Origin of the sequence: Clostridium nigeriense, from assembly GCF_050585265.1 — a bacterium.
GTDB lineage: Bacteria > Bacillota > Clostridia > Clostridiales > Clostridiaceae > Clostridium > Clostridium nigeriense_B.
Genome location: NZ_JBNOOE010000022.1, coordinates 1 through 52,896, shown reverse-complemented (window position 1 = coordinate 52,896; position 52,896 = coordinate 1). Strand labels below are relative to the sequence as shown.

Sequence of the window (52,896 nt, the reverse complement as noted above, 5' to 3'; positions counted from 1 at the left end):
AATAAATTAATATATTTTAAATTATATTACATATTTGTATAAAATTAAAGACTGCTGACACTTTGTCAGCAGTCTGATAAAAAACATTTTACATTTGTAAAATGTTTTTTACTTTATTTATTCTTAAGTTTATTGTCGAATACTTTTGCAAATGATATTATTAATATAATGAAGTTGGAAAAGGAGTATTTTATGGAGTACAAGATGGTTTGTATTGATATGGATGGAACCTTACTTGGAAAAGGAAGAAAAATATCTAAAGAAAGCAAAGAAGTTATAAAAGAAATTCATGAAAAAGGTGTAGAGATAGTTATAACTACAGGAAGAATATACAATAATGCAGCTTATTATTCTCATCTTCTTGGAGTTGAATCCCCTGTTATTGCTGCAAATGGGGCTATTGTTAGAGAAAAATATACTAATAAAGTAATATATGAAAATCCAATAAGGACTGAGGAATGTATAAAGTTAATTGAAATGTTATATAAAATGAAGTTTATTTTTCATTTTTACACTTTGGATGGGATTTATTGTGGAAGTGAACTAACGAAAGTTGTAACTAAATTATATATGACTAAGCAAGTTGGGTATGATGATTTAAAGATAAATTATCATGTTATAAAAGATTTAGAAAAATGGAAAGAATTTTTTAGAAGGACTAATGGTAAAATTACAAAATGCATTGCTTTTTCAAGTAAGCCTAAAAAAATTATTGCTTTAAAAAAAGAACTAGATAATCTTGATTGTGTAGTATACTTTGGAGCAGGCTCTAGGAGTGTAGAAATTAACAATAAAGGGGTTTCAAAAGGAAAAGCTGTAAAAGCTTTAGCTGATTATTATGGATTTAAAAGAAATGAAATAGTATGTATAGGTGATAATGAAAATGATATATCTATGATTGAGTATGCTGGGTTAGGGGTTGCTATGGGAAATGCAATAGAGCCAGTAAAAAAATTAGCAGATTATATCACTGATACTAATAAAGACAATGGAGTTGCAAAGGCAATAAAGAAAATTTTTAATGTATAAGAAAATATTCTGTTAATAAAGTATAAATGACTTTGACTAATAAGTTTCCATATAGTATTATTTGTTATATGGTATTAATTAAGTAAGGTGATTGCATCTTACTTTTTTATATGGAGGTTTTATAATGAATTTAAATATAGTTTTATATCAACCAGAAATACCTCAAAATACAGGGAATATTGCAAGAACTTGTGTTTTGACTAATTCAACATTACATTTAATTAAACCTATGGGATTTAAAATAGATGATAAGCAAGTAAAAAGAGCAGGTCTAGATTATTGGAGTGAATTGAAATTAGAAATTCATGAAAGCTATGAAGATTTTATGAAAAAGTATGGAAATGAAAGAATATTCTTAGCTACTACACATGGAGGAGAGCATTACGATGAAGTTTCGTTTAAAGAAGGAGATTTTATAATGTTTGGAAGAGAAACTTCAGGAGTTCCAGAGGAAGTACATAATGCTCATGAAGGAATAAGAATACCAATGATAAAAACTAGCACAAGAAGCTTAAATCTTTCTAATACAGTAGCAATTATTGCATATGAAGCATTAAGACAGATTGGTTTTCCTGAAATGAAATAACTAGGGGGAATAATAATGGAAAAGATTAAAATATTGACGGATAGTTGTTTAGACATTCCAGAAGAATTGATTCAAAAGAATAATATTGATATATTACCAGCATTAATTAACTTTGGAGATAAAAGCTATATAGATAGAGAAGAAATTAATCTAGAAGAAATGCTAGATAAAATTGAAAAAGAGGGAGTTTTACCAACTACTGCACAAATAACTCCAAATAGATTTGAAGAATACTTTAGAAATGCCTTAAATGAAGGATACAAAGTAGTAGCAGTACTTATGTCTTCAAATATGAGTGGAACTTATAACTCAGCTAATATAGCAAAAGAAATGATTGGATCAGAGGATATAACTATAATAGATACACAAGTTATAACATCTGCACAAGGCTTTTTTGTTTTAAAGGCTTGTGAACTTAGAGATAAGGGATTAAGTCCAGAAGAAATAAAAACAGAAATTGAAAAAATGATACCTAGGATGACTGCGTCATTATGCTTTGAATCTTTGGAAAACCTAGTACGTGGTGGAAGAATTTCTAAGACTGCAGGAGTTATCGGAACTGCTTTAGGTCTTAGGGTTATAATTGGATTTGAAAATGGAATGATGGTAGCAAAGGATAAAGTTAGAGGAAATAAAAAAGTTGTAAAGAAGATAATTTCTGATTTTGAAAATTCTAATGCAGACAAAAATGAACCTGTTATGCTAATTGAAATAGGAAGTCCAGAAATTAAAGCTGAACTTAAAAAGTATTTAGATGAAAATAATATTAATTATATAGAAACTACACCAGGTTGTGCTGTTGGTATCCATTCGGGTCTTGGAGCTTGTGGTTTATTTTATTTAAGTGAATAATTTGTTATAATAATACAAAAATAGGAGCTTGTTTCAGAAAAACAATGCTCTTATTTTTTATAATTTTGAATTAATTGAATAAAAGAAATATTGAGACTTGCTATAACGTTTACTTTTTGTATATACTAGTAGTGAGGATAAGTACATATTATTAATTAAAAAGTAAAAGTTGTAGTTTATTGAATGAAGGTGTTACTTTATGAAATTAGATTTTAATTTAAATCTTACTCAAGAACAAAGATTAATAATGACTCAGGAAATGCAGCTTTCTATAAAGCTACTTCAAATGTCAACTTATGATTTAAGAGATTATATAGAAAATGAGTTTTTAGAAAATCCAATTCTTGAAGGAAATTTTGATTTTGTTCAAGACGATAAAAAATATGATGATAAAATTGATTATAAAGAAATGATTAAATACTTAGAATTTGATAATTATGGATCTCAAAGTTATGGTGAATATAATAAGGAAGATGATGTGTCACCATTTAATTTTATTTCAGAAAAAGAATCTTTAACTGAGTATTTAAAAGAGCAACTAATTGAAAGTGAAGAGGATGAATACAAGAAGGCTATAGTTTATTACATGATTGAAAATATAGATAGTAGAGGATATTTAGATATGTCTCTAGAAGATATTTGTAACGAATTAAATATTTCTACTGAGTTAGGACAAGATGCCTTAGAAATCCTTCAAGACCTAGATCCAGACGGAATAGGGGCTAGGGATTTAAAGGAATGTTTAAAAATACAATTAATAAAAAAAGGGTCATTAGATGATAATTTAGAGATAATTATTAATGAATATTTAGATTTAATTGCAGATAATAAATTTAATGTAATTGCAAAGAATTTAAAAATTACTCCAAAAGAAGCCCAAGATTTAGGAGATATAATAAGAAATCTAGAACCTAAACCATCAAGGGGTTTTTATACTGGGGATGAGGTTAAATTTATAATACCAGATGCAGCTATTAGAAAAATTGATGGGCAGTATTTTGTAGTCATGAATGATGGAGTTATACCTAAGTTATCAATTAGTAATATATATAAAGAAGTATTAAATAACAAGGAAGATAAAAATACAGAAAATTATGTTAAAGAAAAATTAAATAGTGCAATGTTTTTAATAAAAAGTATTGAGCAAAGAAAAAGTACACTACTTAGAATATTAGAAAAGATAGTTGAAAAGCAAGAAAAGTACTTTGATAAGGGACAAAAGTATTTAAGGCCAATGACATTAAAAGAAATGGCAGAGATGCTTGGAATTCACGAGTCTACAGTAAGTAGAGCTATTAAGGACAAGTATATATTAACTAGCTTTGGTACAGTAAAAATAAAAGATTTATTTACTACAGGCCTAAGTGTTAATAAAAGTCAAGGAGAAGAAGTTGCAGTAGTTAATATTAAAAATAATATAAAAGATATAATTGATAAGGAAGATAAGCAGAAACCTATGTCAGATCAAGCTATTTGTGATTACTTAAATGAAAAGAATTTAAATATATCTAGAAGAACGGTAGCTAAGTATAGAGAAGAACTTGGAATAAAATCTTCAAGCAAAAGAAAAAGAATAGAATAAAATTTATTTAAAATAGGAAAGTTAAATAAAGAACTTTATTTTGTATTAACTTTCCTTTTTAAACGTAAAACACTTAAATTTTGTAAAAAGTTTTGGAAAAGTTTAAAGAAAGTACTTTTAAAATTTATAGAAGTGTTTTATAATAATAAATGTGGGACACATAAATAATATGCGGGACCTTTTTAGACCAAAGAGGAGGGTTGGATGTGCAGGAAATATTGTCTTTACAGAAAAAAATAGTTCCTGAACTTGTAGAAGTCCTGGAAAAAAGATATAGTATTCTTAGGACTATATATTACAATCAACCTATTGGAAGACGTGTTTTAGCAAATCAATTAGATCTTGGAGAAAGAATAGTTAGAACAGAAATTAATTTTTTAAAATCTCAAAATTTAATTGAAATTAATACTCCGGGGATGACAGTGACTGAGGAGGGGCGAGAAATAGTTGGTAAGCTTAAAGATTTTATTCATGAAATTAAAGGCTTATCAGACATTGAAGAAAACATAAGATCCTTCCTAGGGTTAAAAAATGTAGTAATTGTTCCAGGAGATGTTGAAAAAAATCAAACAATATTAAAAGAAATTGGAAAAGCTACAGCTCAATATTTAAAATCAATAATAGAAAATGATAACATAATAGCTATAACAGGTGGAAATACTATTAAAGAGTTTGTAGAAGCAATGCCAAAGATGAATAGTCTTTCAAATATTCTTGTTGTACCAGCTAGAGGCGGTATGGGAAGAAAAGTTGAAATTCAAGCAAGCACTTTAGCAGCATCTTTAGCAAAAAAATTAAATGGTTCTTATAAATTGCTTCATATTCCAGAAAATCTTAGTTTAAATCTTTTAGATACTTTATTAAAAGAAAAAGAGATAAAAGAAGTAATAGATAACATACATAAAGCAAATATTTTAATATATGGAATTGGAGAAGCTTTAGTTATGGCAGAGAAAAGAGATGTTTCAAAGGATGAATATGATAAACTAAAATCTCTTGGAGCTATTGGAGAAGCCTTCGGATGTTATTTTAACAAAGATTCACATGTAGTATCAGAAAATACTTCAATTGGAATAAATATTAATGAAGCAAGAAAAATTAACACACATATTGCAGTGGCAGCTGGGGAAAATAAAGTTGATGCTATTATTGCAACTATGATGAATAATCATAATGCAGTTTTAGTAACAGATGAAGCAGCTGGACGAAAAATTATGGAGTTTATTAAGGATCATACTGAATAAGCTTAAAATTTTAAAAATTTTAAATATAACTATTTTTAGGAGGTAATTGCAAATGGTAAATGTAGCAATTAATGGTTTTGGTAGAATAGGAAGATTAGCATTAAGATTAATGATTGAAAACCCAGAATTCAACGTGGTAGCAATCAACGATTTAACTGATGCTAAGACTTTAGCTCACTTATTTAAATATGATTCTTCACAAGGAAGATTCAACGGAGAAATCGAAGTTAAAGAAGGAGCTTTCGTAGTTAACGGAAAAGAAATTAAAGTTACTGCAGAAAGAAATCCTGCTGACTTACCATGGAAAGAATTAAACGTTGACGTAGTTTTAGAATGTACTGGATTCTTCACTTCTCAAGAAAAAGCTGGTTTACATTTAGAAGCTGGTGCTAAGAAAGTTGTTATCTCAGCTCCTGCAACTGGCGACTTAAAGACAGTTGTATTCAACGTAAATAATGATATATTAGATGGTACTGAAACAGTTATTTCAGGTGCTTCATGTACTACAAACTGCTTAGCTCCAATGGCTAAAGTATTAAACGATAAGTTCGGAATCCAAAAAGGATTCATGACTACAATCCACGCTTACACTAATGACCAAAATACATTAGATGGTCCTCACGGAAAAGGCGATTTAAGAAGAGGTAGAGCTGCTGCTGCAAACATCGTTCCTAACTCAACTGGAGCTGCTAAAGCAATTGGTTTAGTTATTCCAGAATTAAAAGGAAAATTAGATGGTGGTGCTCAAAGAGTTCCAGTTACTACAGGTTCATTAACTGAATTAGTTGTAACTTTAGACAAGAAAGCAACTGTAGAAGAAATCAACGCTGCTATGGCTGCTGCTGCTAACGAATCATTTGGATACACTGAAGATGAAATAGTTTCATCAGACGTTATCGGAATCACTTACGGTTCATTATTCGATGCAACTCAAACTAAAGTTATGACAGTTGGAGATGAGCAATTAGTTAAAGTTGCTGCTTGGTACGACAATGAAATGTCATACACTAACCAATTAATCAGAACTTTAAAGTACTTCGTAACTAGATAATTAAATAGTTAAGTAAATACTTAGAATATGACATTAAATGTTGGTCTGGTTTTATAGAAAATCTATGAGGCCAGGCCACTTTTAAATTAAGCATTTATTGTTTTCAATAAAAGTTTAATTATATAAAATGAAACTTTTAAGAGTTTCAATTAAAAATAAATTAAGAGGTGAAATCAATGAGCTTTAATAAGAAAACTATCGAAGATATAGATGTTAAAGGTAAAAAGGTTTTAGTAAGATGTGACTTCAATGTTCCATTAAAGGATGGAGTTATAACTGATGAAAACAGATTAAATGGTGCTTTACCAACAATCAATTACTTAATAAACAATGGTGCTAAAGTTATCCTTTGTTCACACTTAGGAAAAGATGCATCTAAGTCATTAGCTCCAGTTGCTAAGAGATTAAGCGAAATGCTAAACAAAGAAGTAGTATTTGCAAGAGATGAAGAAGTTGTAGGAGCAAATGCTAGAGCGGCTGTTGAAGCAATGAAAGATGGAGATGTTGTATTATTAGAAAATACAAGATGCAGAAAAGAAGAAACTAAGAATGTTGAAGAATTCTCAAAAGAATTAGCTTCATTAGCTGATATATTTGTAAATGATGCATTTGGTACAGCACACAGAGCTCACTGTTCAACAGTTGGAGTTACTGAATTCTTAGATACAGCTGTATGTGGATACTTAATTCAAAAAGAATTAAAATTCTTAGGAGAAGCTGTTAACAATCCAGTTAGACCATTCGTTGCTATATTAGGTGGAGCTAAAGTTTCAGATAAGATAGCTGTTATCAACAACTTATTAGAAAAAGTTGATACATTAATCATCGGTGGAGGAATGGCTTACACATTCTTAAAAGCTCAAGGATATGAAGTTGGATCATCTTTAGTAGAAGCAGATAGAATTGACTATGCTAAAGAAATGATTGAAAAGGCAGCTCAAAAGGGAGTTAAATTCTTATTACCAGTTGACCACAGAGTTGCTACAGAATTCAAAGATGTAGAACCAGTAGTTACAGAAGATCAAAACATTCCAGCAGGAAGCATGGGATTAGATATTGGACCTAAGACTGAAACTTTATATGCAGATGCAATTAAAGATGCTAAAACAGTTATATGGAACGGACCAATGGGAGTATTCGAATTCGAAAACTTCAACAAAGGAACAATTGCAGTTGCTAAGGCTATGGCTGATGCAGATGCAACAACAGTTATCGGTGGAGGAGACTCAGCTGCAGCTGTTAATATCTTAGGATTTGGAGATAAGATGACTCACATCTCAACAGGTGGTGGAGCTTCTCTAGAATTCTTAGAAGGTAAGGCTTTACCAGGAATAGAAGCACTTAACAATAAGTAAGCCTCTAAATCTTTGATTTAGCAAGGTTAACTTACTAATTTGAAACGAATGTGAGAAGGAGCTTCATTAACAAAACCTATTTGTTAAATGTAAAATGAATAATGAATAATGTAGAATTAAGGAGATAACTCCACTTAGGTGGAGTTATGGAATTGATTTTATTATTCAACTTTGTTGAATAATTTCATTAATTTTTCATTCTTAATTCTTCATTTTTAATTTAAATATGAGGTGATTTAAATGAGAAAACCAATAATAGCTGGAAACTGGAAGATGCATTATACTCCAGCAGAAGCTGTAAAAGTTGTAGAAGAATTAAAACCATTAGTAGCTAATGCTACATGTGATGTTGTAGTATGTCCTACTTTTGTTTGCTTAGATGCTGTATTAAAAGCAGTAGAAGGATCAAATATAAAAGTTGCTGCTCAAAACATGCACTTTGAAGAAAAAGGAGCTTTCACTGGAGAAGTTGCTCCAGGAATGTTAGAAGCAATGGGAGTTAGCTATGTTGTTTTAGGACATAGTGAAAGAAGAGAATACTTCAATGAAACAGATGAAGCTTTAAATAAAAAAGTTAAGGCTGCATTTGCTCATAACTTAACTCCAATTCTTTGCTGTGGAGAAACTTTAGAGCAAAGAGAAAATGGAACAACTAATGAAGTTGTTGGAGCTCAAATCAAAGCTGATTTAGAAGGATTATCAAAAGAATTAGCTGAAAAAGTTGTTATAGCTTATGAACCAATCTGGGCTATAGGAACAGGTAAAACTGCTACTAACGAACAAGCAAATGAAACAATAATGGCTATAAGAGGCGTTGTTGCTGAAATGTTTGGAAAAGAAGTTGCTGATAAAGTAAGAATTCAATACGGTGGATCAGTTAAACCAAATACAATTAAAGATCAAATGGCTATGTCTGACATAGATGGTGCTTTAGTTGGTGGTGCTAGCTTAGTTCCAGCTGATTTTTCGCAAATAGTTAACTTTTAATTAATGAAGACTCTATAATAATTATAAGATAATTATTATGGAGTCTTTTATTAAATGTTTTTAAAACTACGTAAAGTATTTAAACTTATACTTTGCGTAGTTTTTTATTGTTATAATAAATTTTATAAATGTAGGAATTTCATTATACTTATTTTACTATTTTCTTAAATATATCTAATATTAAGAAAATTCATAAAAAAGTGAATAAATTCATATGGATTAAAGATAAATTATCAAATATAATATAACATATATGGTAATATTTAACTAAAAATATATAAATAAAAAAAGTTAGTAGGTAAACTTACTATATAATTCATTATTATGAGGGGGATAAGTAATATGAAATATAAGAAAATACTAAGTACTATTTTGGCTACTTTGTTAATCACAAATTCTTCAGGAATTACAGTATTTGCAGAAACAGTTAATAAAAAAATTGCTACTATGAATACTATAGAAAGTAATTCTGAAAGAACAACTTTGTTTAATGATGGCTGGGTATTCAACTTAGGGGATGTTCAAGGTGCGAAGGAAAAGAATTTTGATGATAGCAATTGGGAAAAGTTAAGTTTACCACATGATTGGAGTATTGAGCTAGATTTTAACAGAAATTCAGAATCAACTCATGAGGGTGGATACTTAGATGGAGGAACTGGATGGTATAGAAAAACGTTTACTTTACCTTCTGAAATGGAAGGGAAAAAAATATCAATTGATTTTGAAGGAGTTTATATGGACAGTTATGTTTATGTAAATGGAGTTCAGGTTGGAAATCATCCTTATGGATATACACCATTTTCTTTTGATATAACAGAAAATTTAGTTTGTGATGGAGTAACAGAAAATGTTATAGCTGTAAAGGTAAACAATAAACAAGCTAGTAGTAGATGGTATTCTGGAAGCGGAATATATAGAGATGTAAAGTTAACGATTACAAACAAAGTTCATGTAGAGCAATATGGAACATATGTAACTACTCCAAATTTATCAGAAGAATATTCTACTGGTATGGCTACAGTAAATGTTAAGACATCTATAGTAAATGAGGAATCAGTAGATAAAGAAGTTCAAGTTATATCAGCTATTTATGATAATGAAGGTAAAAAGGTAGCAGAAAAAAATAATTTACAAATCGTTCTTAAAGGAAATAAACTTCAATTTAATGATGATATAGTAGTTAATAACCCCCAACTTTGGAGTACAATAAATCCATATCTATATAATATTGTCACAACTGTTATGATTAACAATGAAGTTGTAGATGAATATGAAACTGAGTTTGGGATAAGATGGTTTGAATTTACAAGTGATAATGGCTTCTATTTAAATGGAGAACAAATGAAATTAGAAGGAGTTTGTATGCATCATGACCAAGGGTCTTTAGGTGCAGTTGATAATGAAGCAGCAATAAAAAGACAAGTTAAAAAATTAAAAGAGATGGGAGTAAATTCTATAAGGGTAACACATAACCCGGCATCTCAACATTTAATTGATATTTGTAATGAAGAAGGAATACTTTTAATAGAGGAAGCTTTTGATACATGGTATAGTGGAAAGAAAACGTATGATTATGGAAGATTTTTTGAACAAAAGTCAATCCATAGTGATATGACATGGGCTGAATTTGATATAAAACAAATGGTTAATAGGGGTAAAAATGCGCCAAGTATAATAGCATGGTCTATTGGAAATGAGATACGGGAGACATCTCAAACAAAAGGTGTTCAAACTGCTATAAATTTGAATAAATGGGTAAAAGAGATCGACTCAACTAGACCTACAACAATAGGTGAAGATAAGTTTAGATCGGGAACTGGAGAAGGACAACATGAAGAAGTTGCTAAGATTGTGGATCTTGTTGGTTTTAATTATGCCGAAGATAAATACGATAAAATCCATAGTAAATATTCTGATTGGAATTTATATGGATCAGAAACTTCTTCTGCAACAAGAAGTCGTGGAATTTATAGACATCCTGGTACATCAACTCAAATGACAAAGTATCCAGATTTACAACAATCATCATATGATAATGATTATGTTAGTTGGGGAAAAACTGCTGAAGAGGCTTGGAAAAGAGATAGGGATAGGGGATATATTGCAGGAGAATATATTTGGACAGGATTTGATTATATAGGTGAGCCAACTCCATACTATAGTTCATATCCATCAAAATCGTCATATTTTGGAGCTATAGATACAGCAGGATTTGAAAAGGATATTTTCTACTTTTATCAAAGTCAATGGTCAGATTCTCCAATGGTGCATTTATTACCTCATTGGAGTTGGGAAAATGATGATAGTATAAAAGTAGATGGTAATAAAATTTTAATGTATGCTTATACAAATGCAAATAGTGTTGACTTATATTATAATTCAGATGTAAAAAGTGAAGAATTAGGTGAATTAGTTGCAAGTGATAGATATGAAGTAACAAGTGCTGGATATAATGGTAAGTATAAAGAGACAGAAGAAGGAAAGCTTCATTTAGAGTTTAAAGTGGAATATAAGCCAGGAAAAATAACAGCAGTTGCGAAGGATGGAAATGGAAAAGAAATTGCAAGAGATATAGTTAAAACAGCAAATGAAGCAAAGAAGGTAAATTTAAGTGCTGATAGGCAAGTTATAGAGGCAGATGGATATGATTTATCATATATAACTGTTGATATAGTTGATGAAAATGGTACGTTAGTTCCAACAGCTGATAATTTAATTGATTTTGAAATATCAGGAAATGGAAAGATAGTTGGAGTTGATAATGGAAATGCAGCAAGTGTGGAAAGATATAAGGATACTAAAAGACAAGCTTTTAGTGGAAAAGCTCTAGTAATTGTACAATCTACAAAAGATGCAGGTTCATTTACATTAACTGCAAATAGTAATGGATTATCATCAGACAGTATTAATATATATACAGTAGAAGAAGGCGATTTAGAAGAAAATAAGATAGTTGGATATGATGTTAATGATGTTACAGTACCTATAAATGGTGAATTAAATTTACCTAGTACAGTAACAGCTGTATTTGCAAATGAGGAAAAACAAGAAGTTGATGTTACATGGGATAAAGTATCAACTGACAAGCTTTCAAAAGCAGGAGTATTTAATGTTAATGGTAAGGTAAATGGTAGTGAGATAACTGTATCAATTAGAGTCATAGTTAAAGGTATAATAGGAATTTTAGATACAAGAATACTAGTACCTGTTGGAATAGTTGAATCTCTTCCAACAGAGGTTTCAGCAGTTTTCAATGATGGAAGTATTGAAAAATATCCAGTAGAATGGGATAAAGAATTATCAAAAGAAGATGTTAGTAATGTAGGAACTATCGAGATTGAAGGCTTAGTAACAGGATTATCATCATTAAAAGCCAAAGCAATAGTAGTTGTTTCTGAGAATTCAGTAGAAAACAATATTGCTAAAAATGATGGTACAACATATCCTAAAGCATTTGCAACTTATGCTGGATCAGATCCCGTAAGCGCAATAAATGATGGAGTAGTATCTCAAAGTAGTACCCCTAAAAATAGGTGGACAAACTGGGGAAAATCAAGTCAAGATTTTGATGATTATGTTGGAATAGAATTTAGCGAATCATATTATATTAATAAGATTGGAATTGCTTTATATTCAGATTATGGTGTTGCTTTACCAAGTGAGATTATAGTTGAATACTTTGATGGTTCAAATTGGGTTCCAGTTAGCAATCAAAGTAAAAAGAATGAATTCACAGGAATAGGAGTAGAAGAAATAACATTTGAAACAGTAAATACTAATAAAGTAAGAGTTTTATTAAAAGAAGATACATCACAAAATAAAGCAGTTGGGTTAACAGAACTATTAGTATATTCAAATGTATTAAAAATTCAAGGGACAGCTTTGCTACAAGAAATAAGGATTAATGGAGAAAGTATAGGAGGATTTAACGAAAATACAGAATCATATACTATTAATCTACCATATGGAAATGTTATTCCAGAAGTAACAGCAACGGCTAAAGATAATGCTAGTATATTTGTAATACCAGCACTAACATCTAATTCAACAACTAAAATATTAGTTATTGCAGAGGATGGTAAATTGGAAAAGACATATTATGTAAAGTTTAAAGAAAATGATCCAATTCTAAATAGTGCAACTATCTCTTTGGGAAAAGGTGAATTAGTTGAAGATAATATTATCGATTTAATAGTCGATGCTAAATTGCAAAGTGGAAATAGTATAGATATGAATCTTTTAGATATTAAATATAATGTAGTATCAGAAAGTGGTGCAGAGGCTAAAATAATAGATAATAAGTTATATTTATATAAATCTGGGGATATAGATATATATGCAGATGTAACATATAAAGGTGTTACAAAGAAAACTAATATAATAAGTACAACTATTTTAGAAAATACAGAAGAAAAAACAATAATTTCTTATGAAAAAGTTTTAGTTGAAACAGAAAAAGGAGTAATTCCTAAACTTCCAGAGAAAGTTAAAGCAACATTTGATATTGGATTACCAAAAGAAGTTAAGGTTAAATGGAATAAAATAAATGAAGAAGATTATAATAAATATGGTATTTTCGAAATAGATGGTACGGTTGAAGGTCAAGAGCTGAAGGTTATCGCAAAGGTAGTTGTAAAAGGTGTTTCAGCTGTAGAAAATATTTCAGTTGCTACAAATATAAAAGTAGAACCTACTTTACCAACTACTTTAAAAGTATATAGTACAGATGGAACAGTTAAAAATAGTTCAGTAATTTGGAATGAATATGATAAAGAATTATTAAATAATGAAGGTGAATTTACAATTATAGGTGTTGTTGAAGGAATTGATATAGAAGCTAAGGCTAATGTTAGAGTTACAAATGAAAGTATAATTGGAGATAATATTGCAGGAGCTAGAAATGGATATGATTTACCAATGGCTATAGCATCATATACAAATGATACTAGCGTCTCATCATCTTCTAAGGATAGTATAACTAAGGTAAATGATAATGTGATTGAACATAATCCAAATGCAACTAATAATAGATGGTGTAACTGGAAGAAAACTAATATGAATACAACAGACTGGGTTGGTATTATATTTGGAACAGGAGTAGCAGAGAAAAAATATATAGATAACTTAAATATTGACTATTTTGAAGATAGTGGAACAAAGATTCCTTCTAATGTAGTAATTCAATATTATGTTGGTGATGAAATAACATTACCTAAAAATCCAGCTCATGTTGCTAAAGAAGAAAGTTCTCCATTAAATGATGATAATAACTGGATAAATGTAACTAATTTGGTGACAAATCCCGAAGAGATATCAGGATCAAGTACAAATGTGTATACATTTGATAAAGTAAAAACTTATGCATTAAGAGTTAAGATGATCGCTCAAAGTAATATGGCACTAGCTATAACAGAAATAAAAGCCTTTGAAGAAAAGGTGGTTTCAAATACTAATTTTGATGTAAGTACAATAAAAGTAAATGATAAAGATTTAGAAGGATTTGTTCAGGATATATTAGAGTATTCATTGATACTTGAACATGATGAAAAGTTACCAAGTGTTACAGTTGATGCAACTAATAATGCATCCTCAACAGTTATATACAAGGTAAAAAGTTCTGAAATATCTAAGTATGCAGTTAATAACAATGAATTAATAGAAGTAATTATTAATTCAGAAGATGGGTTGAAAGAAGTTAAATATACAATAAATGTAGAAAGAAAAAATCCAGAGGTAGAAGTAGATAAGTACTTATTACAATATGCAGTAGAGTATGCAGAAGAAGTAAAATTAGATGGTGCATTAGAGGATGTAGTACCAATTGTAGTAAAGGAATTTAATGAAGCATTAGAAGAGGCTAAATTAATATTAGCAGACCCGGACGCAACTGAAGCTCAAGTTGATGCATCATTTAATAGATTAATAAATGCAATTTGGATGCTTGAATATAAAAGGGGTGACAAAGAAGCATTAAAAGATATGATTGACTTAGCTGAAGGATTAAATGAAAAGCAATATACAGAAGAGACTTGGGTAAAATTACAAGGTAAATTAGAATTAGCTAAAGCTGTTTATGAAGATGAAAATGCGTTAAAAGATGAAGTCGAAAAAGCTTCACATGATTTACAAAATGCAATAAATGAGCTGATAAAGAAGAATATAGATAAGATTAAGCTTAAAGATTTAGTAAATGTTATTGAGAAGTTAGAAGAATCAATATATATTAAAACAACTTGGGAGAACTTACAAGATAATTTAAGGAATTCTAAGGATATTTTAACAAATGAAGATGTTATACAAGAAGAAGTGGATGAATCATATAATAACCTGATGAGAGCTTATTTAAATTTGAGATTAAAACCAAGTAAGGATAAGCTTAATGAATTAATAAATAAAGCTGAATCATTAAATAAAGAAGAGTACACTTTAGAATCTTGGAATAAGTTGGATGAGGTATTGAATAATGCCAAAACAGTTTTTGATAATGAAGATTCAACACAAGAAGAGGTAAGTGATGCAGAAAAAAGTTTAAAGAATGCTATAAATAATTTAGCATTATCAGAAAATGATAAAAAAGATGATGTGAATAGTAGTAATAGTGGTGGTATTAGTGAAGATAATAATAGTAATAATAACACAAATGTCGGAAAAGATAGTGATGACATTAACTTACCAAATACAGGTGCAATGATTTCTTCAGCTGTAGTAGCAACTATAGCAGTTATTATTGTAGCTGTTGGCGTAATTTTGTTAAGAAAGAAAAAAGAAAAAAAGTAATATTTTAAAGAAGGTTATTACCAATTAATTTTGGTAATAGCCTTCTTTTATATGTAATATGATTTAAAATATATTTATACAGTTTAGTAAATTAGTTAAAAAATAATTATTTTTTGCAAAGGTTTAACTAATAGGTAGATTTATTGTTTATATGAATTAAATATAGTATAATATAGGTGAAATTAAAGAAAGATAATATTATATTATTTATTATTGTCAATATTATTTCAAATATAGATTGAAAAAATTTGGAGGGAATTATGGCGAAGAAACCTGTAATGTTAATGATATTAGATGGATTTGGAATAGCTCCAAAGTCAGATGGAAATGCTGTTGAAGCAGCAAAAAAACCAAATTTCGATAAATTAATGGGAAAATATCCACACACTCAATTACAAGCAAGTGGATTATATGTAGGATTACCAGACGGACAAATGGGTAACTCTGAAGTAGGACACTTAAATATTGGTGCTGGAAGAATTATATATCAAGAATTAACTAGAATAACTAAAGAAATTGCAGAAGGTGGTTTCTTTAAAAATGAAGCATTAACTTTAGCAGTTAAAAATGCAAAAGAAAATAATGCAGCACTTCATTTAATGGGATTATTATCAGATGGTGGAGTTCACTCACATATTGATCACTTAAAGGGATTATTAAGCTTAGCAAAAGAATCAGGATTAACAAAAGTATATGTACATTGCTTTATGGATGGAAGAGATGTTCCACCATCATCAGGAAAAGACTTTATTGTTGAACTTGAAAATTATATGAAAGAAATTGGTGTAGGTAAGATAGCTACTATAGCTGGAAGATACTATGCTATGGATAGAGATAATAGATGGGAAAGAGTTGAACTTGCTTATAATGCAATGGTACTTGGTAAAGGTGAAATGGCATCTTCAGCAGTTGAAGCTATGGAAAAGTCATATAATGACAACAAAACAGATGAATTTGTTTTACCAGCTGTTATAGAAAAAGATGGAATGATTAAAAATGGAGATTCTGTAATATTCTTTAATTTCAGACCTGATAGAGCTAGAGAAATAACTAGAGCTATTAATGATAAAGAATTTACTGGATTTAATAGAGAAACACTAAACTTAACATTTGTTACAATGACTCAATATGATAAGACTTTAGAAGGAGTAAATGTTGCATACAGACCAGAAAGTATAAACAATACTTTAGGTGAATATGTTTCAAATAAAGGCTTAAATCAATTAAGAATTGCTGAAACAGAAAAATATGCTCACGTTACATTCTTCTTTAATGGTGGGGTAGAAAAGGAAAACCCAGGTGAAGATAGAGCTCTTATAGCATCTCCGAAGGTTGCAACTTATGACTTAAAACCAGAAATGAGTGCTTATGAAGTAACAGATGAATTAATTAATAGAATAGATTCAGATAAGTATGATATGATTATCCTAAACTATGCTAACCCAGATATGGTTGGTCATACAGGGGTAATGGAAGCAGCTGTTAAGGCTATAGAAACTGTTGATGAATGCTTAGGAAAAGTAGCAGATAAAATATTAGAAAAAGACGGAACATTATTCATAACTGCTGACCACGGTAATGCTGAAACAATGATAGATTTTTCAACAGGAAATCCATTTACAGCTCATACAACAGATCCAGTTCCATTCCTATGGGTATCAAATAACACAGAAGGAAGAACATTAAAAGAAGGTAAGCTAGCTGATATAGCACCAACAATGTTAAATGAAATGGGACTAGAAAAACCAGCTGAAATGACTGGAGAATGTTTAATAGTAAATAAGTAATAAAAAATATGCGCAGCTATAAGCTGCGCTTTTTTACTCTTTAGGAAATTATAAAGATGTTACCCTGTGAATAACTTTTTATAATTTCCATCCTTCAGTTTTGAAGTATTAAAATATCATAGCAAGGTGACTTGGAGCGAAGCGACGGAACCTAGATATGATATTTTAATACTTTTTAGTAGATCGCTAATATTTAATAAAACTTGACATAAATGTAATAAAATGTATAATTTAAAGTATTAAAAATATATATTTTATTAAAAGGGGGCTATTAGATGGTAAAGAAGAAGGTTGTAGCTGTAATGTTAGCAGCTACATTAGTAGCTAGTTATTTACCAATGACAAAAGTATTTGCAGGTAATATTGCTACAGTAAGTGGGGAAAAATTAAATTTAGATCTGATTAAAAGTGAGGCTAGCAAGCTTTATAAGAATCAGACTTCACAAGAAAAAAATGAAGAATCAGACTTATACAATGTAGAAAGTTCAAAGACTTATGAAGATAGTGACAATGTTAGAGTTATAGTTACTCTTCAAGAAGGAAAAGGACTAACTAGAAGTGGAATTTCAGAAGAAAATATTGAAATTCAAACATTAACTTTAGATGAAATGGAATCTTCAGATATTGGTTTCGATGTAAGATACCAATTTACTGAAGATGTAAACACCATAACTGGGGATGTTAAATATGGTGATATGAAAAAGATTGAATCTCTTGGCAATGTAGTATCTATAAGAGTAGCTAGAGAATATTATGTAGATCTTGCTAATTCTAATAATATGGTACAAGCTCAACAAGTTTGGGATGAATATGGATATAAAGGTGAAGGCATGGTTGTTGCTGTTTTAGATACAGGATTTCAAGTTAACCATCCAGACTTTTTATTAGGAGAAGAAGGCAGTGAAAAGGCCAAATTAACAGAAGAAAACTTAAATAATGTTTTAGATAGCACAGAAGTTGATGATATTTATTATAATGAAAAATTTCCAACAGGATATGATTGGGCTAATAAAGATAATGATATATCACCAGCTGATCCATTTAATGCTAGTCATGGTATGCATGTAGCTGGTATAGTAGGCGCAAATGGAGATGTTGAAAATGGAGGAGTTAAAGGTATAGCTCCAGAAGTACAAATAGTAGGTGAAAAGGTATTTGCAGATGATGGAAGAGGGTATGAAGATGATATTATAGCGGGTATAAACCATGCTGTTGAAGTTGGTGCTGATGTAATCAATATGAGTCTTGGAAGCGATGCTGGATTTGTTCTAGAAGATAGCGATTTAATGCAAATTGCTATAGAAAAGGCATCTAAAGCAGGGGCATTAGTAGTTGTTGCGGCAGGTAATGCTTACTATTCAACAAAAGATCTTTATAGCTATAGGCCAAGCTCCTATGCTAGTAATTTTGATATAGGTACAGTTGGAGATCCATCGATATCCTCCTATGCTTTATCAGTAGCATCAATGAATAATAATAAAATTACTGCAAATGTAGCTGAATTGAGTAATGGTGAAAAAATTGAATACTTAAATCAAGTTAGATTTTATCCAATTTTAACAGAAGTTATTGGACAAGAAGAATATGAAGTTGTTAAAGTAAATGGAACAAACGAAAAGAATTTTAAAGATGTAGATTGTAAAGGAAAGGTAGTTTTACTTGAAGTAGATAATCCATATTTTGTGAATTTAAGCTTGCAAGTAATAGCAAATAGGTATGGGGCTGTAGCTATAATCGTATCTGGTGAATATACAAATGGATATAATATAGATTCTTATTATAAAGTGCCTGTTGCATCAACTAATAAAGAAAATGGTGATAAAATATCAAAGTTATTAGAGAATGGTGAAAAACTATCTATTAAATTTACTAATAAGGTTACAGTAGTACCATCAGTTGATGGAGTTGAAGCAAGTGATTTTTCAGGTTGGGGAACTACTTCAACACTAGATTTTAAACCAGAGGTTTCTGGAGTTGGTGGTGATATATATTCTACTACACCAGATAGTCAACACACTACTATGTCAGGAACCTCTATGGCATCACCACAAGTAGCAGGAGCAGCAGCTATTTTACTCCAATCAATGAAAGAAAAAGATAATAATTTAGATTTTGAAACAGTTATGACAGCTAAAAATATTCTTATGAATAATACTGAAATAATTGAAGAAATAAGTTCAGATGCTCCATATTCGCCAAGAAAGCAAGGAGCAGGTCTAATACAATTAGGAAATGCACTAACGACTCCTATAGTTGTTTATGATGCTGATGCAGAAGTTCAAAAGAGAAGTGCTGTAGCATTAAAAGAAGTTGAAAATAATTTTAGGTTTAATTTAGGAATTGAACCATTTGTAGATGAAGATTTAAAATTTGAAGTTATTGTTGATTTATATACTGATGAAAGAGATACAGAGGATGTAGATATAAATCTTGATGGTGAGATTGATTTTAATAAGGAAGTAACTAAGCTTACAAGTAGAAAAGTAAATGGTGCTAATATTACTATAAATGGTGAAGCAGTTTCTGATAATAAATATGTAATAGTTGATGGAGCTACAACATTGAATTTAGATGTTGACTTATCTAACGCTGATATCTCAGATAAGTCTTATGTAGAAGGCTTTGTAAGATTTATACCTCAAGATTCAAGCTATGATGAAGTAAGCATTCCTCTTATGGGATTCTACGGGAATTGGAATGATGCAGCAAATATAGATGAACCTATGGTTGGTGGTGAGCCTTATGCTGAATATACAGCAATATTTTCATATGATTCAGATACTCCTCTTGGATTTAGTGGAGATACAGCTACAATAAATGAAGATAAGATAGCATTTTCACCTAAGGGATATGAAAATTTAGTTGGACCTAAATTTACTATTTTAAGAAATCTTGAGTATTTAAATGTATCTGTAGAAGATGCAAATGGAAATTTTGTTAAAGAGCTATATGAAGATGAATATGTAACTAAAAATACTTTTTATAATAGAAATATATATTATAGTATTGCTGATAATAATCCATGGAATGGAACTAATGAGGATAATGTGTTAGTTGGAGATGGAGTTTATACTTTTGTTATAAAGAGTAAATTTGCTTATGAAGGTTCTGAAATTCAAGAAACTAAAATGAATGTTAAACTGGATGCTACTGACCCTATAGTTAGAGATGTTAATATTACAGAGGTTGATGGTGGATATGAAATAACTTTTGATGTATATGATGAAACTTCTGGATATAATGGTTCAGTATTATTTATAGATAATGAATATGTAGCTTTAGCGCCAGGAGAAAAGAGCTACTTTATTGAAGAAATTCCAAATGAATTAGTAGTAGTTGCTTTTGATAATGCAAGCAATGCAGGTATTGGCGTATATGGTAATTCTAAAGAAATAGATGCAGAAACTATGCTTTTATACTTTAGTGTTAGTGGTGGTTATGTAAATTATGAAAACACTTGCTATATATATGGTGCAACACAAAAATCATTAACTTGGAAGTTAAGTATAGTTGGACCGACTGGCGATATTGTTTATGAATTAGAAGACTTTGAAAGCAGTGTATTTAATACTCAATTTATTCCAGAACAAGGAGAGCCAAATGGAGCTTATACTTTAACGGGATATCTTTTAGATAAACCTACAGGAATTTTTGCTAATTTAGATAATTATGAGATAAATATTGAAGATAATGAAGTATATGATAAGTCAGAATTATTTAATGTAATTATGTCTATGAAGGAATTTAGAGATAATTTGCTAGTAGGAACTGAAGCAGGACAATATCCAGAGGAAGCTGTTAATGAGTTTAATGATACATTAGAAAGTGTTATTGATGTATATTATGAACCAACGTCTACTGATGAAGATATTTCAAATGCTATAGAAGTTATAAATGAGGATAAAGTAATTTTAGAAGAGAAGGTTAATCCAAGTGCTGGGAAAGTAAGTGCTATTAAATTATTAGATTATAGCACTGGGTTAGTAAATAAGTCTATAATAGGTGACAGACCTGGAAATTATACAGAAGCTTCAGTAGAAGCATTGAAGACAGCTATAGCAGAGCTACAAGTTTTAGTTGATAGTGAAGAAGAGATAACTGATGAAATGTTTAATGAAGAAATAGTTAAGTTAAATAATGAAATTAAAATATTCTTAGAAAGTGTTATTCCAGCAGGAGATGTATCTAAGATAGAAAGCTTAATAAATGATCAAAGATTATTTATAGAATTAGTTAAAAATGCTGAAAGTGAAAAGAAATATGAAAAAGAAGTAGTAGAATCATATGAAGCTTTATTAAATGAATATGCAAATTCTATTATTGAATCACTTACAGTTCATGAAGCTGAAGCTAAGTTTGAAGAGTTAAAGAATGATGTAGAAGCTTTTAGTGCAAGGGCAATAGATATTAGTGGATTAAAGGAAGTTATTAATAATAGCAATAAGTTTTTAATAGAAATTGAATCTGAAGAAAGTTTATATGATTCAGAAGCTATAGAGGAATTAAAGAGCTTTATAGAATCTGGTGAAGCTATAGTTAAGGCTCAATATACTTCAGAAGAAGAGGTAAGTAAGGCTATTTCTAATATAAAGGTTGCTACAAAGATAGTAAAGGATAGTAAGGAAGATGTTATTAAGCCTGTAGATCCAAGTAAACCAATAGACCCAATCAATCCAGTAGATCCAAGTAATCCTGGAGATTCAGATAGTGATAAAGAAAAACCTGGAGATACAGATACTTATATAAAGGGAGACAATTTAGATAACTCCAACTTACCTAAAACAGGTGCTGTAGTTGGAAGTACAGTAGTTGTTGGAATAGGACTTGTTGCAATTGGTGCAGGAAGTATATTATTCAAGAAAAAGAGAAAGTAAATAAATAATTAAAAAAGGGGCTATCGTACAAAACAGCCATAATTAAGAATTTAAAATTAATTCTTAATTTTCATAGTGCGACAGCTCCATTTTTATATGTAAATTTAACACATAGATATATATTTATTTTGATATTCAAAACATTTGACAATAGAATGAAAAATATATATAATATCAGTAAAAAAATATTAGGAGTTGAATATATGAATATAAAGCTAATTACGGATTCAGCTTGTGATTTATCTATAGATTTTATAAAAAAAAATAATATTGATGTGGCATCTTTAATGGTCAACTTAAATGGTGAATTTATACCAGATGATTTAGGACAAACTTTAAATCATGAAGATTTTTTTAAACTAGTTAAAGAAGGAGCAATGCCTTCAACAACTCAAGTTAATGTTGGAACTTTTCATGAAATGTTTACAAAGTATGTTGTGGAAGGAAATTATATACTATATATAGGTTTATCTTCTGCTTTAAGTGGAACTGTAAGTAGTGCAATAACTGCAAGAAATATGGTATTAGAAGAGCATCCAGATGCAAATATATATGTTTTAGATTCATTAAGTGTATCTGTAGGTGAAGGGGTCTTAGTTTATAAGGCTGTTGAAATGATAAAGAATAATGTTCCTATAGAAGAAATTATAGATTATTTAGAGTCTATTAAAAGAAAAGTAATTCATGCTATAACAGTAGATGATTTAAATCATCTAAAAAGAGGAGGTCGTATTTCAGGCGCTGTAGCAGCAATTGGTGGTTTACTTGGAATAAAGCCAACATTAAAGATTGATGATGAAGGAAGAGTAGTGCCAACAGAAAAAATAAAGGGAAGAAAAAAGGCTTTAAAGAGTTTAGTGCAACAAATTAAAACAAATGGAGAAAATATAGAGGATCAAAACATATTTATTTGCCATGCAGATTGTATAGAAGATGCATTAGAAGTAAAGAGAATGATATTAGAAGAATATAAAGTTAAAGATATAATTATTACTTCAATAGGAGCTGTTATAGGAACTCATGGGGGACCTGGAACTTTAGGAGTAGTATTTATAGGGGAAAAAAGATAAATTTATAAAATAAAAGCTGCCGAAAGGTAGCTTTTATTTTATAAATTTTATTAAAAAGTGCAATGAATCGAAGATTTATTTAATTGTATTGATGAAAAAAATCTACTATTTCTTTATTTGAATAAAAAATATTTAACGATACTAATTAATACAATTTATTAAATAATTTTTAAACTCTAATTCTAATTGAGAAAGCACCTTGTCCTTAAGGTGTATTAAACATAAACTACTAGATATATTTTCTTTTAACAGAATAGTAGAAATATCTTTTTTATCAAAGCATTCCACACTTCTTTTCATAAGTGGAGCAATTCCAAGTTCAGCAGAAACAAGACCTAATATATTTTCAATTCGACTATTGAAACATAGTATATTTGGTTCAAAGTTATATTTTCTACACTCTTCAACAAATAAGTTATATACTCCTGAATTCTCTCCTAGAGAAATAAAATTTTCTTTTGATAAATTCTTTAGAGGAACATATTTTCTATTAGCAATAGGATGATTTTTAGATGTAATTATAACTAGTTCATCTTTAGATAATTCTGAGACACATAAATTATCTGTATTTAGAGAAGTGCTTCTTATAATAGCAAAATCAATTTTATTATTTAATAGCAAATCAAGTATTTCTGAATGTTCACCTTCTATGAGTTTTAATTCTAATTCATTATGTTTATTTTTAAATTTTCCTATATAGTTTGCAATATTGTACTGATTAATAACTGGAATATATCCAATAGACATTTTAGGAATAGCATAAGAATATTTATTTAAGTCTAATATTAATTCATTATAATTATCAATTATATTTGAAGCATATTTCTTCAAAGATATCCCTGCTGGAGTTAATTTTAAACTTCTAGTAGACCTATCAAAAAGAATGCAATTAAGTTCAGTTTCTAATTTTTTTATATGCTTAGATAATGAAGATTGTGATATACATAACTCTTCAGCGGCTAAGGAAAAACTATTATATTTTTCTATATTTAAAAAATACTTTAGACTTTCTATATTCATAAAACAATCCTCCCAATTTTAGTATTTTATATAGTGATAAATACTAAAGTTTTTATTCTAAGTTTAAGTAAAAATATATATTAATATTAACATAAATTAAAGAAAAGAAAACTTATACGATAAATTTAATAGAGACTAAGTTTAGTTTAAAATAATATATTTTATAAATAAACTAAGAGATACAGAAACTTAATATATTCCGTTTTGGAATATATTAAGTGTTAATAAAGAATTGATAGTAAAAATAGAGGTTTATATAATAAAAACAAATAAATTAAAAAATATTTTAAACTAAAATACAATATTAATTTAACCTATAAAGAAGTAAGGAAAAGAAAATGATTATTATAAAGAAAGATTATAGAAATATAAATATAAAATTAGAATTAATAGAAATTGGTAATGATATATGCATAATAATATCTGGTGGAGATAGACCACATATTGGAGCAATATCTATTTATTCAAAAGAAGAAGGAATTCAAACAATATCTTTAAAAAATCATAAAGACTACATCATTGGAGAAATGTGTATAAATAATATAAAAGATATGCCTTTAGGAAATATATCGGTAAGTAGTGGAATACATTTGGATGATATAACTAAAAATCAAATTGATGATGTCTATAAGATTTGTAATTCAATTTTTAAAGAGTTAAAGAAGAAATTACTAACAATATCAATAAATACTGGAGGAAGTTAAGAATATGAATTTAGTAGTAGCAGTCACAGGAGCATCTGGAACGATATATGCGATTAGATTACTTGAATATTTAAAAGATATTGAGGGAATAAACACTCATTTGATAATGAGTAAATGGGCAATAAAAAATTTAGAGATAGAAACAGATTATTCTATAGATTATGTGTATAGTTTGGCAACATATATTCATGATAATGATAATATGGCAGCTAATATTTCAAGTGGATCATTTATTACAGAAGGTATGATAATACTTCCTTGTAGTATGAAAACGTTAAGTAGTATAAGTAATGGCTTTTCTACTAATTTAATTGATAGAGTTGCAGATGTAATGCTTAAAGAAGGTAGAAGGTTAGTTATATCACCAAGGGAAACACCTTTGAGTTCTATACATTTAGAAAATATGCTAAAGCTATCAAAAATGGGAGTTAAGATAATACCGCCAATGCCTGGTTTTTATTCAAGCCCTAAATCAATAGATGATATTGTAAATCATAATGTAATGAAAATTTTAGATAGTTTCAATATAAATATTTGTGATGAAAATAGATGGAAGGGGATTTAAGATGAAAGCAAATGAAATAAATGATTTAAGAAGTGCAATTGAGTATTTAAAGGGTTTTGAAGGTCAATTAGTAAAAACTGATATAGAAGTAGATCCATATGGAGAATTAGCTGGAGTTTATAGACACGTTGGAGCAGGAGGTACTGTAAAAAGACCTACTAAAATAGGGCCAGCTATGATGTTTAATAATGTAAAAGGTCATAAGGATTCTAAAGTGATTATAGGTCTATTAGCAAGCCGTGAAAGGATTGGAATGCTTCTTAATTGTGAGTCTGAAAAGCTAGGATTTCTTCTTAATGAATGTGTAAATAACCCTATAAATCCAATAGTTATAGAAAATGATAAAGCACCATGTCAAGAGGTTGTACATTATGCAACTGATGATGATTTTGATATAAGAAAAATATTACCTGCACCTACGAATACTTTACATGATGCAGGGCCATATATAACTCTTGGAATGTGCTATGCAAGTGATCCTGAAACAGGAGAGGGAGATGTTACTATTCATCGTTTATGTCTTCAAAGCAAAGATGAATTATCAATGTTTTTTACTCCAGGGGTTAGACACTTAGACGCATTTCGTAAAAAAGCAGAAGAGACAGGAAAGCCTTTGCCTATATCTATAAGTATAGGAGTTGATCCAGCTATTGAGATAGCTTCATGCTTTGAGCCACCAACTACTCCACTTGGATTTAATGAATTATCCATAGCTGGAGGCATAAGAAAAAAACCAGTAGAAATGGTAAATTGTATTACAGTTAATGAAAAAGCTATAGCAAGAGCAGAGTATGTAATTGAAGGAGAATTATTACCTAATAAAAGAATTAGAGAAGATTTTAATACTAATACAGGAAATGCAATGCCAGAATTTCCTGGATATACAGGACCAGCTGCGAAAGAGTTACCAGTAATTAAAGTAAAGGCAATAACACATAGAATTAATCCAATTATGCAAACTTGTATAGGACCAAGCGAAGAACATGTTAATATGGCGGGAATACCAACAGAAGCAAGTATAATACAAATGGTTGAAAAAGCAATGCCGGGAAGATTGATAAATGTATATGCACATTCTTCAGGTGGAGGAAAGTATATGGCAATATTACAGTTTAAGAAGAATATCCCTAGTGATGAAGGAAGAGAAAGACAAGCAGCCTTATTAGCATTATCAGCTTTTTCTGAATTAAAAACTGTAATATTAGTAGATGAAGACGTAGATCCATTTGATACAAATGATGTTTTATGGGCATTGAATACAAGGTATCAAGGAGATATTGATACAATTTTTATTCCAGGAGTAAGATGTCATCCATTAGATCCGTCTCAAAGTTCAGAATATAGCTGGAGCATTAGAGATAAGGGAATATCATGTAAAACTATTTTTGATTGCACTGTACCATATGCATTAAAACAAAAGTTTAAAAGAGCAGAATTTGCAGAAGTAAATTTAGAAAAGTTTATTATAGAGGAATATAAATAATAAAATTATTATATAAAGTAAAGAAACTTAGATTATTCTAGGTTTCTTTTGCTTAAAAAACATTATCAATTTTTAATTATAATCATATATTAAATTAAAAGTAAAAGAAAAAAAGTATTGATAAAAATAACCAATAAAAATATAATTTAAATAAACATATCGGAATAGTAGGAATAATACAATGATGAAGAAAGTAATATATAATTATAATTTACAGAGAGAAGGCAAGAGCTGGAAGCCTTCAATTATTTTATATATGAAGTGCCCTTCGGAGTATAAGGTATGAAGTTGTAGTAGTATCTTAACGGAATGCCGTTTATAGCATACAAAAGTGGAAATTATATTCAACTAGAGTGGAACCGCGGAGTTTACTTCGTCTCTTATTTTTAAGGGATGAAGTTTTTTTATGTATTTTAATAGGGGGAATGCAAATGGAGATAGATTTTAATTTTATTACAGAAATAATACCAACGTATGTCCAAGGAACCATTATGACTTTGAATCTTGCAGTTATTTCTATTCTATTATCAATAATAATAGGATTATTAATAGAAGCTGCTAGATATTTTAATTTAAAAATTTTAACTGCAATATCAAAGGCTTATATAGAATTTTCAAGAAATACTCCATTATTAATCCAAGTATTTTTCCTTTTTTATGGATTAACTAAGTTTGGAATAAAACTAAGTGGTTTTACATGTGGTGTTATTGGACTAGCTTTTTTAGGTGGAGCTTACATGGCTGAATCCTTTAGAGGCGGGGTGGAGGCAGTTTCAAAGTCGCAAATAGAAAGCGGGCAAGCCTTAGGGCTTAGTAAGATGCAAATATTGACAGATATAGTATTACCAATTAGCTTCTCAATATCGATTCCAGCAGTAGTTGCTAATTGTATATTTTTGGTTAAAGAAACATCAATAATTGCTTCTATTGCAGTAGCTGAGCTTATGTTCGTCACTAAAGATGTAATAGGTATGTACTATAAAACTAATGAAGCTTTGATTTTAGTTGTTCTATTCTATCTTATAATATTACTTCCAATTTCCATAGTTAGCAGAATTATAGAAAGGAGGTTAAGGTATGGGGAGTTTGGCAGATAATCAAATTTTTAGTATAAACAATTTAAAAAGACTTATGGAAGGATTAGGGGTTACCTTAAATATTGCACTAGTATCAGTAATTTTATCTACTATTTTAGGGATTGTTTTTGGAATTATTATGACTAGCAAAAGCAAACCAGTCAAGGCATTATCTTTTTTATATCTAGAAAGCGTTAGAATAATTCCAGTAATGGTATTCTTATTTATATTTTATTTTGGAGTGCCAACATTATTTAATATTCATATAGATTCATTAATAGTTGGATATATTGTCTTTACGATTTGGGGAACAGCAGAAATAGGAGATTTAGTTAGAGGGGCTATTACTTCTATTCCTAAAATTTATTATGAGTCTGCTGCTGCATTATCCTTAAATAAGTTTAAAACTTATAGATATATAATTATTCCAATAAGTATAAGAAGAGTATTACCAGGGATTATTAACTTAACTACAAGAATGATTAAAACAACTACATTAATGACCCTAATTGGATCTGTTGACTTAGTTAAAGTTGGACAACAAATAATTGAAAGATCTATATTAACAGAGCCTTTAACACCATTTTGGATATATGGATTTATGCTAATAGTATATTTCTTGATATGCTTCCCAATTTCATTAGGAGCAAAGGCTTTAGAAAGAAAGTTAAATTAAGGGGATGATAGATTATGAGTGATGAAGTATTACTTAAGGTTAGTAATTTAAAGAAAGACTTTGGTGATATAGAAGCGTTAAGAGGAATAGATTTAGATGTTAAAAAGGGTGAAGTAGTAGTTATACTTGGACCTTCAGGTTGTGGGAAAAGTACATTTTTAAGATGCTTAAATGGGCTTGAGAAAATTAATGAAGGTAATATATATCTTGAGGGATATGGTCTTTTAGGAAAGGAGATACCCTTTGAGAAGGTAAGAGGAATAGTAGGAATGGTCTTTCAGAGCTATGAACTATTTCCTCATCTAAATGTTATTAATAATATAATGCTTGGGCCAGTTAAGGCTCAAAATAGAAAAAAGGAAGAAGTAGAAAAGCAGGCAGATGAACTATTAAATAGGGTAGGTTTATATAATAGAAAGTATGCTTATCCAAGAGAGTTATCTGGAGGACAAAAACAAAGGATTGCAATAGTTAGGGCTTTGTGCATGAATCCTGAAATAATGCTTTTTGATGAGGTTACAGCAGCTTTAGATCCAGAAATGGTTAGAGAGGTTTTGATGGTTTTATTAGAACTTGCGAAGAATGGGATGACAATGGTGGTAGTTACACATGAACTTGAATTTGCAAAGCATGTTGCAGATAAAATAGTTTTTATGGAAGAGGGAAGGATAGTTGAAATGTCTTCTCCAGAAGAGTTTTTCAGAAGTCCAAAAACTGAAAGGGCAAAGAGCTTTTTAGCTTCATTTGATTTATATAAATAAAAAAATATAGTTTAGGAAAGAAAGGGTGTAAATAATATGAAAAAACTATTATCAATAATTTTAACTTTAGTATTAGTAGTAGGAGCGTTAGTAGGATGTGGTCAAGCAACAAATGGTAACCAAACATCTGAGGAAAATCAATCATCTATAGAGGAAATTAAGGCAGCAGGAAAAGTAAGAATTGGTGTGTTTAGTGATAAGCCACCTTTCGGTTATGTAGATGAAAAAGGTGAAAATCAAGGATATGATGTTTATTTAGCAAAGAGAATTGCAAAAGATTTACTTGGTGATGAAAATAAAGTTGAATTTATATTAGTAGAAGCAGCTAATAGAGTAGAATATTTAGAATCTAATAAGGTTGATATTATATTGGCAAACTTTACTGTAACTCCTGAAAGAAAAGAAAAAGTAGATTTTGCTACTCCATATATGAAGGTTTCATTAGGAGTAGTTTCACTAGATGGATTTCCAATTAAATCAGTAGAAGATTTAAAAGGTAAAAAACTATTAGTTAATAAAGGAACTACAGCAGAAGCTTACTTTACAAAAAATTATCCAGATATAGAACTAGTTAAATTTGAACAAAATACAGAAACTTTTGCAGCATTAACTGACGGAAGAGGAGATGCATTAGCTCATGATAATACTTTATTATTTGCATGGGCAAAGGAGAATCCAGGATACACAACCTTCATTTCAAGCTTAGGAGATGAAGATGCTATAGCACCAGCAGTAAAGAAAGGTGATACTGAATTATTAGAATGGCTTAATGACGAAATAGATACTTTAACTAAAGACGGATTCTTTAAAGAGGCATTTGAAAAGACTTTAGAGCCAGCTTATGGAGATACTGTAAAGCCGGAATCAGTAATATTTAATTAAATAGAAAAATTGTTATAAAAAAACTATATAAATAATAATATATAATAATAGTATTTTTATGGGAGAGTTATATGCCTAGGACGTATTCTTATTCAGCAGATTTTGATGCTGAAACTGAAGAACTTTTTAAAGAAGCTATTTTTCTTGGGGAAGGGCATAATGGAATAGTTTATGAACTTCCAAATGATAAAGCAATTAAGATTTTTCAAGAAATAAAGTGTTGTAAGGAAGAAGGAGATATCCTAAAAAAAGTAAGTAAATCTAAGTATTTTCCTAGAGTATATAATATGGGTAAATATTATATAGTAAGAGATAAGGTTGATGGAAATAGACTAGATCATTATATTAAGAAAAAAGGCTTTAATTATGAAATTGCAGAAGGTCTTTATAATTTAATAGAAGAGTTTAAAAAACTTAAGTTTACCAAATTAGATGCAAGATGTAGGGATATATATATAACTAATGACAATAAGGTTATGGTAATAGACCCAAAACAATGCTATAAACGAAAAGTAAATTATCCAAGGCATTTGATGAAGGGATTAGAAAAAGCAGGTGTTTTGGAAAGTTTTCTAGAGGATATTAGAATAATAGATAAAAAAGTTGCAAAGGATTGGCAAAAAAGATACAATCAATATTTGAAAGATAGAGAAATAGAGTAAGTAAAAGAGTCTAAAAATGGACTCTTTTACTATTTAAAAAATTATAATAAAGTTAAATTTATATAATACATATAAAGAGGATAAATTTCTAAAGAATAAAAGAAAATAAATTGCTCTTGTCAGTATTTATTTGGCAAGGGGAGATAGACTAAAAAAATATTTTTTAAAATGATTACATAGTTAAATTTATATTGAAATATATGGACAAAGTGGTATAATAATAGTTGAAATGTGATAATGATTATTATTTGCTAAAATATGTTATTAAGTGTAGCAATTTCTATATTAAAATACTTTTGTGAATAATTATGTCAGAGTATGATATAATAATAAGGGTAATAAAATATAGAGAATGTGATAAATAACATTAAAATAAAGGAGGATACGTAATGAAAAATTATTGCGAAATAGTAGACGTTGTAGCTAGACAAATTCTAGACTCAAGATGTTTCCCAACTGTAGAAGTTGAAGTTTATTTAGAAGATGGTACTGTAGGAAGAGCTGCTGTTCCATCAGGAGCATCAACTGGTATGTACGAAGCAGTTGAATTAAGAGATGGAGATAAAAACCAATACCTAGGTAAAGGTGTTTTAAAGGCTGTTCAAAACGTAAATGATACAATTGCAGAAGAATTAATTGGATGTAACGTATATGATCAACCATATATCGATAAGTTACTTATAGAATTAGATGGAACTCCAAACAAAGCTAAGCTTGGAGCTAATGCTATATTAGGTGTTTCTTTAGCAGTAGCTAATGCAGCAGCTAAATCATTAGATTTACCATTATATCAATATGTAGGTGGAGTAAATGCAAAAGTTTTACCAGTACCTATGATGAACATAATCAACGGTGGATCACACGCTGATAACTCAGTAGATTTACAAGAATTCATGGTAATGCCAGTTGGAGCTAAGACTTTCAGCGATGCATTACAAATGTGTGCTGAAGTTTACCACACATTAAAGAAAACTTTACATGATAAAGGATATTCAACAGCTATCGGTGATGAAGGTGGTTTCGCACCAAACCTTAAATCAAACGAAGAAGCTATCGAAGTTATAATCGAAGCTATAACTAAAGCTGGATACAAAGCTGGAGAAGACATGTTCATAGCTATAGATGCTGCTTCATCAGAATACTACAAAGATGGAAAGTATGTATTAGAACATGAAGGAAAGACTTTAACTGCAGCTGAAATGGTTGACTTCTTAGAAAACTGGGTTAACAAATATCCAATTATCTCAATCGAAGATGGTATGGCTGAAGAAGACTGGGAAGGTTGGAAGCTATTAACTGAAAGATTAGGTAAGAAAGTTCAATTAGTTGGTGATGACTTATTCGTTACTAACACTGAAAGATTAGAAAGAGGTATCGACTTAGGAGTAGGTAACTCAATCTTAATTAAGTTAAACCAAATCGGTACATTAACTGAAACTTTAAATGCTATAGAAATGGCTAACAGAGCTGGATACACAGCAGTTATTTCTCACAGATCAGGTGAAACTGAAGATACAACTATAGCTGATTTAGTTGTAGCTGTTAACGCTGGTCAAATTAAGACTGGTGCTCCAGCAAGATCTGAAAGAGTTGCTAAGTACAATCAATTAATCAGAATTGAAGAAGAATTAGACGACGTAGCTGAATTCAGAGGAAGAAAAGCATTCTTCAACATTAAGAAGTAATTAAAATAATTAAAAAGGATTGTAGGATAATTCTTACAATCCTTTATTTTTTTGAGCATAATCACTTGTAATATAACATTCAATATGGTAATATAACCTTATGTAAATACGACCATTTTTATTGAGGTTGGGAGGTATAGCAATGCTTAAAAATTCATTATTAGTATTGGAAGCAGTTTTAGGAATAGTGATTATAGTAACAGTATTATTACAACCAAGTAAGACAGACGCATTAAGTGGACTTATTCAAGGAAGCAAAACAGAAACATTTTTTTCCAAGAATAAAGCTAGAACTAAGGAAGCTATGTTATTAAAATTAACAGTTGTTTCAATGTTGCTTTTTGCTGTGAATACAATAGCTTTAAACTTAATATAATGTTATAAAAAGAGCTACGTTGTGTGGCTCTTTTATACTATAAAGGAAGTGAATAAATATGGGAATTTTTAATGGATTAATGGGAAATGCATCGGAAGTGAATTTAGAAAGTATAAGAAAAGAGTATACGAATATACTTTCATCTACAGAAAGAATAGAAAAGGCATATAAACTAATACGAGATATGTTTATATTTACAGATAAGAGACTTATATTAGTAGATAAGCAAGGGGTAACAGGTAAGAAGACAGAATATCATTCTATACCATATAAATCAATTACACATTTTAGTATAGAAACAGCTGGTCATTTTGATTTAGATGCAGAACTAAAAATATGGATTTCTGGAACGGCTCTTCCTATTCAAAAGCAATTTAATAGTAGTCTTAACGTTTATGAACTGCAAAGAGTATTGGCAGAATACTGTTTAAGATAACTAAAAGGTGTTTATTATGACTTAAATGGGGCAAAATATAGAAGTAATATTAAATATTTTAATAAGATATAGAATGCTAAATTATATAAGATAAAAGAAGGAAGTGAGATAGATGGGAATAAAACAAACTTTATTAAGTTTTATGAGAGAAGAAGCATATAGGCCAATGGATATACAAGAGTTAGTGGCTGTATTTGATATAAATCCAGATGAATATAAGTCTTTTAAAAAAGTATTGAAATCTATGGAAAAAGAAGGCTTAATAGTTAGGACTAAAAAAGACAAGTTCGGAGTACCAGAAAGACTTGGATTAGTTTCAGGTAAACTTGAAGTTCATCAAAAAGGATTTGGATTTTTAATACCTGATGCTGAAGGAGAAAAAGATGTATTTATACCAAGTTCTTCTATGAATGGCGCTATGAATGGAGATAGAGTTTTAGTTCAAATTACAAGAGAAGATATTAATGGTAAAAAGCGTGAAGGTGAAGTTCAAGAAGTACTAGATAGAGCCAATAAGAAAGTAATAGGTGTCTATGAAGATAGTAGAAACTTTGGATTTGTAGTACCTGAAGATTCAAGATTAAACCAAGATATATTCATATCTAAGAAAGATAGAAATGGTGCTACAGAAGGAGATCTAGTAATTTGTGAAATCGTAAAATGGGCTGATAAGAGAAGAAGCCCAGAAGGAATAGTTAAAGAAGTCTTAGGTAAAAAAGGAGATAGAGGTTTAGATATACTTACAATTATTAAAAAGTATGGATTACCTGAAGAATTTCCAGATAAAGTTCTAAACTATGCAGAAAATATTGACGAAGAAATTCCAGAAAAAGAATATGAAAGAAGAGTAGACTTAAGAAACTTACGAATGGTAACAATAGATGGAGAGGATGCTAAAGATTTAGATGATGCTGTATCTATAGAAAGACTTGATAATGGAAAGTTTAAGCTAGGGGTTCATATTGCAGATGTATCGCATTATGTTAAAGAAAAAAATCCTCTAGATAGAGAAGCATTAAAAAGAGCTACATCAGTTTATTTAATAGATAGAGTTATTCCAATGTTACCTAAGAAGCTATCAAATGGAATTTGTTCTTTAAATCCTAAAGTTGATAGATTAGCTTTAAGTTGTTTTATGATTATAGATAGTAAGGGTAAGGTTATTCAACACGAAATTGAAGAAACAGTAATAAAAACTAGTGAAAGAATGACTTATACAGATGTTACAAAAATTCTTGAAAATAATGATGAAGAGCTTATAAAGAGATATGATTACTTAGTTGATGACTTTAAGGCTATGGAAGAACTTTGTAATATTCTTCGTCAAAAGAGAATGAAAAGAGGCGCTATTGACTTTAATTTTGAAGAATCGAAAATTATATTAAATGACTTAGGAAAACCAATAGATATAAAGCCTTATGATAGAGCTATTGCAAATAGAATCATAGAAGAATTTATGTTAGTTTGTAATGAAACTATTGCAGAACATATGTATTGGACTAACTTACCATTTGTATATAGAATTCATGAAGAACCAGATGAAGAAAAGTTAGAAAAGTTTAAAGAATTTATATATAATTTAGGATATGTAGTTAGATGGGGACAAGAAACTCATCCAAGAGCTCTTCAAGATATATTAGACAAAGTAAAGGGGAAAAAAGAAGAAACAGTAGTTAGTACATTATTATTACGTTCAATGATGCAGGCTAAGTATTCACCAGAATGTGTAGGACACTTTGGTCTTGCAGCTAAGTATTATTGCCACTTTACATCTCCAATAAGAAGATATCCAGATTTACAAATCCATAGGATAATAAAAGAACAATTAAACGGAAAGATAGATGAAAAAAGAACAATTAAACTATCTAATATAGTAGAAGTTGCATCTAAACAATCTTCTGAAATGGAAAGATTAGCTCAAGAGGCTGAAAGAGAAGTAGATGATTTAAAGAAAGCAGAATATATGAAAGAAAGAATTGGAGAAGAGTTTTCAGGAATTATTTCTTCTGTTACTTCCTTTGGATTATTTGTAGAACTTCCAAATACAATAGAAGGTTTAATTCATATTACAGCATTAGATGATGATTACTATATATATGATGAAGCTCATTTATGCTTAATTGGAGAAAGAACTAAAAAAGTTTATAGACTAGGTGATGAAGTAAAGGTTAGATGTACTAGAGTAGATATAGATAATAGAGAAGTTTATTTCGATTTAGTAGAAGAAGAGTCTAAAGAAGAAATATTACCAAGTGAAAAACTAAATGAAAAGATACAAGAGGCAAAAGTGGAAATAAAGGCTACCTTATTAGAAGATGATGAAGAAGATATTGAATAATTTAAAATGAAACTCATCAAAGATAAGTGAAGTTAAATATTAAAATTTAAATTTTAGTTCATGTTTAAGAAAATGTTAACTTAAGAAGTAAAAATAAAATGTGTGGTGAGATTATGGTAAGAAAGAAAAATAGTAATTCATTAGCTGAAAATAGAAAAGCAAGACATGATTATTTTGTTGAAGAAACTATAGAAGCAGGAATAGCTTTAGTTGGAACTGAGGTTAAATCTATAAGAGGTGGAAAATGTAATTTAAAAGACTCTTATGCTGATGTAGATAACGGAGAAATTATTATAAAAAATATGCACATAAGCCCTTATGAGCAAGGAAATATATTTAATGTAGACCCATTAAGAGAAAGAAAGCTTTTACTTCATAAGCAAGAAATAGCTAGATTTAATGGATTAGTATCTCAACAAGGATATACATTAATTCCATTATCATTATATTTAAAAAATGGTAGGGTGAAAGTAGCTCTTGGATTATGTAGAGGTAAGAAAAACTACGATAAGAGAGATTCTATGTTAGAAAAAGCTCATAAGAGAGATATTGAGAGAGAATTAAAAAATTCTAATAGATATTAATTAAATAAAAAATAGGATAATCTTAAAAGTAATATTAAGGTTATCCTATTTTTATTTTTACTTCTTTTTTATGGAAAAGTAACTTATATAGGAGTAAACTATATTTGTAATATAAAGTAACATAAGAGGTATGGGGTGACTATGCAAAATAAAAGTAAATTAATTGAGAAGTCTCATAAGAGAAGTGAAGGTTATGGAGTAAATAAAGATATTAATCATTCAAAAATAATATTAAAGAATGATGAATTGAAGAAAGTACTTGAAATAAACAAGGAATTAATAGAAATATCTAAACCATATATAGATAATGTTTTTGAAGCTGTTGAGGATAAAGACTTTATAATAACATTAACAGATAATAATGGATGTATTCTTTATATAAAGGGTGCTGAAGAAATTAAAGATGAATTAGAAAAATTAAATTTAATAGTTGGAGCCTATATGGATGAAAAAAATATAGGAACTAATGCAATGGCAGTAGCAATATCAGAAGATAGATGTATTCAGATAACTGCTAAGGAACATTATATATCTATTTTTCAGAGTTTAACTTGCTCAGCAGCTCCAATTCATAATAGTAAAGGCGAGATAATTGGTACTTTAAATTTAACTGGGAAAAGTAATATGAAACATCCGCATACTTTAGGGTTAGTTATTTTTGGAGTAACTGCAATAGAAAATGAACTATTTAGAATTAAGACTAATTTTATACTAAATCAAACATATAATTATATGAAAACTGTCATAGAAAACGTAGACAAAGGAATCATAATTATAGATACACATGGGATAATTATAAATATAAACGAATTAGGACTTAAAATTTTAGAAAAGAAGAATAACAATTTAATAAATGAAGATATAAATTATATAATACCTAATTTTCAAAACATTGTAGATAGAATATCAAATAATAATGAAATAATAAAAAGAGAAATAAAATTAAATCATGATAGTAAATATAAGACAGAAGTTACACTTAAGGGAATAAAACATAATGAAAAAGTAATTGGAATTGTGGCTATTTTGACTAAAGTAAAGGAGAATGATAAGAAAACTGACTTCACAGGAGCAGTCTTTACTTTTAATGATATTATTGGAGAAAGTCATGCTATAAAAAATGTAATTACAAATTGTAAGGTTATAGCTAATAGTCCATCTACAGTTTTAATTCAAGGAGAAAGTGGAACAGGTAAGGAAGTTTTAGCACAATCTATTCATAATTATAGTATTAGAAAAAACAATAAGTTTGTAGCAATAAATTGTGGAGCAATACCGGCTAATATTATAGAAAGTGAACTATTTGGATATGAAGATGGAACTTTTACTGGTGGAAAAAAGGGCGGAAGAATAGGAAAAATAGAATTAGCCAATGGAGGAACATTATTTTTAGATGAAATAGGGGATATGCCTCTTGATATGCAAGTGAAGCTTTTAAGGGTGTTACAAGAAGGAAGGGTAACAAGATTAGGTGGTAGCAAAGAAATTTCAGTAGATATGAGGGTAATTGCAGCTACTAATAGAAATCTAAAAAAAGAAATTAAAGAGGGAACTTTTAGAGAAGATTTATATTATAGATTATGTGTTATTCCAATAAAATTACCTCCTTTAAGAGAAAGAAAAGGAGATATAAGAATGCTTATAGAGTATTTTTTAGGTATGAAATCAATGAAGTTAGAAAAAGAAATACCAGATATAAGTAATGACTTAATAAATAAATTATTAAGCTATAATTGGCCAGGTAATATAAGACAACTGGAAAATTGTATAGAAAATATAGTGAACTTAAATGGTGAGCTATCATCTGAAATATTAGACGATAGTGATGATATAAATAAAGATTTATTCAATATAAGTAGCAATAATAATGAGGTAATATCAAAAAGTATAGTAGAAGAAAATTTCAATTTAGAAGATATAGAGAAAGAAGCCATTATTAATGCTATAAAATATAATAATTATAATGTTACTAAAACAGCTAAATCTCTAGGAGTAAGTAGAAATACATTATATTTAAAAATAAAGAAGTATAACATAGAAATTAAAAACTAATAGTGCTCAAAAATAAGACAGTGTCATAAAACTTAACAATATTAATATAATTAGATGTTCAAATTTAGGACAGTAATATTTTTATAAATATAATTATACTAAGAAAAGTGAATTATTTAACAGGATTGTTAAATAAAAAACATTTTGGCATGACTCTTGCTTATTATATTTATCGAAATAAGAAAATAAATTCTAGATAATATTGGAGGTCATTATGGCACGTTTTACATTACCAAGAGATTTATATCATGGAAAAGGATCATTAGAAGCATTAAAGGATTTAAAAGGAAAGAGAGCATTTGTTGTAGTTGGTGGAGGCTCAATGAAACGTTTTGGATTCCTAGATAAAGTAGAAAGCTACTTAAAGGAAGCTGGAATGGAAGTCAAACTATTTGAAGGAGTTGAACCAGACCCATCAGTAGAAACAGTTATGAAGGGTGCAGAAGAAATGAGAAGCTTTGAGCCAGATTGGATAGTTGCTATGGGTGGTGGATCACCAATAGATGCTGCTAAAGCAATGTGGATTTTCTATGAATATCCAGATTTTACTTTTGAACAAGCAGTTGTTCCATTTGGATTACCAGAACTTAGACAAAAAGCTAAATTTGTAGCAATTCCATCAACAAGTGGTACAGCTACTGAAGTTACAGCATTTTCAGTTATTACTGATTACAAAGCAAAGATTAAATATCCTCTAGCTGATTTTAATATAACTCCAGATGTAGCAATAGTAGATCCAGAATTAGCTCAAACTATGCCAGCTAAATTAGTTGCTCATACTGGAATGGATGCATTAACACATGCAATTGAAGCATATACTGCATCACTTAGATCAAACTTCTCAGATCCATTAGCTATGAAGGCTATAGAAATGGTTAGAAAAAATTTAATAGCTTCATTTAAAGGTGATGAAGAAGCAAGAAACTTAATGCACGAAGCACAATGCTTAGCAGGAATGGCATTCTCAAATGCTTTACTTGGAATTGTTCACTCAATGGCACATAAAACAGGTGCTGTATTCCATATTCCACATGGATGTGCAAATGCAATATTCTTACCATATGTAATACAATATAATAGAGTTAAATGTGAAGATAGATATGCTGATATAGCAAGAGATTTAAAATTAAAGGGAGAAACAGACGCAGAATTAACAGATTCATTAATTGAATTAATAAATGATTTAAATACAGAATTAAATATTCCTCACACAGTAAAAGAATACGGAGTAACAGAAGAAGACTTTAAGGCAAATTTAGAATTTATTTCTCATAACGCAGTATTAGATGCATGTACTGGATCTAATCCAAGAGAAATTGATGATAAGACTATGGAAAAATTATTTGAATGTACATTCTACGGAACCAAAGTTGATTTTTAATAATAATTAGTTTTGTTAAATAGAAATTCAATTCTAAGGTTATCTTAAACTGAATTAGATTCTTTTTATGATAACCTTTTTTGGTTATTTATACAAAAAAATACATTAATCAATTGTGTGAAAATTCGAAAAGTGATAACATTATTAAGAAAGATAAAAATTAGGGGGGACGATTATGTATAAAATAGTTAAAAAGAGGGAGCTTACTGATAACATATATCTTATGGATATTGAAGCGCCTAGAGTTGCAAGATCAGCTAATCCAGGTCAATTTATAATAATTAAAAATGACGATAAGGGTGAGAGAATTCCACTTACCATAGCTGATTATAATAAAGAAGAAGGTACTGTTACTATAGTTTTCCAAGCTGTAGGAAGAGGAACTAAAGAACTTGCAGGATTTGAAGTTGGTGAATATGTTGCTGATTTCGTGGGACCTTTAGGACAACCTAGTGAATTTATCCACGAAGATATTGAAGAGCTTAAGAAAAAAAATATCATTTTTGTAGCAGGTGGAGTAGGGGCAGCACCTGTATATCCACAAGTTAAGTGGATGAAAGAAAATGGAATTTCTTGTGACGTAATCGTTGGTAGCAGAACTAAAGACTTATTAATATTAGAAGATGAATTTAAAAAAGTTGCTGGAAACTTATACATAGCAACTGATGATGGAACTTATGGATTTGATGGAAGAGTTACAGATTGTTTAAAATATTTAGTTCAAGAAAAAGGTAATAAATATGATCATGCTATAGTAATTGGACCTATGATAATGATGAAATTTATGGCTATGCTGACTAAGGAGCTTAATATCCAAACTACAGTAAGCTTAAATCCAATAATGGTAGATGGAACAGGTATGTGTGGTGCATGTAGAGTTACTGTTGGCGGAAAAGTTAAATTTGCTTGTGTTGATGGGCCAGAATTTGATGGACATCTTGTAGATTTTGATGAATCTATGAGAAGACAATCTATGTATAAGACTGAGGAAGGTAGAACACAGTTAAAAATAGAAGAAGGGGATACTCACAATCATGGTGGTTGTGGTTGTAAGGTGGATTAGTTATGAGTACACAAGTACAAGATAGAATGAAAAGAGTACCAGTAGCAGAACAAGCTCCAGAAGTAAGAGCGAAAAACTTTGAAGAAGTATGTCTTGGATATTTAGATGAAGAAGCTATAAAAGAATCTAATAGATGTTTAGGATGTAAAAATCCTAAATGTGTAGAAGGATGTCCTGTATCTATTGATATTCCAGGCTTTGTTGCATATATGAAAAAAGGTGAATTTGAAGAAGCAGCAAAAGAAGTTGCAAAATATAGCGCATTACCAGCAGTTTGTGGAAGAGTTTGTCCACAAGAAAGCCAATGCGAAGGTAGATGTGTATTAGGAATAAAAGGTGAGCCTGTATCTATAGGAAAGCTAGAAAGATTTATAGCAGACTGGTCAAGAGAAAATAATGTTGACCTTTCAGAAAGAGAAGAATTAAAGAATATAAAAGTAGCAGTTATTGGTAGTGGCCCTGCAGGGTTAACTTGTGCTGGAGATTTAGCTAAAAAAGGTTATGATGTAACTATATTTGAAGCTTTACATGAACCAGGGGGAGTTTTAGTATATGGTATTCCTGAATTTAGACTACCTAAGGATGATGTTGTAAAAGCTGAAATTGAAAATATTAAAAAGCTAGGAGTTAAAATAGAAACTAATGTAATTATAGGTAGAACAATAACTATAGATGAACTTATGGAATCAGAAGATTTTAAAGCTGTATTTATAGGATCAGGAGCAGGCCTTCCAAAGTTTATGGGTATAAAAGGTGAAAATGCAAATGGAGTTTTGTCTGCAAATGAATTTTTAACAAGAGTTAATTTAATGAAAGCATTTAAAGAAGAATACCATACTCCAGTTAAAGTTGGTAAAAGGGTTGCAGTAGTTGGTGGAGGAAATGTTGCTATGGATGCAGCAAGAACTGCACTAAGATTAGGGTCTGAAACTCATATAGTATATAGAAGAAGTGAATCTGAGCTTCCTGCAAGACTTGAAGAAGTACATCATGCTAAGGAAGAGGGAGTTATTTTTGACGTACTAACTAATCCAACAGAAATTTTAGTAGATGAAAATGGTTGGGTTAAAGGAATGAAATGCGTTGAAATGGAACTAGGAGAACCAGATGAATCTGGAAGAAGAAAACCAGTAGTTAAAGAAGGCTCAGAATATATTATGGATGTTGATACAGTTATTATGTCTCTTGGAACATCTCCAAATCCATTAATTTCATCAACAACAAAGGGACTTGAAACTAACAAGTGGAAATGTATAATTGCTGATGATAATGGTTTAACTACAAAAGAGGGTGTTTATGCTGGTGGAGATGCTGTAACAGGAGCTGCAACAGTTATTTTAGCTATGGGAGCTGGTAAAAAAGCAGCAGCGGCTATAGATGAATATTTAAGTAAATAATATATTTAAAGGGATACCTAAAACAATATAGATTTTGTTTTAGGTATCCCTTAATTATTTTTAATTGTGAAAACAATTAACATAAATATTAAATTTTTTGTAAATATTAAAAATCTGTAAAAATAATATATTTTTTTAAGGAATTATATGATGTTTTATAGTATAATTTTGAAGAGAGTATATTTGCATAAGAAAATATAAATTATGTATTTAATATTCAGACAAATCTAATTTCAATAAATTGAACATAACACGAAAGAGAGGGGTTTCCATGTATTTATCCAAATTTACTGATTACTCTTTTAGAGCATTAGTATATTTAGCAGAAAATAGAGATAAACTTTGTACTGTAGAAGAGTTAGCGAAAAAATTAGAAATATCAGAACATCATTTAAAGAAGATAATACATAAGTTAGCCAAGACTGACTTGATCATTTCTATGAAAGGTAGAACAGGTGGTTTAAAGTTAGGTTTAGATCCTCAAGATATAAACTTAGGAGAGGTTATTAAAATAACTGAAGATAATTTAAACATAGCACAGTGTTTTAATAGGGCAAATTGTTGTCCGTACATAGGTTCTGAATGTAAAATCAAAGGAATAATGAGAGATTCCCTAGATGCATTTCTTCATGAGTTTTCTAAATATACATTAAATGATGTATTATAATTATTGGGAAATAAAAAAATGCTTAAACAAAGTGTAAAGAATTAAGCTTTATACTTTGTTTAAGCTTTTTTATATTGCTTATTTGTAATAATTATATATGTAGTAAAATTTATTTTATATTAAAAGTAAAGGTTCTTACATTCTCTTTACTTAAAGGAAGGTTCTTTTCAGTTAAATCAAAGTCATAATCACTAAGATAATTTTTAAAATAATCTTCATAGTAATCTTTATTTACAATAAAGGTATCACCGGTATCTTTAAGCTCTATTGTATGAATTAATTCTATTTCAAAGGTATTAATTTTTTCTGGATTATTATTATAAAAATAATTTAATTTATATACTTCTCCTAAGGTTAAATTATAAGTTTCATTACTTACCTTTAAATCCTTAATATTTGAAGTGGATTGAATATTTTTAAAGGTTATATTTTTTACATTAGCCCAATCTCTTAAAAAAGCAATTCTCTTAAATTCATATTTTAAAGAATAGGCACTAAAAGTTTGATTAGTATCATAAAATTTATAAAGTTTTTCTACATTACCATTTAAGAAAGCTTCATTTCTTATAGCAAAGAGATCTTGAAAAAAATTTGCTATACTTTCCTCAATATTTTCATTTTTGTCAGTTATAAATGTACCAACATTTGCAGTAATATCATCAGAATAAATTGATTTATAATGTTTTGTAAATAATTCAGAATATGGAGAATTAGTGTTTTTAGTTGTAGATATAAAGTAAATAAAGTTACTTACAAGAAAAATGTAGATGAAAAATCTTGATAATAAAGGCATTAATCTTTTCATAAAAAATCCTCCTTAGATAAATTTATAGAAATTCTTATACTAATAATCCAATTTAGAATATTATTAGTATGTGCAATATTATAAGGAAAATTCTTTGGTGATTTTTGGAGTTAAGTAATAGTAGTATATGTTATAATTAAAGTATATTAATTTTATAAAAAGGAGAGCAATTATGATTAGAATAGGGGTTATAGGAAGTAATTTTATTACAGATAGACTAATTGAAGGGGCAAAAGAAGTAAAAGATGCTAAGATTGCTGCTATTTATTCTAGAAGTGAAGAGAGAGCTAAAGAGTATGCAGCAAAGCATGAAATTGAACATACTTTTACTTCTTTAGAGGAAATGGCAAAAAGTGATTTAATAGATGCAGTTTATATAGCATCACCTAATGCACTACATGCTAGCCAAGCAGTATTATTTTTAAATAACAAGAAACATGTATTAGGAGAAAAAGCCTTTGCTTCAAATACTAAAGAAGTTGATGAAATGATAAATGCTGCAAAAGAAAATGATGCTGTTCTTATGGAAGCAATGAAAACTACACTTTTACCTAATTTTAAAGTAGTAAGAGATAATTTATATAAGATAGGAAAGGTTAGAAAATACTTTGCAAGCTACTGTCAATATTCATCAAGATATGATAAGTATAAGGCTGGAGAAGTATTAAATGCCTTTAAAAATGAATTGTCTAATGGAGCAATTATGGATATAGGGGTTTACTGTATAGCTCCTATGGTTAATTTATTTGGTAAACCAAATAGTGTACAAGCTAATGGAATTATGCTTAAAACAGGAGTAGATGGAGAAGGTAGCATTGTCTTTGGATACGATGATATGGAGGGTGTTGTTATTTATTCTAAAATAAGCAATTCTTATCTTCCATCAGAAATACAAGGAGAAGAAGGAAGTATTATAATAGATAGAATTAATACATTTAATAATGTAAAAATAATATATAGAGATGGAAGAGAAGAGGATTTATCCTTAGAACATAAAGAAGCAAATATGTGCTATGAAGTAGAGGAATTTGTAAACTTAATTAAATCTGGAGAAAGAGAATCTAAGATTAATTCATTAAAGGTATCAAGAGATATTATTGAAGTAATTGAAGAAGCAAGGAAACAAGTAGGAGTAGTATATCCAGCTGATAAAGACAATTAAAAAGTTAATTTATAAAAGTACATTGAAGGCTAGCTCAATCTTCAATGTACTTTTTGTATTTTGAATATAACAAAAATAGCTGATAATAACTTTAAATTATGTATAATTAAGCAGATTTGAATATAAATTAATCTACTATTATAAGAAATATGTTTTAAATATTATTTAACTAGATAAATTTTATCTTTTTCTTTTTTATCTCTATCATCAAATGGATTATCAATTAAAGCTCTTACAAAAAGTCTTGGATAATTCTTATTTAAATAATTCATGTATTCACACCATTCAAGTGCTAAATATTTATATGCTATAGCCATATCACTAGCCAAATGATCTAATTCAAAAGGTTGAATTTTATCACAGTATCTAGCTTCAATTTCTTCTTTAACATGTAATAAAGCCATAAGCATATCTGTAAATTCTTCATGTTCATGAATATTTTCATTAATTATTAAGTTCATTAAGAAATCTCTATTTTTTGATAGGATGTTTTTTATAGTATCTATATTTATTTTAGTTATATTCAAATTAAATTTACGATTTTTTATTTCATTTTTAAGTTTCTTACAAGAATTATCATCCCAATTACTTGCACAAATATTTGAATTTATAAGTTCACCTATATTTTCATCACCTTTAACAAATTCAGTAAGGATAGCTCTTCCTATTTCAGTATAGAATAGACCTATCATCATATTAAGTTTTTCTAGGAAATGATTTTTCTCTCTTTTTTCAAGTAGCCTATCAATAATAAGTGTTGTAAAGAATACCTCCATTGGGATAAAAGCTATATCAGCAAATAAAAATATTAATGTGTGATGAGCATCTTTAAATATTAAATAATGAGCATAATGTAATAGTAATGATAATACTACAAGACCAATGCCTATAATCACAGTTTCTTTAGTTTTTTTCTTCAACTTTTAAACTCCTTCCATTTGTTATAAGTATGTAATAATGTTAATAAATAAATTCATGATTAAATATTTTTATAAGGATTTAATCTATAAAATCATGAAATTAAAAATATTACTTTAGAATTATAACATAATTATGAACAATCAGAGAAAATAGGATTAAATATATCTAAATTTAAGAAATTAAAAGAATTAAATTAGATATATCCTATCTATCTATTTAAAAAGAAAAATATAGATAAAATGCAATATTTAAGATTGTTGACAGAAAAATTTTTATAATATATAATTACAACACAGAATGAAAATTGAATATTCGCGTTAAACTAATTTTTAACCTGGGGGCGTTTTGGCTTCGACGGGGGTAAGATGGGTTTGATAAGCGAGCCGAGGCAAGCATGTCACCTCGATAATAAAGTATGCATTAAAGATAAACGCAGAAGACAATTTTGCATTAGCAGCTTAATATAGCCGCTCATCAGCCCAGGGTGCCCACGCTCTGGATCACTGGTGTCATTAAAGTGGGAAACGAAGTTTAGCAAAGCTTTGAGCTAAAGGGGTATTTATGAAGCTAGGGAATTAGGAGTTTGTTTGTGAGCGAACTAAGGACCGAAATTTTAGTCACAAACTACGCTCGTAGAAAGTCAGATTGGTCTACTTTCGGACAGGGGTTCGATTCGTAAGATGAGTCGCCTTATGAAGTGATTCATAAGTGATAACTTGGCTTTATCGGTGAACTCGTAATAGGTAATGCTAACGACAATACCGAGAGGTATGTGAAGAAATTCAACAGCCTCGTATCGACTTATAGGTTCCTAAAGCAAAAGCTATGGAATACTAGGATAGAAGACATAAACTATATTGAGCTTCTATAATACGCCAAGAGTGTAAAGATATTTTACACTAAGATATAGTCAGTGCCATTAAGAAATTATGGATGCACATGACCCCTCGCCTCCACCATGAAAACCTCGACAATACAGAAATGTGTTGTCGAGGTTTTTTATTTTTTAGATAAGAAATGTGTAAGAAATTGTAAGTGTGTAATATAAAGTAGTATTTAAGATAAAAAAAATAAGGTATAATAAAAGTGATAATGTTAGATATGAGGGAGAAGTTTATGAATTTAATTGATATAGAAAAAAATATTAATAAATTAGCATATGTTATAGAAAATGAATTCGAATTAATAAGAGATATTTTTATATATGAATTATTAAAATGTTATGGAGTACCTAAAGCTTCTATAACAAGATTACAAAATGGAAGTACAAATATTTCTAAGAATGCAGGGGAAATACTGTGGAAAAAGAAATTATTTTTTAAAGAATGTAAAGATCAGGATATTTACAAGGTGTTTTTAGATGTTACAAATGATGAAGTAATTTTAAAAAATGAACCAAGATTTATTATAGTAACAGATTATGATGAGTTAATAGTATTAGATACTAAGGTAAAGGATACTTTAGATATTAATATTAATGAAATAAATAGATATTATACCTTTTTCCTACCATGGGCTGGAATGGAGAAAGCTAGTCAAGAGTTTGAAAATCAGGCAGATATAAAAGCAGCAGAAAAAATGGCTAAAATGTATGATGAAGTAAAAAAAGATAATGGATTTAAATCAAATAATCAAGTTCATCAATTAAATATTTTTTGGGCTCGTATATTATTTTGTTTTTTTGCAGAAGATACCGGATTGTTTGAAAGTAAACTATTTACTAATTCGATAGAATCTTATACACAGTCTGATGGAAGTGATTTGAATGTGTTTTTGGAGAAAATATTTGAAGCTTTAAATACTAAGAATAAAGCTAATTATCCTGAATACTTAAAAAAGTTCCCATATGTGGGAGGCACTTTATTTAAAGATAAGCATATAAAATTAAATTTTACAATAAAGTCCAGAAAAGCATTGATAGAAAGTGGAAAGTTAGAATGGTCTGATGTAAATCCAGATATTTTTGGAAGTATGATTCAAGCTATAGTTAATCCAGATGATAGAAGTAATTTAGGGATGCATTATACATCTGTAACTAACATTTTAAAAGTGATAAAACCATTGTTTTTAGATGATTTACAAAATGAGTTTGAGAAATTAAAGAATGATTCAATAAAATTAAAAGTCTTATTGAATAGATTATCTAAAATTAAAATTTTCGATCCAGCTTGTGGATCAGGAAATTTCTTACTAATAGCATATAGAGAATTACGTGATCTAGAAATGAAAGTTATTCAGAGAATTAATGAGATAGATCCTCAAATATATTCAAATGCTACTAATATTTCATTAGACCAATTTTATGGTATAGAATTAGATGATTTTGCTCATGAAATTGCCAAGTTATCTTTATGGTTAATGGAGCAGAAGATGGAAGTAAAGTTCAATAAAAAATTTGGTGTAAGCAAAAATGTATTCCCTATAGTTGAAGAAGCAAAAATTGTTAATGCAAATTCATTGCGTGTAGAATGGAAGGATATATGTCCAATTAATGATAATTCTGAAGTGTATTTATTAGGAAATCCACCATATTTAGGGGCGCGTTTACAGAGTGGAGAACAAAAGAATGATGTAAATATAGTATTTAATAATATGAAGAAGAGTAACAATCTAGATTATATTGCATGCTGGATATATAAGGCGAGTGTATATATTAAAGGCCATAATTCAAAGGCGGCTTTTGTTTCAACTAATTCTATTTGTCAAGGAGAGCAAGTTGAAATATTATGGCCTAAAGTTTTTGAATTAAATGTATGCATTAACTTTGCATATACTTCTTTTAAATGGAAAAATAATGCTAAAAGTAATGCAGAAGTTATATGTGTAATAATTGGACTTGATAATAATAATATTAATTCAGATAAAAAAATCTTTACTAATGGTGTAGTTCAAGAGGTTAAAAATATTAATCCATATTTAATACCAGGAAAAAGCTTAGTAATTACAAAATCAAAAAAATCAATATCAGGTTTACCAACAATAAGTTTTGGAAGTATGCCTAATGATGGTAATAACTTAATATTATCAACAGAAGAGCGTAATGATATAATATCAAATAATCCATTAGCTAAAAAATACATTAAAAGGTTGATAGGAGCCAAAGAAATTACTCAAAATCAACAAAGATGGTGTATTTGGTTAAAAGATATAGAGGATGAAAATATTATTGATGAGATAGATGAATTTAAAATAAGAGTAAATAATGTTAGAGAATACAGATTGAAAAGTACAAGAGAAGCAACAAGAAAATTAGCTAAATACCCACAATTATTTGGAGAGATAAGACAACCTAGAACTAATTATATAGCAATTCCTAGACATTCATCAGAAAGAAGAGAATATATACCAATGAATTTATATACAGCAGATGATATAATAAGTGATTCATGTATGTCAATAGAAACTAATGAAATTTGGATTTTAGGAATTCTAATGTCATCAATGCATATGATATGGGTGAAAACTGTCGGAGGCAAAATAAAGACTGATTATAGATATTCAGCGGATATATGTTATAATACATTTCCTTTTCCTAATATATCTCAAAATAAGAAAAATATTATTAGGGAATATGTGATGAAAATTATAGAGGAAAGAGAAAAGAATTTTGAAAAGAGCTTAGCTCAATTATATAACCCGGAGGATATGCCAATAGGATTAAAAGAGGCTCATAGGAATTTAGATTTAGTTATTGAAAGATGTTATCGTAGTAGGGAATTTAAATCAGATGAGGATAGATTAGAGTGTTTATTTAGTTTATATGAAGAAATGATATAAAAAGGGGGACGATTTAAGTGGAAAATTTGATTGAGGTTAAATATGAACAAAGTGAGAAAAGTACACAAACTAATGTATATGGAATGAGAGAGATGCAGGAGAGAGCATTTAAAGCAAGAAATGCTCAGTATTTACTTTTAAAATCTCCTCCTGCATCAGGGAAATCTAGAGCTTTAATGTTTATTGCATTAGATAAGTTAATAAATCAAACTATAAAAAAAGTAATTGTAGCAGTTCCAGAAAGAGCAATAGGAAGCTCTTTCTGTGCAACAAATTTAACTGATTATGGATTCTTTAGTGATTGGACTCCAAGTGAAAGGTATAATCTATGTACTCCAGGAGGAGAAAAGAGCAAAGTAAAGGCTTTTAAGGAATTTTTTTTGAGTAGTGAGAAAATTCTAATATGTACTCATTCGACTTTGAGATTTGCATTTGAAGAATTAGATGTAAGTGAGTTTAATGATACACTTCTTGCAATTGATGAGTTCCATCATGTATCTTCTGATGGTGAAAATAAGATAGGAGGATTATTAAAATCTATAATTAATAACTCCAATGCTCATGTAGTAGCCATGACAGGTTCTTATTTTAGAGGAGATAGTGTTCCAGTACTTTTACCAGAAGATGAGGAGAAGTTTACAAAGGTTACTTACAATTATTATGAGCAGCTAAATGGATATAAGTATCTTAAATCTTTAGGAATAGGATATCACTTTTATCAAGGGAGATATACTTCAGCAATTCCAGAGGTATTAGATACTAGCAAAAAGACTATTATTCATATACCAAATGTTAATTCAGGGGAATCTACTAAAGATAAACACAATGAGGTAGATTTAATATTAGATTCTATAGGGGAACTTGAGTATCAAGATAAAGATACAGGTATTCTATATGTTAAAAGATATTCAGACAATAAAATTATAAAAGTTGCTGATTTAGTAGAAGATAGACCTAAGGAAAGAGAGAAAGTAGTTAATTACTTAAGAAATATTAAAGAAGCTGATGATTTAGATATTATTATTGCATTAGGAATGGCAAAAGAAGGATTTGATTGGCCATATTGTGAACATGCATTAACGGTTGGATATAGAGGATCATTAACAGAAATTATTCAGATTATTGGAAGATGTACAAGAGATAGTTATAATAAGAGTCATGCACAATTTACTAATTTAATAGCTCAACCTGATGCTGATGACGATTTAGTGAAACTATCTGTAAATAATATGTTGAAAGCTATTACAGCTTCGCTATTAATGGAGCAAGTATTAGCTCCAAATTTTAAATTTAAACCTAAGTACCCAGAAGATACAGAATCTAAGCCAGGTGAGATAAAGATAGGTGGACTAAAGAAACCTTCATCTGCTAGGGTAAAAGATATAATAGAAAATGATTTAAATGATTTAAAGGCAAAAATTTTACAAGATGATCAAATGTTGAAGGCTATGCCTGGTAATGTGGATCCAGAGGTTATAAATAAAGTTTTAATACCAAAGATTATACAAATAAAATATCCTGAACTTTCAGATGATGAGGTTGATCAAGTACGTCAGTATGTAGTAGCTGATTCTGTTGTAAAGAATAGTGAGTTTAAGGAAATTGGAGATAAAAGATTTATTAAAATGGCAAATCAATTTGTTAACATTGATGACTTGCATATTAATTTAATTGATAGAGTAAATCCATTTCAAAGAGCGTTTGAAATATTATCAAAGTCAGTTACTACTCATGTATTAAAATTAATTAAAGATACTATTGATGCTACAAGAATACAAATGACAGAAGAAGAAGCTATTATATTATGGCCGAAGATTAACGAGTTTATTACTAAAAATAAGAGACAACCTAATATTGAATCATTAGATCCCTTGGAAAAAAGAATGGCAGAGGCAATAGTATTTTTAAAAGAGTTAAAGAGGAAGATGAGTAGAAATGGATAATAAAAATCTTGATAAATTATTAGAAATATTTGATGATGATCCTTTTGGCATATTAACAGTTAAGGAAAAGAAAGCAACTTATGTATCTGAAAATTCACAACTAATAGAATCATTTAATGAAATAAATAGATTTTATGAGGCTAATGGAAGAGAGCCAGAAAAATCAACTAATATTATAGAAACAAAACTTTTTTTTAGATTATCGAGCATAAGGGATGATAAAGAAAAGAGTGAGATTCTAAAGAATTATGATGAACATAACTTATTAAAATTAACTAATACAGTGGAAGTGAAATCTATAAATGATATTTTTAATAATGATAGTTTTAATATTTTCGATGATATTAATGATAATATTTTTGATGTTGAAAGTTTACCTAAGAGAACTACAATGCCTGATTATATAGCAAGTAGAAAGATATGTAAGGAATTTGGTAAGTATGAAGGACTATTAAAGCAATGCCAAAGAGATTTAAAAGAAGGTAGAAGAAAATTAATAAAGTTTAAAAATGGACAACAAGTAGAAGAAGGACATTTCTTTGTATTAAAAGGCGTGTTACTATATGTTGATAAAGTTGGAGAAACTACAATCGAAAATGGAGTAAAAAATGCAAGATTAAGATGTATATTTGAAAATGGTACTGAATCTGATATGTTAATGAGGTCTTTAGGTGCTGAATTATATAAGGATGGTAGAAGGATTACTGACAGCGACATAAACTTAAAGAAGGAACTTTTTGATAAATTTAATAATGTAACAGAAGAGGATAAAGAGGCTGGGTATATATATATACTTAAATCAAAAAGTGAAGACGAAAATATTTCTAGTATTAATAATCTATATAAAATTGGATTTTCAACTACTACAGTTGAAGAGAGAATAAAAGGAGCTGAGAGCGAACCAACATATCTTATGGCTCCAGTTAAAATAATAACAGTATTTAAGTGTTACAATATGAATGTAAGTAAGCTCGAAACTTTGTTGCATAATTTTTTTGGACAATCATGTTTAGATATTGAAATAACAGATAAGGATGGAGATAAACATAAACCTAGAGAGTGGTTTATAGCTCCTTTAGAAGTTATAGAAGAAGCTATAAAGCTAATAATAAATGGACAAGTTATAAATTATAAATATGATAGTGTGACGCAGAGTATAATATATAGATAAGAAGGGAGCAAAATAGAGGCGTAAGATTTCTATTTTGCTCGAGAGTGTAAAATAGTCTGTGTAAACTTCAGAAAATGATATAATAAATTATCAATTATGGAGGGAACACAGACTA

At 29.1% G+C, this 52,896-nt stretch carries 37 protein-coding genes, 1 other RNA gene and 1 other annotated feature; of the genes, 35 read left to right on the top strand and 3 right to left on the bottom strand.

Features of this window, described 5'->3' with window-relative positions; translation table 11 throughout:
- The first annotated feature begins 192 nt into the window (after window positions 1-192).
- From ACQPVP_RS15305 to ACQPVP_RS15250, 12 genes are all read left to right on the top strand, one after another.
- The gene (locus ACQPVP_RS15305; RefSeq protein WP_430851393.1) at window positions 193-1,029 is read left to right on the top strand and encodes a Cof-type HAD-IIB family hydrolase; all 837 of its coding nucleotides are present in this window, start codon (window positions 193-195) and stop codon (window positions 1,027-1,029) included.
- Between the two features lie 124 nt (window positions 1,030-1,153).
- Complete coding sequence (gene trmL / locus ACQPVP_RS15300) at window positions 1,154-1,615, top strand: tRNA (uridine(34)/cytosine(34)/5-carboxymethylaminomethyluridine(34)-2'-O)-methyltransferase TrmL (RefSeq protein ID WP_430851391.1); 462 nt, start codon at window positions 1,154-1,156, stop codon at window positions 1,613-1,615.
- Between the two features lie 15 nt (window positions 1,616-1,630).
- Window positions 1,631-2,467 (top strand): DegV family protein, encoded by an 837-nt coding sequence (locus ACQPVP_RS15295; RefSeq protein ID WP_430851389.1) that lies wholly within the window; start codon window positions 1,631-1,633, stop codon window positions 2,465-2,467.
- A gap of 199 nt (window positions 2,468-2,666) precedes the next feature.
- Complete coding sequence (gene rpoN, locus ACQPVP_RS15290) at window positions 2,667-4,049, top strand: RNA polymerase factor sigma-54 (protein WP_430851387.1); 1,383 nt, start codon at window positions 2,667-2,669, stop codon at window positions 4,047-4,049.
- Between the two features lie 206 nt (window positions 4,050-4,255).
- On the top strand, window positions 4,256-5,293 hold the full coding sequence (locus ACQPVP_RS15285; protein ID WP_430851385.1) for a sugar-binding transcriptional regulator: 1,038 nt from the start codon (window positions 4,256-4,258) through the stop codon (window positions 5,291-5,293).
- A gap of 52 nt (window positions 5,294-5,345) precedes the next feature.
- Window positions 5,346-6,344, top strand: coding sequence for a type I glyceraldehyde-3-phosphate dehydrogenase (gap, locus tag ACQPVP_RS15280; protein WP_430851383.1), 999 nt, complete (start codon window positions 5,346-5,348; stop codon window positions 6,342-6,344).
- A gap of 176 nt (window positions 6,345-6,520) precedes the next feature.
- Window positions 6,521-7,699, top strand: a complete 1,179-nt coding sequence (locus ACQPVP_RS15275) for a phosphoglycerate kinase (RefSeq protein ID WP_430842267.1) — start codon at window positions 6,521-6,523, stop codon at window positions 7,697-7,699.
- 240 nt (window positions 7,700-7,939) lie between these two features.
- The gene (tpiA, locus tag ACQPVP_RS15270) at window positions 7,940-8,686 is read left to right on the top strand and encodes a triose-phosphate isomerase (RefSeq protein WP_430851381.1); all 747 of its coding nucleotides are present in this window, start codon (window positions 7,940-7,942) and stop codon (window positions 8,684-8,686) included.
- Between the two features lie 342 nt (window positions 8,687-9,028).
- Entirely contained in the window at window positions 9,029-15,463 is a 6,435-nt protein-coding gene (locus ACQPVP_RS15265; protein WP_430851379.1) for an Ig-like domain-containing protein, read from the top strand.
- A gap of 260 nt (window positions 15,464-15,723) precedes the next feature.
- A complete protein-coding gene (gpmI, locus tag ACQPVP_RS15260) occupies window positions 15,724-17,250 on the top strand; it encodes a 2,3-bisphosphoglycerate-independent phosphoglycerate mutase (RefSeq protein WP_430851377.1) in 1,527 nt (508 codons plus the stop codon).
- Window positions 17,251-17,525: 275 nt separating this feature from the next.
- Window positions 17,526-22,124 (top strand): S8 family serine peptidase, encoded by a 4,599-nt coding sequence (locus ACQPVP_RS15255; RefSeq protein ID WP_430851375.1) that lies wholly within the window; start codon window positions 17,526-17,528, stop codon window positions 22,122-22,124.
- 203 nt (window positions 22,125-22,327) lie between these two features.
- Window positions 22,328-23,194 carry a DegV family protein gene (locus tag ACQPVP_RS15250; protein WP_430851373.1) on the top strand — a complete coding sequence of 289 codons (867 nt, stop codon included), beginning with the start codon at window positions 22,328-22,330 and terminating at the stop codon, window positions 23,192-23,194.
- Between the two features lie 141 nt (window positions 23,195-23,335).
- On the opposite strand, the gene ACQPVP_RS15245 is transcribed toward ACQPVP_RS15250, so the two are convergent.
- Window positions 23,336-24,214 carry a LysR substrate-binding domain-containing protein gene (locus tag ACQPVP_RS15245; RefSeq protein ID WP_430851371.1) on the bottom strand — a complete coding sequence of 293 codons (879 nt, stop codon included), beginning with the start codon at window positions 24,212-24,214 and terminating at the stop codon, window positions 23,336-23,338.
- Between the two features lie 338 nt (window positions 24,215-24,552).
- Here ACQPVP_RS15245 and ACQPVP_RS15240 point away from each other — a divergent pair, with 338 nt between their 5' ends.
- From ACQPVP_RS15240 to ACQPVP_RS15155, 18 genes are all read left to right on the top strand, one after another.
- The gene (locus ACQPVP_RS15240; RefSeq protein ID WP_430851369.1) at window positions 24,553-24,918 is read left to right on the top strand and encodes a hypothetical protein; all 366 of its coding nucleotides are present in this window, start codon (window positions 24,553-24,555) and stop codon (window positions 24,916-24,918) included.
- A 4-nt stretch (window positions 24,919-24,922) separates the two neighbouring features.
- Window positions 24,923-25,483 (top strand): UbiX family flavin prenyltransferase, encoded by a 561-nt coding sequence (locus ACQPVP_RS15235; RefSeq protein WP_430851367.1) that lies wholly within the window; start codon window positions 24,923-24,925, stop codon window positions 25,481-25,483.
- 1 nt (window position 25,484) lies between these two features.
- Window positions 25,485-26,966, top strand: coding sequence for a UbiD family decarboxylase domain-containing protein (locus tag ACQPVP_RS15230; protein WP_430851365.1), 1,482 nt, complete (start codon window positions 25,485-25,487; stop codon window positions 26,964-26,966).
- Between the two features lie 172 nt (window positions 26,967-27,138).
- Window positions 27,139-27,350, top strand: a binding site (T-box leader).
- Window positions 27,351-27,397: 47 nt separating this feature from the next.
- Window positions 27,398-28,063 (top strand): amino acid ABC transporter permease, encoded by a 666-nt coding sequence (locus ACQPVP_RS15225; RefSeq protein ID WP_430851363.1) that lies wholly within the window; start codon window positions 27,398-27,400, stop codon window positions 28,061-28,063.
- Window positions 28,044-28,718 carry an amino acid ABC transporter permease gene (locus tag ACQPVP_RS15220; protein WP_430851361.1) on the top strand — a complete coding sequence of 225 codons (675 nt, stop codon included), beginning with the start codon at window positions 28,044-28,046 and terminating at the stop codon, window positions 28,716-28,718. The genes ACQPVP_RS15225 and ACQPVP_RS15220 overlap by 20 nt, the downstream gene beginning before the upstream one ends.
- A gap of 14 nt (window positions 28,719-28,732) precedes the next feature.
- Entirely contained in the window at window positions 28,733-29,479 is a 747-nt protein-coding gene (locus ACQPVP_RS15215; protein ID WP_430851359.1) for an amino acid ABC transporter ATP-binding protein, read from the top strand.
- A gap of 36 nt (window positions 29,480-29,515) precedes the next feature.
- The gene (locus tag ACQPVP_RS15210; protein WP_430851357.1) at window positions 29,516-30,361 is read left to right on the top strand and encodes a cysteine ABC transporter substrate-binding protein; all 846 of its coding nucleotides are present in this window, start codon (window positions 29,516-29,518) and stop codon (window positions 30,359-30,361) included.
- Between the two features lie 71 nt (window positions 30,362-30,432).
- A complete protein-coding gene (locus tag ACQPVP_RS15205; protein WP_430851355.1) occupies window positions 30,433-31,023 on the top strand; it encodes a protein kinase in 591 nt (196 codons plus the stop codon).
- A gap of 389 nt (window positions 31,024-31,412) precedes the next feature.
- Window positions 31,413-32,708 (top strand): phosphopyruvate hydratase, encoded by a 1,296-nt coding sequence (eno, locus tag ACQPVP_RS15200; RefSeq protein ID WP_430842239.1) that lies wholly within the window; start codon window positions 31,413-31,415, stop codon window positions 32,706-32,708.
- 142 nt (window positions 32,709-32,850) lie between these two features.
- Entirely contained in the window at window positions 32,851-33,084 is a 234-nt protein-coding gene (gene secG / locus ACQPVP_RS15195; RefSeq protein ID WP_430842237.1) for a preprotein translocase subunit SecG, read from the top strand.
- Window positions 33,085-33,142: 58 nt separating this feature from the next.
- Window positions 33,143-33,520, top strand: coding sequence for a PH domain-containing protein (locus ACQPVP_RS15190; RefSeq protein ID WP_430851353.1), 378 nt, complete (start codon window positions 33,143-33,145; stop codon window positions 33,518-33,520).
- A gap of 112 nt (window positions 33,521-33,632) precedes the next feature.
- Window positions 33,633-35,858 (top strand): ribonuclease R, encoded by a 2,226-nt coding sequence (gene rnr / locus ACQPVP_RS15185; protein WP_430851351.1) that lies wholly within the window; start codon window positions 33,633-33,635, stop codon window positions 35,856-35,858.
- Between the two features lie 113 nt (window positions 35,859-35,971).
- A complete protein-coding gene (smpB, locus tag ACQPVP_RS15180; protein ID WP_430851349.1) occupies window positions 35,972-36,442 on the top strand; it encodes an SsrA-binding protein SmpB in 471 nt (156 codons plus the stop codon).
- Window positions 36,443-36,583: 141 nt separating this feature from the next.
- On the top strand, window positions 36,584-38,494 hold the full coding sequence (locus ACQPVP_RS15175) for a sigma-54-dependent Fis family transcriptional regulator (RefSeq protein ID WP_430851347.1): 1,911 nt from the start codon (window positions 36,584-36,586) through the stop codon (window positions 38,492-38,494).
- A 214-nt stretch (window positions 38,495-38,708) separates the two neighbouring features.
- The gene (locus tag ACQPVP_RS15170; protein ID WP_430851345.1) at window positions 38,709-39,875 is read left to right on the top strand and encodes an iron-containing alcohol dehydrogenase; all 1,167 of its coding nucleotides are present in this window, start codon (window positions 38,709-38,711) and stop codon (window positions 39,873-39,875) included.
- Window positions 39,876-40,050: 175 nt separating this feature from the next.
- Complete coding sequence (locus ACQPVP_RS15165; protein WP_430851343.1) at window positions 40,051-40,938, top strand: sulfide/dihydroorotate dehydrogenase-like FAD/NAD-binding protein; 888 nt, start codon at window positions 40,051-40,053, stop codon at window positions 40,936-40,938.
- Between the two features lie 2 nt (window positions 40,939-40,940).
- Window positions 40,941-42,335 (top strand): NADPH-dependent glutamate synthase, encoded by a 1,395-nt coding sequence (gene gltA, locus ACQPVP_RS15160; RefSeq protein ID WP_430851341.1) that lies wholly within the window; start codon window positions 40,941-40,943, stop codon window positions 42,333-42,335.
- Window positions 42,336-42,606: 271 nt separating this feature from the next.
- On the top strand, window positions 42,607-43,002 hold the full coding sequence (locus ACQPVP_RS15155) for an RrF2 family transcriptional regulator (RefSeq protein WP_430851339.1): 396 nt from the start codon (window positions 42,607-42,609) through the stop codon (window positions 43,000-43,002).
- A 109-nt stretch (window positions 43,003-43,111) separates the two neighbouring features.
- On the opposite strand, the gene ACQPVP_RS15150 is transcribed toward ACQPVP_RS15155, so the two are convergent.
- Window positions 43,112-43,807, bottom strand: coding sequence for a hypothetical protein (locus tag ACQPVP_RS15150; protein WP_430851337.1), 696 nt, complete (start codon window positions 43,805-43,807; stop codon window positions 43,112-43,114).
- Window positions 43,808-43,979: 172 nt separating this feature from the next.
- Between ACQPVP_RS15150 and ACQPVP_RS15145 the strand changes: the two genes are divergently transcribed.
- A complete protein-coding gene (locus ACQPVP_RS15145) occupies window positions 43,980-44,969 on the top strand; it encodes a Gfo/Idh/MocA family protein (protein WP_430851335.1) in 990 nt (329 codons plus the stop codon).
- Window positions 44,970-45,130: 161 nt separating this feature from the next.
- On the opposite strand, the gene ACQPVP_RS15140 is transcribed toward ACQPVP_RS15145, so the two are convergent.
- Window positions 45,131-45,889: a hypothetical protein gene (locus ACQPVP_RS15140; protein ID WP_430851333.1), complete on the bottom strand. Its 759-nt coding sequence runs from the start codon at window positions 45,887-45,889 to the stop codon at window positions 45,131-45,133.
- 345 nt (window positions 45,890-46,234) lie between these two features.
- On the opposite strand from ACQPVP_RS15140, the gene ssrA reads away from it, so the two are divergent.
- The 4 genes from ssrA (at window position 46,235) to ACQPVP_RS15120 (ending at window position 52,781) form a co-directional block, all read left to right on the top strand.
- Window positions 46,235-46,566, top strand: a transfer-messenger RNA (tmRNA) gene (gene ssrA / locus ACQPVP_RS15135).
- A gap of 440 nt (window positions 46,567-47,006) precedes the next feature.
- Entirely contained in the window at window positions 47,007-49,667 is a 2,661-nt protein-coding gene (locus ACQPVP_RS15130; RefSeq protein WP_430851331.1) for a DNA methyltransferase, read from the top strand.
- 17 nt (window positions 49,668-49,684) lie between these two features.
- The gene (locus tag ACQPVP_RS15125; protein WP_430851329.1) at window positions 49,685-51,610 is read left to right on the top strand and encodes a DEAD/DEAH box helicase; all 1,926 of its coding nucleotides are present in this window, start codon (window positions 49,685-49,687) and stop codon (window positions 51,608-51,610) included.
- Entirely contained in the window at window positions 51,603-52,781 is a 1,179-nt protein-coding gene (locus ACQPVP_RS15120; protein WP_430851327.1) for a GIY-YIG nuclease family protein, read from the top strand. The genes ACQPVP_RS15125 and ACQPVP_RS15120 overlap by 8 nt, the downstream gene beginning before the upstream one ends.
- Window positions 52,782-52,896: the final 115 nt, after the last annotated feature.

Bases quoted from the DNA above. Each gene is read 5' to 3' on its own strand.
- ACQPVP_RS15230 (WP_430851365.1), top strand. From the start codon at position 25,485: ATGAAAGCAAATGAAATAAATGATTTAAGAAGTGCAATTGAGTATTTA.
- gpmI (WP_430851377.1), top strand. From the start codon at position 15,724: ATGGCGAAGAAACCTGTAATGTTAATGATATTAGATGGATTTGGAATA.
- ACQPVP_RS15190 (WP_430851353.1), top strand. From the start codon at position 33,143: ATGGGAATTTTTAATGGATTAATGGGAAATGCATCGGAAGTGAATTTA.
- ACQPVP_RS15205 (WP_430851355.1), top strand. From the start codon at position 30,433: ATGCCTAGGACGTATTCTTATTCAGCAGATTTTGATGCTGAAACTGAA.
- ACQPVP_RS15255 (WP_430851375.1), top strand. From the start codon at position 17,526: ATGGTAAAGAAGAAGGTTGTAGCTGTAATGTTAGCAGCTACATTAGTA.
- ACQPVP_RS15295 (WP_430851389.1), top strand. From the start codon at position 1,631: ATGGAAAAGATTAAAATATTGACGGATAGTTGTTTAGACATTCCAGAA.
- ACQPVP_RS15155 (WP_430851339.1), top strand. From the start codon at position 42,607: ATGTATTTATCCAAATTTACTGATTACTCTTTTAGAGCATTAGTATAT.
- gltA (WP_430851341.1), top strand. From the start codon at position 40,941: ATGAGTACACAAGTACAAGATAGAATGAAAAGAGTACCAGTAGCAGAA.
- rpoN (WP_430851387.1), top strand. From the start codon at position 2,667: ATGAAATTAGATTTTAATTTAAATCTTACTCAAGAACAAAGATTAATA.
- secG (WP_430842237.1), top strand. From the start codon at position 32,851: ATGCTTAAAAATTCATTATTAGTATTGGAAGCAGTTTTAGGAATAGTG.
- smpB (WP_430851349.1), top strand. From the start codon at position 35,972: ATGGTAAGAAAGAAAAATAGTAATTCATTAGCTGAAAATAGAAAAGCA.
- gap (WP_430851383.1), top strand. From the start codon at position 5,346: ATGGTAAATGTAGCAATTAATGGTTTTGGTAGAATAGGAAGATTAGCA.
- ACQPVP_RS15130 (WP_430851331.1), top strand. From the start codon at position 47,007: ATGAATTTAATTGATATAGAAAAAAATATTAATAAATTAGCATATGTT.
- ACQPVP_RS15225 (WP_430851363.1), top strand. From the start codon at position 27,398: ATGGAGATAGATTTTAATTTTATTACAGAAATAATACCAACGTATGTC.
- ACQPVP_RS15305 (WP_430851393.1), top strand. From the start codon at position 193: ATGGAGTACAAGATGGTTTGTATTGATATGGATGGAACCTTACTTGGA.
- eno (WP_430842239.1), top strand. From the start codon at position 31,413: ATGAAAAATTATTGCGAAATAGTAGACGTTGTAGCTAGACAAATTCTA.
- ACQPVP_RS15165 (WP_430851343.1), top strand. From the start codon at position 40,051: ATGTATAAAATAGTTAAAAAGAGGGAGCTTACTGATAACATATATCTT.
- ACQPVP_RS15145 (WP_430851335.1), top strand. From the start codon at position 43,980: ATGATTAGAATAGGGGTTATAGGAAGTAATTTTATTACAGATAGACTA.
- ACQPVP_RS15275 (WP_430842267.1), top strand. From the start codon at position 6,521: ATGAGCTTTAATAAGAAAACTATCGAAGATATAGATGTTAAAGGTAAA.
- rnr (WP_430851351.1), top strand. From the start codon at position 33,633: ATGGGAATAAAACAAACTTTATTAAGTTTTATGAGAGAAGAAGCATAT.
- ACQPVP_RS15220 (WP_430851361.1), top strand. From the start codon at position 28,044: ATGGGGAGTTTGGCAGATAATCAAATTTTTAGTATAAACAATTTAAAA.
- tpiA (WP_430851381.1), top strand. From the start codon at position 7,940: ATGAGAAAACCAATAATAGCTGGAAACTGGAAGATGCATTATACTCCA.
- ACQPVP_RS15215 (WP_430851359.1), top strand. From the start codon at position 28,733: ATGAGTGATGAAGTATTACTTAAGGTTAGTAATTTAAAGAAAGACTTT.
- ACQPVP_RS15170 (WP_430851345.1), top strand. From the start codon at position 38,709: ATGGCACGTTTTACATTACCAAGAGATTTATATCATGGAAAAGGATCA.
- trmL (WP_430851391.1), top strand. From the start codon at position 1,154: ATGAATTTAAATATAGTTTTATATCAACCAGAAATACCTCAAAATACA.
- ACQPVP_RS15245 (WP_430851371.1), bottom strand. From the start codon at position 24,214: ATGAATATAGAAAGTCTAAAGTATTTTTTAAATATAGAAAAATATAAT.
- ACQPVP_RS15150 (WP_430851337.1), bottom strand. From the start codon at position 43,807: ATGAAAAGATTAATGCCTTTATTATCAAGATTTTTCATCTACATTTTT.
- ACQPVP_RS15175 (WP_430851347.1), top strand. From the start codon at position 36,584: ATGCAAAATAAAAGTAAATTAATTGAGAAGTCTCATAAGAGAAGTGAA.
- ACQPVP_RS15265 (WP_430851379.1), top strand. From the start codon at position 9,029: ATGAAATATAAGAAAATACTAAGTACTATTTTGGCTACTTTGTTAATC.
- ACQPVP_RS15250 (WP_430851373.1), top strand. From the start codon at position 22,328: ATGAATATAAAGCTAATTACGGATTCAGCTTGTGATTTATCTATAGAT.
- ACQPVP_RS15120 (WP_430851327.1), top strand. From the start codon at position 51,603: ATGGATAATAAAAATCTTGATAAATTATTAGAAATATTTGATGATGAT.
- ACQPVP_RS15240 (WP_430851369.1), top strand. From the start codon at position 24,553: ATGATTATTATAAAGAAAGATTATAGAAATATAAATATAAAATTAGAA.
- ACQPVP_RS15210 (WP_430851357.1), top strand. From the start codon at position 29,516: ATGAAAAAACTATTATCAATAATTTTAACTTTAGTATTAGTAGTAGGA.
- ACQPVP_RS15235 (WP_430851367.1), top strand. From the start codon at position 24,923: ATGAATTTAGTAGTAGCAGTCACAGGAGCATCTGGAACGATATATGCG.